The sequence below is a fragment of the Yersinia ruckeri ATCC 29473 genome, assembly GCF_000754815.1.
Taxonomy (GTDB): Bacteria; Pseudomonadota; Gammaproteobacteria; order Enterobacterales; family Enterobacteriaceae; genus Yersinia; species Yersinia ruckeri.
In genome coordinates, this window is the sequence record NZ_KN150747.1 from 3,441,849 (window position 1) to 3,499,448 (window position 57,600).

The following is a 57,600-nucleotide window of genomic DNA, read 5'->3' on the forward strand; positions in this document are numbered from 1 at the left end:
ACTTTTTTGCATTATGGGGGTCATACTGAAGCCCTGTAAAGGTTCCCAACTGCTGCAAGGTCTATTATCATCGTCATCCTATGCCCGAAAAGGAATGTGATTACTATGCGCTGTAAAATGCTGACTGCCGCCGCTGTAATGCTCGTAATGCTTACTGCGGGATGCTCTACGCTAGAAAAGGTGGTCTATCGGCCTGATATTAATCAGGGTAACTACCTGTCGCCTAATGATGTATCAAAAATTCATAAAGGTATGACTCAGCAACAGGTGGCATACACACTTGGCACCCCGATGCTTGAGGATCCGTTTGGTACTCAGACCTGGTTCTACGTATTCCGTCAACAGCCGGGACACGAAAAAGTGACTCAGCAGACTCTAACGCTGACCTTCGATAACAGTGGCGTTCTGACTGATATTAAAAACGTGCCATCGCTGACCGGGAATTAACTTTCTCGGCAGTAGTCGTGAAGATGGGGAGTCACCTAAGTCATAGCGCTATAGAATCAATGCCTGTGATACCGGTTGTTTCATCAGGCTGACTTTCCCCGTAACACTGACGGTTGATAAAAATATGGCGCGTAATGCGCCTTATTTTTTGGTTTTTTCCGCGCGAATACGACGTAACTCTTTTGGATCGGCAATTAATGGCCGATAGATCTCAACCCGATCACCGTCATGTACTCTGTCTCCCAATTTTACTGGGCGGCTGTATATCCCTACTTTGTTTTTCTTCAGGTCAATATCTGTTCGTAACTCTAGAATCCCCGAAGCCTCAATCGCTTGCTCTACCGTGCAGCCTTCGGCAAGATAAACCTTGCGTACATACTGACGTTCCGGCAAGGCATACACGACCTCAACGCAAAACTCCGACACTGTAGACCTCTTTGGCTCGTTGAGTGAATGCTTGCACCATATTTCCGGCCAGTTCTTTAAAAACCTTACCAAAAGCCAGTTCAATCAACTTATTAGTAAACTCGAAGTCGAGATGCAACTCCACCTTACAGGCATCAGCACTCAATGGCGTAAAATGCCAACCGCCCATCAGTTTGCGGAATGGCCCATCAACCAGTTGCATATTAATGCTCTGGTTATCCGTCAGAATATTGCGAGTGGTAAACGTCTTGCTAATACCCGCTTTTGCAACATCAACCGCTGCGGTCATTTCATTATCACAAGTCTCAATGACTCGACTGCCCGTGCAACCAGGCAAAAATTCCGGATAAGATTTGACATCATTAACCAGTTGATACATTTGTTCTGCACTGAACGGAACTAATGCAGAGCGACTAATCTGTGGCATAACATTTCCTGAGAGACATAAAACGCATGGATAATACCATTTATCTACCCACTGACAAAAAATCAACCGTACATAAACGGCAATAAATTCGACAAAATACACCAGCATCTCGCGGGAAAGGATTTCATTCGCCAACGCTTACAGTATAATGATCAACACTATGACAAAGAAAAAAGCATACAAACCCGGTTCCGCAACCATTGCGCAAAATAAACGTGCTCGCCACGAATACTTCATTGAGCAAGAATTCGAAGCAGGCCTTTCGCTGCAAGGTTGGGAAGTAAAATCTCTGCGTGCAGGTAAAGCCAACATCAGTGATAGCTACGTAACCTTTAGAAACGGTGAGGCTTTCCTGTTTGGGGCGACTATTACGCCGCTTAACGTCGCTTCAACGCATGTTGTCTGCGAACCTATGCGCACACGCAAATTATTACTGAACAAACGCGAGTTGGACTCATTAATCGGCAAAGTGAATCGCGACGGTTTTACCGTAGTTGCCCTTTCCGTATATTGGAAAAATGCTTGGGTTAAAGTTAAAATCGGCGTCGCAAAAGGTAAAAGAGATCACGATAAACGCGATGATATCAAAGATCGTGAATGGCAGGTTGATAAAGCCAGAATTATGAAACATGCTAATCGTTAAGTCACTGGCTTAATAGGTTATAGTTCTGGTATACTACAGAAGTTCTTTGGGGCTGATTCTGGATTCGACGGGATTCGCGAAACCCAAGGTGCATGCCGAGGTGCGGAGGCCTCGTAAAAAACCGCAAAAAAAATAATTGCAAACGACTCGCAATACGAATCTGCTGCTTTAGCAGCTTAATCAGCCTAAGAAACTGAAGATTCCCTCTCTCCCTAGCCTCCGCTCTTAGGACGGGGATAAAGAGAGGTCAAACCCAAAAGAGATCGCGTGGACACCTTGCCTGGGGTGAAAGCGTTAAACCCAATCAGGATAGTTTGTTAGTAGCGTGTCCGTCCGCAGCTAACCGGCGAATGTAATGACTGGACTAAGCATGTAGTGCCGACGGCGTAGTAATTTCGGACGGGGGTTCAAATCCCCCCAGCTCCACCAAATAATGATCCGGGTATTACCAGATAAGTCCGGAGAAGTACGGAAAGCCCTCATCCCACCTAGGTTTGCGGGCTTTTTTGTGTCTGTAGCTATCCGAGCATATCCGGCTAAATCCAGTAAACATTGGTACACGTTTAGGTACACGCTATAATGTGTACCATTAAACGTGTACCAATTATGGAAAAAGGCTAACTATGGCGCGAATGACACGCCCTTTATCCCACAATGAAATTTTGAAAGCTAAACCTCAAGATAAAGACTTCACTCTGCATGATGGCAATGGTCTATTCCTGCTTGTTAAAACGAGTGGCAAGAAGTTATGGCGTTTACGCTATCAACGCCCAACCAGTAACAAACGTACAAATGTTAGTCTTGGAACATACCCCACACTCTCATTAGCCGATGCACGACAAATACGAGATGATAAACTAGCCCTACTCGCTCGTGGTATTGATCCCCAAGAGAAAGAAGAGCAACGAGCTGAAGAACGCCAAATAGCCCAAGAGAGTATTTTTCTGAATGTTGCACAAAAATGGTTTAGCCTAAAAAAAACACATGTTAGCAAAGACCACGCGCAAGATATTTGGCGATCCATAGAGAAAGATGTTTTGCCATCCATCGGAAATATCCCGGTGCAGGATATCAAAGCGAGAACGTTGATACAGGCATTAGAACCAATCAAAGCGCGTGGCGCATTAGAAACGGTTCGGAGGCTGGTACAACGTATAAATGAGATAATGATTTATGCGGTCAATGTAGGTTTGATTGATGCCAATCCAGCATCAGGCATTAGCAACGCTTTTGAACGTCCCAAAAAACAGCATATGCCAACGATACGCCCCGAAGAACTACCTAAACTAATGTACACGATCTCCATGAGCAACTTATCTATACCAACCCGTTGCCTTCTTCAATGGCAATTACTCACGCTAATACGTCCAGTTGAAGCTTCTGCAACGGCTTGGGCTGAGATTGATATTGAAAAGCGTGAGTGGCGTATTCCGGCGGAACGAATGAAGGCTAAGCGTGACCATATAGTTCCACTCTCTGACCAAGCATTAGAGATACTTGAGCTTATGAGCCCTATCAGTGGTGGCCGTGAACATGTATTCCCTAGCCGTAATAATCCGAGTAAGCCGATGAACAGTCAAACCGCTAATGCTGCGCTTAAACGTATAGGCTATGGTGGAAGGCTTGTTGCACATGGCATGCGCTCTATTGCGAGTACAGCTATGAATGAAGCCGAGTTTAATGCCGATGTGATAGAGGCTGCATTAGCTCACAGTGACAAGAATGAAGTTAGAAAAGCTTATAATCATGCTACATATATGGCTCAACGAGTTGATCTAATGTCGTGGTGGGGTAAATTTGTTTACTCTAGTCGGAGCATTAAAAGTAGTTTCATTTAAAATGAAATTATAACCTCATAAAAATTTATTAGGAGATTATTGTGGCAAATAAAGACAGGGAAGCAGTACAAAATAGAATAGCTTTAAAGCGTTGGCTCAATGTACTTAAGAGGAAAGACCTCACCTATCATTCATATAGACCAAGAAAAAAAGGAAACCAAAAGAGTGATTACGAATATATAAAGTTTCCTAAAAACTTCTGTATTTACTCACCAGAAAAAGGAAAAGACTATCAAGAAACTTTAAGTATAATTACTGATATAGATAATATAAATAAAAATAGCACTACAAGAGTACTACTTGACTTTTCACACACAGAACATTTAAAAGTGGCCTCCATGCTTATTTTATATGCTGCTGTAGAGGATTCCATTTCAAATGGTAAAACATATAAAATTGTATCTTTGTCAAAAGAATTAAAAGTAAATAGAATTATAAAAAAATCAGGTTTCATTAGACTTTGTAAAAGAAATATAATCCCCCCTAACTTTGATGGTGAATATATACCTGTCATTGCTAGTACTGGCGGAGAGTTCAGAGACGAAATTGTTGACTTCATACAGCAAAAAATTTACAAAAACAAAATGTCTGCTATAAAAGAGAGTATATACGGAGGAGCAATACATGAAGCGATAAATAATGTAGCATATCATGCATACCCTAGTTTAAATGAAGGTAATAAAAATAAAAAATGGTGGATGAAATGTGACTTAGCTGATGACCAACTATTTTTAGCAATATATGACAAAGGTGTTGGTATTCCTGAAACTGTTTTAAATAAATCATGGTTTGGTGACACGTTAAAAACCACATACCCAGAGTTAGAAGCTAAAGTTATTAATGAGCTTAAAGGTGAAGGTATTGCAGCAGTTGATATAATTCGTTACAAATTTGGGCGAGTAAGTGATGCTATGAAAATAGCTATTTCTATGGCTGGAGATGTTACAGGAACAGCTGCGAGTAAACATGGTCAAGGTAGTAAGAGCATTAAAGCGCTGGTAAGTAGCAACGAAAAAGGTACGCTTTGGATCTATAGCAATAACGGTTTGTACAAGCTCAAAAATGGAAAAGTTGATACAATCGAGCTTCCCAAACTACTACCGGGTACTTTGATACAGTGGAACATAAAGGTTGAGTATGATGAATCTTAAGAAAATAAACATTATCAATGATTTCAATAAAAAACCATATGGTAGATATCCCTCTGATGGTGCAGGTAATGGGGAAAAATTTAGGCAAGAGCATCTTGCCCCTGCACTCAGAGCTTTTGACTTCGTCGATGTGGATCTTACAGGTTACAACCGTTATGGGCGTTCATTCATTGATGAAGCCTTTGGGGGCTTAATTAGAGAAGAGGGATTTACAAAGCAAGAAATTGATAAAAAACTCAAGTACCACCATAACGACTTAGAAAGCATAGAATTACTGATAAAAGAACGTATTGAGGCTGCGGATAATGATACTAGACGCTAAATATGTGGCTGTTATTATATCGTCACTAATAGCTGCTCTTGGGTGGCTTATTTCTTCATATATAAACACAAGAGCATTTAGACGAGCCGAAGCATCTAAATTAAAGGATAAGATATCTAGCCAGATGGAAGTTTTTTTTGACCAATTAGAAGAAAAAATAAGAATAAGAAGTTTAAAAGAAACTGAATTAGATGATTTTATAACCGGAAAACTAGCTATTATTGAGCTTCAAATAAAACATTTAGAAATGAAGATACAAATATCCTTAATTTCAGCTGCCACTTTAGCCATTATAAGAGACAAACCTTACGACTTCATGTCTAGCAATGATGGTGAATATAAAAAACAATTGCATGACTTAAAGATAAACACTCTTGAGGAAATTGAAGAGAAGTATACCAATTGGTATTTCCAACAGGATAAATTAGATATCGTTAGTGCATTCCAAAGGGTAAAATGGTGAGTTTGGTCTAAATCAATCTTACTCTAATAATTTAGGGGGAATCGCTGATTTGCCTATGCGCGCAATGGTCCCCCGCCTACGCGCTCTGACTTTATCATGCACTTTTCATGCATGACATAGAGAGCCTACAAGCCCTTGTAGCGCGGTGTTTCAGATGTTTTGATGCTAAGGCGCTGCATGCAAATTCATGCACTATATGCATGCAGTGCTCATTTTAGCAGGCTAGCCAGAAAAAAAGCCCTTAAACGGCAAGGGCGAAGTGGTGAGAGTCGGAGAAAAGTCCCCGCCTTGAGAGGTTACAGGCGGAGTGGGATTATTAATGAATTCGTGCGTTAGAACCGTAGCGATTTAATACTTTTCGCTCTGGTAGAATAACATCAGGTATTATTTCAGGCTCTTTAACCGGAGGGCGAGTAATTATTTTATCCACACTCTCAATCGATTTAAAGGTACAAGAACATTCTATATTCTGGCACTGATAATACGCCTCTTTGGTCTGCTCGGATAAATAGCGACTGGCGCGAGTATGAGATGTATGTTTACACACAGGACAACGCATCATAATTATTGCTCCCCGGCTGGGTTGAGTTTTTTGCGTTTTTCTTTTATTTCATTGAATAACCGCCCACGTTTGATTGGGCTATTGTTCAGAGTCGAGTCCACATAACCCGGTTCTGGCCGTTGTAAACTCAGTTCTGCCAGAACAGTCTCTTTTTCTATATTGAAGGGAGACAGGGCGGCAGCCCTGATGAGTGTAGTAATAAGCATACCCAATGCGCGCGCCGGTGATTCATCACCGTAAACATTGTTAACAGCCATTTTGATTTTTACCGCCCGAATGAGTTCCGGTGGTAAAGTGTACAACGCCGCCACTATTTCCATGTCTGCATAAGCCGTTAGAGCTTCGCGATGCGTGTCTTTATAGGGCTTTGCTGACGCGCACAGTTCCAGCAGGACGGCACTCTTATCCAACTCCAGTTCTTCAATCAGATGCCCGAATTCTTGTGCCAGCTCCCGCTGTGAAATCCGGCGGATATGTTCAGTTTGTAGTTCATCCGTCATTTCACCGCGCAAACTCCGAAACAGTTTGCGCCAACTGCCGTCAGCCTGTTGGCTCTGGTTTTCGGCGTCGCGCTGCTTTTGCTGGCTACGGGCAATGGAGGCCATAATTTCTTTGTAGGTTTCTTCATTTTTCAGGTGTTGCGCTTTCGCTGCTTTAAATCTTTCAAGGGCGGGCGTAATCGAGTGTGGTTTTTTCTGGTTCATAGGGGGATAACTCCGTCTCAGTCAATGTGGAGTCATTTTGCAAGCTCTCACACAACGTCTCAATCAATGCCCGTTGTGCCATTTCCCATACAACACACTCTCAAATCAAACTAAAAGGGCTATAAAAATAATAGTTTTATAAAAACTGTTCACTACTCTTCACTTTAGGAGAAAAGTATTAATAATCAATAAATAAAAGGGTGAACAGTTCATTTGAAACTATTCACCAAGTGTTCACTACTGTTCACTGGGTTAAAAAGAGCTTTTTCTCTGGCTAGCTTAAAAAGCAGGCAAAACCCTCACTGTTGTGCTCAACCACCACCACTCTTTTTAGAGCATTTTAATATCAATAAATATCTTTTAATTCTTTTTGGCTTTAACGACTCAGTACAAAAAAACACCCCTTCCACACATATACCCGAATACACCCACATAGACCCAGAGAGTCAAATACCGTCATTTTTACGTGCGTTTGTTGTGGTAAATCACACAACAACGGCTTGTTGCATCAGGTAAAAATATTCTCACAATAGGGGGCTACCCAACTGAATCCCAGCAAACCCGGCGGTATATGGCCGGACAACCAATAAGGTAGCTTTTCATGCTTGCAATGACACAACAGGCTTTATCCAATACGCCACCACCAATGGCAACACACTACCCGCGTGACCGCTTTATGCGTCTACCTGAAGTGATTAACACCACCGCCTTATCCCGCTCGACCATTTATGAACTGATTAGCCGTGACCACTTCCCCGCACAAATTTCCCTTGGCGGTAAGAACGTCGCATGGCTGGCCTCTGAGATTGAGGGCTGGATGGCAGAGCGCATTGCTAACCGTCAGGGGGTATCAGCATGATCACCCTAAAAATCGGCGAGCAATTCTTCACTCTGAATGATGGAGACGTGCAATACATCGCTGAGGCGTTCCAGATTGCGCAGCAACAACCCGGCCTTGCTTTACCCAAGTACCGCAGCCAGCTAAACGGCGTGGTGCAAGTGATGTCGGGCAATGCGGCAGGCACGCCAGCACAGGCCAATTTCTACGCCCGTACCCCCGTACAGCCCAAGCCTGATATTCAGACTGATTGCTAAACCGATGACCCTCATCCCGCAAAAAGGGCTTTTCTCTGGCTTGCATTTTTTGCAGGCCTTGCGTTATAGTCGCCGTGCTGTCGCAAAATCGGCAGCCGGGCGTGGAAACCCGAGTTACTTATTGGCGACACAACACGCGCCAGGCGTGTTTTTTTATGTCGTGGCCTCGGCCTACCAGTTTTTTGCACAGTGGTTTCTACACCGCTGTCGCTATCAAGCAATGGTGGCTCAGGCGGGGCAGCCTTCGGGCTGGCCGGTTTCCAATAAGGCCGGTATTTCCACCCCCGTCTGGGCTACCACCCATAAGCGTGGAAACTTCGGTGGTAGCAATAACCAATACTTATTGGAGGCTGCCACTATGGCTACATCCCTCACCCCGTTACACCCGCAATTTATCTATCTATTCGCTGCTGTTCGTCGTACTGAATTAATGGCGCGTCCCTGCATGTTGCGTACCACCGCCAGCAGTGAGAAGAATGCCCGCCTGCGTTTAACCCGTGACTACATCCTGTCGTTTGCTGGCCGTCTGCCACTGGGGGCGGTCGCATGAATACCCTTGCCGCCCGTTATGACTGTGATACGCAGTACAGTATCCCTCACGCTGATTTTTTACGCCTCCAGCACGCACACAATGTCGGCGTGACGTTCCTCGATATGCTGGAAACGCAAAGCAGTCTGTTGCACGGCATTACCCCGCCGTCGCCTGAATCGTTCGCCTCAATGGTGGCGTTACTGACTGACCAGCTCGGACAGGTGATGAACACCTGCGAATCTCAAATTTTATCCCGCATGGAGGCACCTATCGTATGAATACCCTGAATCAATCCTGTCTGCCCGTTGAAGTCCGTACCGCTGTTTATCGCCGTGCGTTAGCCCATGCCTATCTGGATACCTGCGTATCTCACGGGGTGAGCCTTGGTTACTCGCTGGATGAATTACAAATGACCATTGCGATGGATATTGAGGGCTACTTTGTGCGCCAGCACGGGCCAGAAGCCGGTATGGATATGGCCTGTACCATGCTCAGTGACATGGTGCAGCCGGATATTTTGCTGGCTCCGCCGCGCCTGACAGTATTAGGGCAAAAAATGATGGATGAGCTGTGCCAAGCGCAGATAGCCACAACCAGTCAAACTACCCTGCACTGAGGAGAAACAGAGAATGACACTATTAAGCGTTTCAAAAACCTCACATGCAGCCACCGGCCAGTGGCCGGTATTGCTCCCCGCTCTTGGTATTCATATCGCCGCCGGAGGCCGGGCGCAGCCCTGCCCGATGTGTGGCGGTAAAGACCGTTTTCGCTTTGATAATTTGCAAGGGCGTGGCACATGGTTTTGTAACCAGTGCGGCGGCGGCGATGGTCTGAATCTGGTTGAAAAGGCGCTGGCGGTCACGACCAAGGAAGCCGCCTGCAAAGTGGCCGAGGTGTTAGGAGAACCATCGAACCCGCCATTACCGGCACACAATGCCGGGCAGGAAGCGCAGGAGAAAGCGCAAGCACGGCAGCGGGCCGCAGAACAGGCTAAACAACTGCTGACTGTCGCCCGACCACAGACCGGGAATGCCTATCTGACCGCCAAAGGCTGGCCAGAGCTGGAGACGCTGACATTACACGGTAAACCGTTGTGTGTTGGGGGTATTACCTATCAACCCGGCGACCTGTTATTCCCCCTTACCGACAGTGCCGGTGAAGTGGTTAATGTTCAGTTGATTAACGCCAACGGTGACAAGCGCACGCTGGCCGGGGGGCAGGTGAAAGCAGCCTGTCATTTTTTTGCCGGACAGAATAACGCCGTTATCTGGCTGACCGAGGGCTATGCTACCGGGCTAACGGTACATCATCTGACCGGGGAAACGGTGTGTGTCGCGCTCAGCGCTAACAATCTGCCCGCACTGGCGCAACAGTTGCGTACCCACTACCCGGATGCATTGCTATTGTTGGCCGCCGATAATGACGAGAACGGCACCGGCCAGAGCCGCGCAACAGAGGCCGCCCAATTGAGCGGCGGTAAGCTGGCGTTGCCGTCGGTTGTGGGCGACTGGAACGACGTTTATCAGCAGCAAGGTAAACTGGCCGCCCTGACCCAGTTACAGGCATTCAATCAGCCGCAACAGCCCAGCCCGTTTGATACGCTCAGTGACGCCGACCTGAAAGCCATGAGCGCCAGTGAAAAGGCCGAACTATTAGCAGAGCACTATCAGCACTTATTGGCGGTGCCACAGGTGGGTGAAGACCTGTGCCGCTATGAAAAAGGGGCGTGGCAGGTGTTACCATATCGGGTACTCAGCCGGGAGATTGCCGCCCTGTTCCAGAAAATCCGCGCCCCGTTCTCAGCATCAGGGATAAACAGCGTACTTGATACGCTCAAGCTGATGGTGCCACAAATGGGAACACCCGCCCGGCACTTAATAGGTTTTCGTAACGGGGTATTTGATACCACTACCGGCCAGTTCAGTGCACACCAAAAAACGCACTGGTTGCGTACCGTGAACAGTGTGGATTACACCCCGCCCAAAGCCGGGGAAAATCTGTCCGACCATGCCCCGCACTTTTGGCGCTGGTTAACGCGGGCCGCCGGGCAACAACACGAGAAACAGGAGCGTATTCTCGCGGCGCTTTATATGGTGTTGGCGAACCGCTATGACTGGCAACTGTTCCTTGAGGTGACCGGGCCGGGTGGCAGTGGTAAAAGCGTGATGGCCTCTATCGCCAGCTTGCTGGCCGGGAAAGACAATACCACCTCGGCCACCATCGATACGCTGGAATCGTCGCGGGAACGTGCTTCTGTGGTGGGGTTCTCACTGATTATCCTGCCAGACCAAGAGCGCTGGAGCGGTGACGGTGCCGGCATTAAAGCCATCACTGGCGGTGATGCTGTCGCCATAGACCCGAAATACCGTGATGCCTATTCCACTCATATTCCGGCGGTGATTCTGGCCGTCAATAACAACCCGATGCAGTTCAGTGACCGCAGCGGCGGTGTCTCCCGTCGCCGGGTTATTCTGCCGTTCCCGGAAGTCATCCCGGCTAACGAGCGTGATCCGCAGTTGTTGGCAAAAATTACCGGTGAGCTGGCGGTGATGGTGCGGCACCTGATGCAGCGTTTTATTGCTCCCAATGATGCCCGTGCGCTACTCGAAGCGCAGCAGAACTCGGATGAAGCGCTAGAGATTAAACGCGGTGCTGACCCTCTGGTTGATTTTTGTGGTTATCTGCTGGCGGTTAATACGCCCAATGGCCTGTATATGGGGAATGCCAATATTATCCCGGCTAATCCGCGTAAATACCTGTATCACGCTTACCTGTCGTTTATGGAGGCGCGCGGCCACCAACGGCCAATGAGCCTGACCGCATTCGGGCGCGCTGTGCCGCAAACCCTGAGTGAATATGAAATAGCCTTGTTGAAGCGAAAGACGAACCAAGGGATGCAAACAAATCTGATATTAAGTGAAGACTGCGAGGCCGACTGGTTGCCTAAATGTGAAGCACATTGAATAAACAACATCACGATCGTTTCTACCGATCAATATGGCGTTATTGATCTGCCTAACCCATTGGACGCTATCAGTTATGACACTTATAGTTGCGTTGTACAAACCTCATACATCCAACACCGGGGAGCAATGTATCAGTGTGTACTTAGGCCTGCTTGCAGGCCTTTCTTTTATCCCCAATTCTGTCCCACCTATCTTGGCACCTCAAAAATAATCACACCGGCCTAGGCCGGTGTTTTTGTATTCAATGGCGACTGTTCACAGCAAGTGACTAGTTAGGATAAACTCGTCACTAACTCATCACCATCTAACATATTGTATTTTAATAATTAAATTCAAAAGTGAACAGTGTGAACAGTTTTTCTATAAATCTTTTTTTTCCGTAAATTACCTTACAAACACATAAACTAGCAGCAGAGAAATCCATTAATAAACACAGCCTACTTCATTGTCAGTTTAAATAATTGGTACACGTTTAGGTACACACAGAAAGTTTGAAATAAATTTTTATCAATGAATACAATGTATTGATCAACCTATTCAGCGTCCCCCAGCTCCACCACTTTTTAGTTGTTTGAAGTATACTGAAGTCTACTAAGCCCGCATGGAACCAGCCTTGCGGGCTTTTTTACGTCTATAGAAGTCTACTGAGATTTGCTAGAAGCTACTCGTTATGGCACCCTTTTTGGGACCCAACACAAAGGGTCCCATAATCGAGGGTCCTAAAATGGCAAAGATCGCTAAGAAACTCACTGACACTGAAATCAAAAATAGCAAGCCAGCAGAAAAGGAGATCAACCTTTTTGATGGTGACGGCTTGATGCTACGAATCGCTCCCCTATCAAAGGGTGGTAAGAAAAATTGGTATTTCAGGTATGCAGTGCCAATAACTAAAAAGCGAACAAAGATAAGCCTCGGAACCTACCCCCACCTCACGTTAGCAAGAGCAAGAGTTTTGCGGGATGAATACCTATCTTTACTTGCCAATGGCATCGATCCACAAGTCCATAACAACGATAAAGCTAATGCATTGAAGGATGCTACTGAGCACACGCTCCAAGCCGTTGCTCGAAAGTGGTTAGATGAGAAGGTAAAGACATCTGGTATATCCAAAGACCATGCAGAAGACATTTGGCGCAGTCTTGAAAGAAATATCTTCCCCGGATTAGGCAATGTCCCTATCAAAGAGATCCGGCCTAAGTTATTGAAGCAGCATCTTGACCCAATTGAACAACGCGGTGTATTGGAAACCCTGCGCCGAATCATTTCCCGCCTGAATGAAATCTTCCGCTGGGCAGCGACAGAAGAACTTATTGAGTTTAATCCTGCTGATAACCTTGGTCAGCGTTTTAGTAAACCTAAAAAGCAAAATATGCCCGCCCTTCCCCCCAGCGAACTACCAAGATTTATGGCTGCACTGGCGAATGCTTCCATACGGCTGGAAACACGTATGCTGATTGAATGGCAATTGCTTACTTGGGTTCGCCCCGGAGAGGCTGTTCGTGCGCGTTGGGCTGACATCGATACAGAGAAAAAAATCTGGAACATTCCCCCCGAATTTATGAAGATGAAACGTCCTCATAAGGTGCCGCTCAGCAAAGAAGCTCTTCGTATACTAGAAAATATGCAGCCTATCAGCAGCCATCGTGAATGGGTATTTCCCAGCATAAAAACTCCATTGACCCATATGCATGAGCAAACAGCCAATGCAGCGTTAATCCGTATGGGTTTAGGTGGTGAATTGGTTGCCCACGGTATGCGATCTATCGCAAGAACAGCAGCAGAGGAATGCGGTAAATTCAGGACGGAAGTTCTTGAATCAACTTTGGCTCATACCAAAAGCACTGAGATTATAGCCGCTTACAATCGTGCTGAATATCTCGTCGAAAGAGCAGATCTTATGCAATGGTGGGGGGATTATAGTGGCATTCGTCAATGGATTGCAGAGATTGGGCGTGATGGGATGAAAGCCTACCAACCATATGCAAACAACATGACTCCACAGGCAATGATTCCTACAGCAAGCAGCCTTCAGCCAACACCATATCAAGCTAGTAGTCAGTACCAAGCACCAGTAAACCATATTACTGTAAAACCTGCGGATGTTAAATTGAACATAGATTCAGGAAAGCTTGAGGGGGTGTTTAGTGTGATAGCTTCAGAGCATGTTAGTAACTACAACGAGCAGGTACTTAACGATATCAACACTAGCTACCTTAATCGTTAAAAACGAAGGGACAAGGCTGTATTATGGCTGCACTTGCTGGATGATTTATGTGCAGTCATGTTGACGACTCGGTCAATTAGGGTAGAATGTTTACATAGGTAAAGAAAATTGTTTTTGATTTTATCTATATTGGCTGTATTAGCTTTAACTAAAATCCCGCGCCTTTCTATAGCGGAGGGAGGATTCATATGAACTTTGATATGCAAGTTACTCAAAATTGTGCATCGTTTTATAACCCAACAACAAGACTTTTTGTTGTTGTAGATTCTTTTGATAATCGTGAGTTTGACGTGAGAGTTGGTTCGTTATCAAAAACTGAACTCGTAGGCACAGTCTGCGCTTCTAATAGCGTAGAATTAAACGAAAAATTAGCCGAAATGACAGCATCTTATCTATGATCACTCAACAGCAGCTAGATGACCTTGAAGCAGACATTAATGATGTATTACAGGAAGATAGTGCTAAGTTAAAGTTTTCGCTCCATTTCGCTGCTGATCGTCTAAATGATCCTCGTAATGTTCCTCCAATAACGCTTGAGGAACTAAGAGTTATCTTTGATGTTTTTATCAAATCTCATCTACAGACAATTTTGAAAGAAAATGACGGCTTCTCTTTCACAATTCAATGTGAGAAATCATTTATTTCAATACCTTGCATCATTGAGCATGATTTTGATATTGGGAAGAAATGGGTTATCCAGCAAGTTCTAACTATAATGCGAAACCCCAAATTTACTGCTTATCATAAAGATATGATTTTTAAAGTATAAATTACAAAAACTTCCAATAATAGTCATTTCTTTTTAAGAAACCGCCATTAATAGGCGGTTTTTTTGTTTATAAACTTAGTACGTTACTGATTCGATATATCCCGCTAAATCCTTCAAATCAGAGCCTTGAGAGTAAGTTTTAAAGCTCTCCGTTCTGCCTCTGCCATGGCCTACTGTAGTGGATCAATAATTCAGGACACCTCGAAATCCTGTTAATGTTAAAACAGTGAACGTGAGGTGATGCATGATCAAAAATCGTCGGATTAAACGCACATTTTCCCCAGAGTTCAAACTCGAAGCTATCGAACAGGTTGTTGAATACCAGCGAGATGTACGGGAAGTCGCTCAGGCGCTCGAACTCAACCCTGACCATTTGCGCAAATGGATACGGCTGTATAAGCAGGAAATTCAAGGTATTGAGCCCGTTGGCAATGCCATTACTCCTGAACAACGCGAAATTCAGCAGCTTAAAGCACAGATAAAGCGTCTTGAGATGGAAAAAGAAATACTAAAGCAGGCTGCCGTGCTGATGAGCGAAGCCCCCGGAAAGTTATCGCGCTAATCACACGGCTAAAAGCAAAGTGCCCTGTGCAGATCCTTTGTCATTTATTCGGTATTCACCGTAGCGTTTATTACGCGCAGGTAAAGCGTCCTGTTAATGCACAAAGAATTGAAAATGCACAAAGAATTGAATTACGAAGTCGGGTGAGAGAATTCCATGACTCTCAGTCGTGGTGCTGCAGGTAGTCGGGCAATCAGTCAGATATTGCGCCAGAGTGGCGTTAATGCAGGTCGATGGCTGGCGCGACGACTGATGCAGGAATGCGGGCTGACTAGTCGCCAGCCTGTTAAACATCGCTACCGGGTAAATGAAGACAACAGTCCGGCATTACCAAACTTATTGAACCGGCAGTTTAACCCCGCCACACCAAACCGCGTCTGGTGTGGTGATATCAGTTTATTCGCCTGCAGGACAGATGGTGCTATCTCGCGCTTGTTATTGATTTATATTCACGCCGGATTATCGGTTCAGCCCTCTCATTAACCGCTGATGCTGATGTGGTGTGCCGGGCTTTGCGTAACGCTCTGGAAACACGACCTCGTGATGGCCGTCTGCTGTTTCATTCAGATCAAGGGGGTCAATATAAAAGCAATAAATACAGGAAATTACTCTGGCGTGATGGGGTAATGCAAAGTATGAGTCGCAGAGGGAATTGCCTGGATAATTCGCCGATAGAAAGAGTCTTTCGCAGCCTTAAAAGTGAATGGCTTCCGAAAGGTGGTTATAGTGATTTTAGCCATGCAGTACGCGATATAAACCAGTGGATAAATGGTTATTACAACGTTTATCGCCCTCATACGAACAACGGTGGTTTACCGCCTTGCCTGCATGAAGAAAAGTGGAGACAGGTTATTCCGGTGTCCTGATTTTGTGATCCACTACAACCTCTTTGACAGTACGTCCGGCTTCGACAGACTTCAGAACGGCGATAATCTGGTGCTCGGTGAATCGTGCTTTGCGCATACCGATCTCCTCAAAGGGACATAGTCAGTATGTCGGAAGATCTCTAAAAGTGAATGGTTCTTTTAAGTGGGATACTTACAAACACACCAATGTATTATCTCTTTCTGAGCGTTATGACATACGAAAAGTATGTCGGCAATGGCAACATGTAACTCTATGACCCCACTATATAATTTTAGCGTTTAAAGCTTACATGTAAGCGTCAACTCAGTACCGTCTGGCTTAACTCGTCAGGCTCTGTAGTTTAGGCTGTGTCACTCAGAACTCATCATGTATGCCATAAACCATTTATGATTGTTTGCGTAATTCAACTCCCACATCCCCGCCGGGATGTACCGCCAGTAATCTTTCTTTGCTAAAACCACCGCGTGCCATTAGGCAGACACAAATGGCATCAAACAGTGCCAGCACTAAAACAATGGATGTCGTCGCTAACATATTTAGCGGGTCAATCTCTTGCTGTACATGTGTTTTTAGTACTAAAGCAGAAACCTGCGCGATAGCCGACTGCTCATTCTCCGTCACACTGATAATCTTCACCTGCTTACGTTGCAGCGTCGGCAACAAACGGGTCAGTTCGTCAGAATTACCGCCACGGGAGATCAGGATAATAATGTCCTGTGGCCCCAGAAACCCCAAGTCGCCGTGGGCAGCATCGGTCGCATTCAGGTAAATCGCTGGCTGTTCGACACATGCCAGCATATGAGCCACTTTTCGCGCCGCAATACCTGATGTACCTACGCCCGTTACCGCAATTTTTCCACGACATCCAGCCAGCATATCCAGGACTTGTAGCCACACCCGTTGGTCGACATTCTCCTTTAACACTGCCAGCTCGCGGCTGTAAGTCATCCAGGCATCGTTGGCCACCAACCATTCATCACTTTGGCTCATGCCTCCTCCTGCATCAATTCCTGATAGCGCATATGATCGTGATACATCTGATGGAATACCCGATATTTGCGATCGTAATAGGCTTTGATTTTATTGGTTTGCGGTGTGACGGTTTTGCCGATTCGACTCATGGCCGTCATTGCCTCTGGCAGCGACTCAAATACGCCAGCGGCCACTGTGCCCATCATGGCGCTGCCTAACAGCATGGCTTCGCTCTCTTCGGGTAAAAGCATGGCGCAGCCGGTGGCATTGGCATGCTCTTGGACAAAGATCGGGTTCTTGGTACCGCCGCCGCTAGCCATCATGGTATCAATGCTATATCCATGCTGATTCATGGTTTCGATGATATGCCGCGTACCTAACGCCAGTGCCTGAATGGTCGCCAGATAGCGCAGCGCCATGTCCTCAAAGGTTATCGAGAGCTTTAACCCGGTAATCATACCGGTTAGATTCGGGTTAGCCCGCGGCGAACGGTTGCCGTGGAAATACGGTAAAATATGAATGTCCTTGGTCAGGAAGGCGATATTCTCCGGCTCCCCGGCTAGCTGGCGCAAAATATGATTCAATGCCTCATAGATGGTTTCCCCTTTGCTTTTGGCTTGTGCCAGCAGCTCGGGATAGCACGGATGGGTTTGAATAATATGGTCAATCAAAGCCCCGGTTGCCGACTGTCCGCCCTCATTCAACCAGTATTCTGGCAAAATGGCAGAGTAATATGGCCCCCAGATGCCGCCAATGAAATGCGCTGAGCGGGACATCGCCATATGCGCCGTTGAGGTACCGCCAATCAGCGCAATTCGCCGATCAAAGTTGGCATTTTCGCCAGTCACCCCACTCGCACCTAAAATACCTATCGTACCGGCATGAGCATCAATAATGGAAACGCTAACCGCAGTGCCAGGGATCAGGCCCATTTCTGACGCCGCCCGTTGGCTTAATCCACGTCCCAATGGCTCACCCATCGGTTTCACCGTGGCACCGATTTTCGCCGCGTTGTTATCCAGTAAATCAGCTAGCCCGATCAATTTGAAATAGGATGGGTCCCAACGGTCTTCATGGCCCAGATAGGTCCATTTACAGACCGTGGAACAGAGCGAGCGGGTTTCATCTTTCGTTGCACGCCAGGTCAAAAAATCTGGCAAATCAAATAGATGACCAACATTACTCCACGTGGTTGGCATATGTTGTTTCAGCCATAGCAGCTTTGGCGTTTGCATTTCCGGTGAAATCACCCCACCAACAAACTCCAGCACTGGATGTTTGGTGGCATTAATCCGCTCCGCCTGCGTAATCGCACGGTGATCCATCCAGACAATCACGTTTTGCTCACTGCGCCCCGATGGGCTGACCGTCAGCGGATTCCCTTCTTTGTCCAGTACCACCAGCGAGCAGGTGGCATCAAACCCCAATCCTTTCACCTGAATCGGATTGATATCGGCCTGATTAACCGCATCACGCACCGCATTACACACCGCCTGCCAGATATTATCGGATGACTGCTCCACAAAATCGGCCTTGGGTTTAAACATGGTGATTTCACGGCTGGCCTGCCCGACCATACGGCCCTGCAAATCGAATACTCCGGCTCTTGCGCTGCCGGTTCCTACGTCTACGCCGATAAAGTAACTTGCCATTGTTTTATCCCTCAATTCTTAAGCCTTACGATTCTGTAATGCAATAAAGAGGATCAGCACCCCACCCCATAACGCCATCGTCAGGTAGCTACTCACCCCCAGCAAATTCAGGCCACTTTCCAATAATTGCAGTACCACTAGCGCCAAAATCAGGCCGATAATGCGGCCAAAGCCACCATCCGGGTTAATCCCACCCAGCACCGATGCCAGAATAGTCACCAACAGATAGGACTCGCCATAACCGGCTTTGGCGGAGTTAAATTTTGCCATCATCAGGATGGCCGCCCCCCAACCTAATAAGGCCGATAGGATATAGACCGCAATTTGAACCCGATGGGTATTCACGCCGCTGAAGCGGGTCGCTTGCTCATTGGAGCCAACCAGATAGATGCTGCGCCCCAATGTGGTATGTTCGAGCAGCACCCATAATCCTGCTGACACTAGCAAGAACAGGATCATCGCGACCGGAATACCGGCAATATCACCACTACCAATGTATTGAATCACTGGCGGGAATCCGGAGATCACATCACCGTTAGACAATAAAATATTCAAGCCGGTAATCAGTGTCATGGTACCCAGCGTGGCCAGAATCGGTGATACACCAATCACCGAAATCAACATACCGTTTAAGGTGCCAATCGCCACCGCCACCAGCAATCCGGCGACTAAAGCCAGCAGTAGGAACAGCGGTTGATCTGGATGGCTAACAATGATGGCCGCCATAACTAATGAGCAAGCATTGGCTCCGGCAATAATCGATAAATTAATGCCGCCAGTCAGCATGGTCAGCCCCATTCCCAGTGCCAGCATGCCTAAAATCGGTAACTGTGAGGAAATAGACTGGAAATTACCCAAGCTGAAAAAACGTTGCCCCAAGGTCAAAGAGAAGGCCAACATGACCGCCACCAGAATCAACAATTGCAGGCGGATGATACGGTCGTCAGGAATAATTCGGTTTAGCCAGGTCATATCAGTGCTCCCTCAGCAATTTGCGTTTTTCATTCCATGCGGTGCTACTGATACTCACCAAAATGATTGCGCCACTGAAAACCGTATGCCAGTAAGAAGAAACGCTCAGTAGCGTCAGGCCATTTTGCAAAAATGCCAGCAACATGACACCGAGCACCGTGCCAGTTAATGTACCGCGGCCACCGCTCATACTGGTGCCACCGAGCACCACGGCTGCCAATACCGTCAGCTCAAATCCCATCAATGAATTAGGTGCAACCGATTGAGAAATTTGCGCCTGAACGACCGCCGCAACTCCCGCTAGCAACCCCATGTAGCCATAGACATACAGATGCAAGCGCAGGATGTTAATCCCCAAACGGGAAGCCGCATCTTTGTTGCTGCCCATCGCGAATATCTGCCGCCCAAGGCGGGTGTAATTCATCAGCACACCGGTAAAGATAATGGTGGCCGCCAGACAAAATAGCGGTAATGTCAGGCCATAGTCATAACCGTCGTTGCCAGTAAACGAGAACCAGTTAATACCCGTCATAAACCAGTCTGGAAAGCCGTACAGCCAGGTGCCGTTAGTGAAATAAACCAGTAAGCCGTAAAACAGATTCAATGTGGCAATCGTAATAATGATCGCCGGAACTTTCAGCCAATACACCAGCAATCCATTCACCAGACCAAGCACCAAACCCACAGTCATAGCCAGAACGAAAGCAAGCGGGAAGCTGCCACCGTGGGTAATCACCCATGATGCCATCACGTATTGCGCAATTGCCGTTACTGCCGGGAATGAGATATCGATGCCACCGGCGATCAGGACGACAAACAGCCCGCAAGCCAGAATCCCCAAAATGGCATAACTGGTCGCAACATCGGTTAGATTGCCTAATGTCAGGAACTCTGGGCTTTTCAAGCTCAGGCCAATAGCCAGTAGCAATACCAGCAGGCCGAGATAAAACTCATGCCGCCCCGTCAGTTGACGCAGTTTTAGCTTATCCATTGACCACCTCGGCTACCTGTTGTTCGGTACACTGATGAGGGCAAAACTCAGCGACCAGTTCACCTTTGCGCATCACCAGCACCCGATGGCTGTTGTAATAAGCCTCCGAGATCTCGTCACAAATCATCAAGACGGCCATCCCCTGCTCTGCCAGAGCCTTGGCTATGTGGTAAATCCCTTCTTTGTTGGCAATATCCACCCCCACAGTCGGGGAGTCGAGGATCAAAATACGCGGTTGCGTTGCTACCCATTTGGCAATGGCAATACGTTGCGCATTACCGCCTGACAGTGTTTTTACTGGTAGCGCGGTATCCGATACTTTGATGTTCAGATCCTGCACCAACTGTTTCACCAGCGCAGCGGCTTTAGCGTGATCCAGCAATCCACTGCGAGTCTGTAATTTGTCAAAAACCGAAACGATAGTGTTGTCATAGATCGACTGTTCCATGATCAACCCCTGCGTTAGACGATCCTCAGAGACATAGCCTATCCCATGGCGGATCGCGTCACGGTTATGACGAAAATGTACAGGTTCACCGGCTACCCATACCTCACCACTATCGGGTTGGGTCATGCCAAATAGGCTCAGACACAACTCAGTGCGACCCGCACCTAACAGACCCGTAATAGAAACAATTTCGCCCTGATGCAGGGTTAAATCGATATTACGGAACTGCGTACCACGGCTGAGTTTTCTGACTTCCAGCAATGGCTCAGCCTTGGCAGCCAACGGGGGTAGTTGGCTGTAAGTAAAGCGTTGACCCGTCATCAGGAACGCCAGCTCATGACTATCTAATTCGCTGGCAGGCCAAGTGCCAATCAACTTACCATCGCGCATCACACTGATACGGTCGGCCACTTCCATCACTTCATCCAACCGGTGGCTGACAAACACCACGCAGATACCTTGTGATTTGAGATCGCGTACCACATTCAGCAAACCTTTCACTTCCTGACTGGCCAGCGAGGCGGTAGGTTCATCCATAATGACCAAGCGAGCATCGGCGGCGATAGCGCGACAAATCGCCACCAACTGGCGGTCAGCAATAGACAGTTGTTCAACTTTTTTATCTGGATCAAGAGTGACGCCCACTCGCTGCATGGCGGCTAATGCACGCTCACGCATACTTTTGCGTTTTACCCAAAAATCGCCGCCAGGCAGATAACGATGAACAGCAATATTCTCGGATACGGTTAAATTGGGGAATAATGACAGGTCTTGATAAATCACCTGTACACCATAGAAGAATGAGAGTTGCGGCGTAAACTGATGAAACAGCTTGCCGTCTATCAGGATACTTGCGCCTTTCTCTGGCTGATAAACTCCTGAAATCACTTTGATAATGGTGCTCTTGCCGCAGCCATTCTGGCCGGCCAGGCAGTGCACTTCTCCTTTATTCAGCGTGAGATTCACATTATCCAGCGCCAGCACGCCGGGAAATCGCTTACTGATATGTTCAAGAGTGATAAATGCGTTAGCCTGAGTCATGACAATACCTTCCCTAACGCCGTAATGATGGCGCTATTTTTTGCAGCCATTTGGTGGTGGTCAGGGCGGCAGGGCTATTCTCCCGCCGCCTGCTTCACTGATAACTTATTTTTACCAATGACTTATGTTTACTGCTATCCCTGGTGTGGCGACTGAAAATCAGAAGCCTAATGTTTTCGCATTATCTTTGGTGACTTCGAGAATTTTGTTAAAACGAATCACACCTTTTTCGCTATCGACATCAGCTTTACCCAAACCATCAATAGTCAGTTCCGGCGTGATTTTTTGCCCTTTCAGCAGTTGATCAGCAATAACCACTACCGCAAAACCGGCGTCTTTCGGATCCCACAGCAATGCTTTCTTGATATCACCGCGCATCAGATAAGGTGCAGCCTGTGCTGGCATCGCAATACCGACAACGGCAATTTGATCTTTAGCCCGCTTCTTGGCAACCGCCTGACCGGCACCGATTGGTCCCAGTGAACCAAATCCAATGATCCCTTTCATTTGCGGATAGGTTTTCATCAGATCCAGCGTGGTGGAGTAAGACTTATCAATGTTCTCGGCCACCGGCAGACGTGGGGTCACTTCGAACATATCAGGGTATTTTTCTTTCTGGTATTTAATGGCGTAATCAGCCCAAGCGTTGTGCAGCGGTACAGTTAGAGAGCCAACATAAATGGCATAGCCGCCTTTGCCACCCATCGCTTTTGCCAACTCATCCATATTGGCCTGAGCATATTTCTCACTATCGATAGTCTCAACATCCCACTGGCCGATACGCTGATCCGGCGATTCATGAGTTAACACCACGATGCCTTTCTGCTGTGCTTTTTTCAGTACCGGTTCCAGCACTTTGGCATCATTTGGAACCACAATAATGGCATCCACATTTTTGGCGATAAGGTCTTCAATAACTTTAACTTGTTGTGCTGGATCGGGTGTTGCTGGCCCAACCTGATAAGCATTAACATCCAATTTTTTTGCCGCTTCATTTACGCCAACTTCCATGCGGGTAAACCAAGGAATACCGGTAACTTTCGCGACAACAGCAATTTCATGTTTTTTCTCTGCCATCGTTTGCGTGGTGAATAGCATGCATGCAGAAACAACACATGCATTCAGTAATGCGAGATTAAGTTTCATAGCAATACCTTCTTGTTTTCGTTCAGGTAACGGGTTGATTGCAAGGTGAAGAGTCCGTGGTGTTGTACCGTGACAGTATTATTTTCATGTGACTATTTTTCACATGATGAAGATTAACAAAGGAACACAAGAGGCCGCGAGACGGGTCAGATTGAAATGTGATACAAGCCCATAAATGTTAAATTACATGATTTATTTGGTTAAATAATGGTTAATTAAATATCCGAATGAATGATAACGATCAAAACAATAGTTATAAAACACAAAATAAAAACAATCAAATAACATAAATACAACAATATTGGCGTTTTGATATTCTTGTAGCACATCATTTAATCCAAAACACTTATATCCACGATAACAATTAGCGAGAACTGCGATGAGGTTCTCATTTCTTTATTGACCCAGAAATCCTAAGCGGGCTTTCTACCCTCAATCTCTGTCTTTACCGTGATAAAACGTGTGATGTGCATTGAGATAAATTTTCAGGTTCCTCACTAAAGCACCTTGGTACTCACAGACAATTCAGTCCTCTATTTGGATTAACAGCCAATGAATCAGGGCGATAACTTTGGGGAAATGCTAAAGTCGTGGCCAACTTTTGTCTGCCACGTCACAATGTCTTCTAATATTGCGTATTGCTCTTATATTTCCACATAAAAATAGGTTTTTAGGATGAAAACAGCTACATATCAGTTGCCGAATGGTATCTCTCTGACCCTGCGTTCCGCTGAACATCAGCACAACAACGCGGTCGTGGTTTTATGTCATGGTTTTTGTGGTATTCAGGAAATTCTGTTACCTGCATTTGCAGAGGCATTTACGTTAGCAGGATTTAATACAGTCACCTTCGATTACCGTGGTTTTGGTTCAAGTTTAGGTGAACGTGGTCGCCTGGTTCCTGCCATGCAAATTGAAGATATTCTCAGCGTTGTAGAATGGGTAAAAAATCAGCCTGAGATGAATGAGAGCCGTATTGGTTTATGGGGTACCTCATTTGGTGGTTGTCATGTGTTTGCCGCAGCAGCAGATAATACAGATATTTCATGTGTAGTCAGTCAACTCGCCTTTGCTGATGGTGAAGATATCGTTACTGGGAAAATGTCTGAAGAAGAAAAACAGGGTTTTATTGCCACATTAAATAAAATGGTCGAGAAGCAGCAAGTCACTGGCAAAGAAATGTTTGTGGGGGTAACCCGAGTATTGAGCGACACCGAATCAAAGGAATTCTTTGAAACAAACAAAAAACTTTATCCCGCGATGGATATTAAAATTCCTTTCCTGACCGTGCGTGAAACCCTGCTATATAGACCCAAGGATAATGCTGCACATGTCAGCTGCCCAGCACTAGTAGTTTTAGCTGGTGCTGATACAGTGAATCCTCCTGAACAAGGGAAAGCTTTGTATCATGCGGTGGGTTCATTGAATAAAATGTTGCATGTGGAAGACGATGCCAAACATTACGATATGTACAGTGGTAAACATTTTGACAATATAATTACGCTTCAGACCGACTGGTTCCGGCAACATCTTTAATGACACCTTATTAGTGATGAGCAAAGCGGTTGGTTTTATTTAACCGCTTTTCCCTCTGGAACGCTGCCAAGTATGATACGTTACCTTGGGTTATTGAGCTGATTATTCATTAATGGATATCGTTCTGGTGCCCGTGTTTTCTCACTTATCGACACAATCGGCCAAATAAAAATACATTTAAGGATTTAATAAATATCTACCTGTGAGGTATTCAGATATTAGACGGAACAGCAAGCTGGCGATAAAAATTAATTTTACTCACAAATAATTCAATTAATATAATTAATAATGCATCTATATTAATAACGATCACACCTAAGTATTAGCTCATCTTTAGTCTCATAGACATCGCCGAATCATGGTAAATCCTCATTAATACAATCAACTATACGAATAACTGACCACCATAGCGCCAAATACATTAGAAATACAAATGTATATCATAATAGTCATTTTAAAAATTAATAAAAAAAGAATGAATTTACTGAATTAATTGATATAATCATTGCCGGTGCGATATAAATCACATTAATTATTTTAATCAAATATATAATCGAACAGATAGTTTCAATTTTCCCTGGTGTTGGCCGATTGGCAGCCCTTACCCCATGTAAGGGTATTTTTTTCCCCCCTAGCACAACACCTGTATTTTCTAGTCAGGCCTTGAATTTTTCGCATCCAAAATACTTTCACCTAAGTTAACAACCCTTCACGATTGAGCATGAGTTCAACGGTTCCCGGTGCTGTAAGATGAGTTTGACGTTGCGGATCGCGATGAGACGTCAGAAGGCTCTGGCGAGTAGCGGTACTTTTTTGTATGAAAGCCTTGCCGATCACGACAACCTCCGGCATCAGTGATGTGCAGCACGATGATCCGAGTGCCACCATGTGGCATAGTCCGGCAATTCATCCAGCGATGAACACAGATATTACCCCCAGCGAGTCATCACGCACTGTTTGGTTATATCGCTCAATATAGGCATTTTTCTGGGGATTGCTGGGCTGAATGAAGTTAAGTGTTTATTCTGCTGATTATTGCTTCCTGCCTAGGAGGACTTACACTGGGACACTCCGTCGAGCCACAGAAAATAGGACGTTATGTTACCCACTCACGAATATGCCAACGATCTGATCCTTTTTGCCTTGATTGTCGACTGCGGCTCATTCAGCAAAGCTGCCGAAGCGGCGGGCATGACCAGCTCGGTAGTGAGTAAACGCATCGGACGCCTTGAGAAATCACTGGGCGCTCGCCTGCTTTACCGCACGACGCGCAGCTTACGGCTCACCGAAAATGGCGAGGTTCTTTATCGCCATGCGCGGGAAATCAGCGCCAATATTCAGGCAGCACTTTATGCGGTCAGCGAAAGAAGCGATGAATTAACCGGTGCGATCCGTATGTCAGTTCCGACGATTTCAGGAGAGCTGCTGTTGAGCGAGTGTGTCGCCGAATTCTGTGCTCAACACCCGAATTTGAAAATTGAAATGCGGCTGGAAAACCGTTTTGTCGATTTAGTCAATGAAGGGATCGATCTGGCGATCCGCACCGGAACCATGCCCGATTCGAGTCTGATTGCACGCCCGATTCTCGACTCGCGCTGGGTCATCGTCTGCTCGCCCGGTTATCTGGAGCAGCAGCCAGAACCGACGTCGGCCAAAGATTTGCTCAACCACAATTGCCTGACTTACACCTACCAGGAAAGCGGCACGGCAAATTGGTTAATGAAGCAGCCCGGCAGCAATGAAATTTATGAATTGCAGGTTAACGGCAATTTGTCAGTCAATAATGCCCGTGCGATCCGTAAAGCCGTTATCAGCGGTCACGGCATCGCGATGGTGCCGCGTTGTATGGTGTACGAAGATATACAGGATGGCAAGCTAGTAGAAATTCTGGCAGGTCACTGTAGCAAAGTTCTGGGTGTGTACGCGGTGTATCCCTATACCCGTAACTTGCCGTTAAAAACCCGGCTATTGATAGAGCACATCATTACCTCCTATAAAAACATCAGCCACTATTTTTGAATCTTTTTGATTAATACGGTCTTTTCGTCACCAAACTGGCTGTGAGGATTAGGCCGTTTTTGAATATGGTCTATGGCTGATTTCTGCCTAATTAATGTGACCTAACACATTAATCATACAAAATAAAAACTTAATCCTCTGATTTTAAACAACTATATAAAATTCATTTTTTTTAAAAATACATCTCTATCCCTGCAAATTATCTCGCCAATCAATTGTTGCGAAAATGCAACGTAGTATATGAATTAAGGTTGTGATTAGAATAACAATGTTGTGCTAATTAACCATTTTGCTACATCTCTATCCATACAAAAAAAATAATAACCCTGAGGATGATATGTCACTATTTTTCAGTATTGCTCCAATTGTTCTATTGATTTGGATGATGACAAAACGCAACGGCATTCCATCCTACATTGCCTTACCTATCACCGCCGTCACCGTTTACTGCGTACAATTTTTCTGGTTCGACAGCGCCCTTCGGTTATTAAACGCCAACATCATTACCGCGCTGGTTTCAGTGTTTACGCCTATCACCATTATTGCCGGTGCAATTTTGCTCAATAAATTGATGCAGGTGAGCGGTGCAGAAAATGTGGTACGCAGTTGGTTGGAAAATATCAGTCCCAATCCAGTAGCCCAGTTAATGATTATCGGCTGGGCATTCGCTTTTATGATTGAAGGTGCCAGTGGATTTGGTACACCAGCAGCCATCGCCGCACCGATCCTAGTCGGACTAGGCTTTAATCCGCTACGGGTGGCGCTATTAACACTGGTGATGAACTCGGTGCCAGTCTCTTTCGGTGCTGTGGGTACGCCCACCTGGTTTGGCTTTGCCAATTTGGGTTTGTCAGATGACAGCCTGCTGGAAATCGGTCGCCAAACTGCGCTCATTCATTTTGTCGCTGCCTTTGTTATACCGCTGCTGGCGCTGCGGTTTATCGTTTCTTGGCAGCAAATTCGCGGCAATCTGCTGTTTATTTATCTCAGCGTTCTGAGCTGTACTATTCCCTATTTACTGCTGGCACAGATTAACTATGAATTCCCTGCATTACTCGGCGGTGCAATCGGCTTAACGTTATCAGTACTGCTGGCTCGAATGAACATCGGTCTGACTCGTACGGAAAAGAAAGCCAATATCACGGCGGTTCCTTTCTGTCAGGTGCTCAAGGCCATGACCCCCACTTTACTGCTGATCGCCATTTTGATTGTTACCCGTATTCATCAGTTGGGGTTGAAAGCACTACTCAATAATACCGCTACACTATGGCAAGGTAGTTTGGGATGGCTGGGTGAATGGAATATCAGTAAGGCTCTGATTATCAATATCCAACAGGTTTTGGGTACCTCGGCAACCGCCAGTTATAAAACCCTGTATGTTCCGGCGCTGATTCCATTCTTCGTGGTCGTGCTGCTATGCATTCCGCTATTCCGTTTAAACGCTACTCAGGTGAAACAGATGTTCAGCGAAACCGGGTTACGAATATCCAAACCCTTTATCGCCCTGCTTGGTGCACTGGTCATGGTCAATATGATGATGCTCGGAGGCAACAATGCACCGGTGATCCTGATTGGCAAAGAGCTGGCGTCTGTTACTGGGGAAAGCTGGCTGCTGTTCTCCTCATTCCTCGGCGCTTTGGGATCGTTCTTCTCCGGTTCCAATACCGTTTTCAACCTGACCTTCGGCGGAATTCAGCATTCCATCGCTCTAAGTAGCGGCCTAAACGTCAATTTGACGCTGGCACTGCAATCCGTTGGCGGCGCAATGGGCAATATGGTGTGTCTGAATAATATTATCGCTGTTTGTTCCATTTTAGGTCTGAGTCATGCCGAAGGAAAAATCATCAAGAAAACCCTATTGCCAATGCTGGTGTACGGTGGAATTACGGCTGGAATGGCACTAATTCTGGCGTCCTGAGCGTAAAAATACGTTAACGTTTTAAACTAAGGTACAGATTATGATTATCTCCGCTTCAACCGATTATCGGGCCGCAGCACAGGCTAAACTTCCGCCTTTTCTGTTCCATTATATTGACGGTGGAGCCAACGCGGAGCATACGCTAAGGCGTAATACCGAAGATCTGTCAGGTATTGCACTGCGTCAACGCGTGCTAAAAAACATGTCTGAGCTGAGCCTGGAAACCAAACTGTTCGATGAAATCCTGTCGATGCCCGTGGTTTTGGCTCCGGTTGGTTTAACCGGCATGTACGCTCGCCGTGGTGAAGTCCAGGCCGCACGCGCGGCGGCTAAAAAAGGCATTCCCTTTACCTTATCAACGGTATCGGTATGCCCAATAGAAGAAGTGGCTCCGGCCATTGACAGACCCATGTGGTTCCAACTCTATGTGCTAAAAGACCGTGGTTTTATGCGCAATGCGCTGGAACGAGCCAAGGCTGCTGGCGTGAAAACCCTGGTGTTTACCGTTGACATGCCGGTTCCCGGCTCCCGTTATCGCGATGCTCACTCTGGGATGAGTGGCCCAAATGCAGCAATCCGTCGTGTTTTACAAGCCATGACACATCCACAATGGGCCTGGGACGTCGGAATATGCGGTAAACCTCACGATTTGGGCAATGTCTCGGCCTACCGTGGCAAACCGACCAGCCTGGAAGATTATATTGGCTGGTTGGGTAATAACTTCGATCCATCCATTTCCTGGAAAGATCTGGAGTGGATTCGTGAATTTTGGCAAGGCCCGATGATCATCAAAGGCATTCTCGATCCAGAAGATGCCAAAGATGCCGTCAGGTTTGGTGCCGATGGCATTGTGGTCTCCAACCACGGTGGCCGCCAGCTCGATGGCGTGCCTTCGACCGCTCACGCATTACCCGCGATTGCCGACGCGGTAAAAGGCGATCTCAAGATATTTGCCGATTCCGGCATTCGTAGCGGTTTGGACGTCGTGCGAATGATTGCGCTAGGAGCTGATAGTGTGTTGTTGGGTCGCGCCTTTATCTATGCGCTGGCTACCGCCGGTGAAGCTGGTGTAGCCAATCTGCTGGAACTGTTTGACAAAGAAATGCGTGTAGCCATGACGCTGACTGGCGCGAAGAGCATCTCAGAGATCGGCGCAGGCTCTTTAGTCAAAAACGGTGTCTTATGAAATAACTCTGAACAATATGTCAGGCTGACCGATAACTCATGCGCAGCACATATAAAAGCCGGAGAAACATTTCTCCGGCTCGTTACTCAGATATTGTTGAAACCGTGATCAGTGAACAGCATCTGCTACGGGTTCCAGTTTCATTTCGGTTTCAACCCCCCTATCCGCGGCTGGCGCTGACACTAAATTCTCCAACTGTAGTACGCTACTGGTGTACCTGAGTATATGATTGGCCATTTCCACATTACCATTCAATTTCTGACCATAAGACGGAATGATTTCTTTTAATTTAGCCTGCCATTCTGCCGATGCCACTTTATCTTTAAAGGCATTTTCCAACAGGTTCAGCATAATTAGCGCGGCAGTTGAAGCGCCGGGAGAGGCACCTAACAATGCGGCGATAGTCCCATCCTGAGACATCACAACTTCGGTTCCGAAACGGAGAACACCACCTTTATCCGCGTCTTTCTTGATAATTTGCACTCGTTGACCCGCAATCCACAGCTTCCAATCGTTTTTATTGGCTCTCGGGAAATATTCTTTCAACGCGTCAAAACGCTCTTCATCATTCAACATAACTTGGTTGATCAGATACTTGACCAGATCAAAATTATCAATGCCCACCAGGGTCATGGGTATGATATTGGAAAAAGTCACAGTACCAAACAAATCCCATAGCGAGCCGTTTTTCAGGAACTTACTGGAAAATGTGGCAAATGGCCCGAACAGCAGCACACGTTTCCCATCCAGCATACGGGTATCTAAATGCGGTACTGACATTGGCGGTGAACCCACCGCGGCTTTACCGTATACCTTCGCCAAATGACGCTGCACAATTTCTGGATTATCCGTCACCAGGAACTCACCTCCAACCGGGAAACCACCGTAATTCGCTGCTTCTGGGATTCCCGATTTTTGCAATAATGGTAGGGATGCGCCACCAGCACCGATAAATACAAATCTGGCTTTTACCGAGCGCTCTTTACCACCCTGTTTCAAATCAGCAACGATAATATTCCAGGTATTATCCGGGTTACGTTTAATATCACGAACTTCGTGGCTCAGACTCAGAGAGAAATTATCCTTCTTTGACAAGGCATCAATCAATTGGTGAGTAATTGCCCCAAAATTCACGTCAGTACCAATAGGCATACGGGTTGCAGCGTTCTTTTGCTTAGGATCGCGCCCTTCCATCACCAAAGGTATCCATTTCTTGATTTGCTCTGCGTCTTCTGAATATTCCATACCGTGGAATAAAGTACTTTGTTGCAGCGCAGCATGACGTTTACGCAGGAAATTAACGTTATCCTCCCCCCATACAAAACTCATATGCGGCACACTATTAATAAATGAACGGGGATTGTGCAGAACATTATTTTTCACTTGATAGGTCCAGAACTGACGGGAAATTTGGAAGGCTTCGTTAATCTCGATGGCTTTGACGATTTCGATTGAACCGTCGGCTTTTTCTGGCGTGTAATTCATTTCGGCAAGAGCTGAGTGGCCGGTTCCGGCATTATTCCAGCCGTTGGAGCTTTCACTGGCTACACGATCCAATCGCTCGAACATATCTATTGACCAATGGGGTTCAAGTTGCTGAATATATGTACCCAGTGTCGCACTCATAATACCTCCACCGATCAACACTATATCTACAGTTTTCCCACTTTCTGCGGCGACTTGTTTAGTGACGACAAACACATTCAGACAGAAAATTATGATAAGTAGTTTTCTCATTGATTTACATCTCTATTTGTTTGTTTTTAATTTATGCAGGTGAAAAGCCAAATTCTGCGATCTATTGGTGATTTTATTTGCATCCTACCAGCTAACGATAAAATGAGAGATAATCTTTGCTAAATAAAAAAAGTGATAACAAAAATAATATACACATTCTTAGCGTGGAATAAACCCAACATCAACCTTCCTTGATTAATATAACATTAATGTTGTTAGCCATAGAAAGTTTTTTAATTATAGAAAACCGTGTCGCATTGCAAATAAATATAAAAAAAACAAATAAAAAGACAAGATGACGATGGATAATAATAGCGGAATTGATGATATTATAAATTAACTCTCCATTGACAGAAAGCATGATGGCAGGATAAATATAATCAATCTATTTTTTTACTTTTAAATAATAGTAACTTAACGCAAGTGAGACAGCGTGTAGATAACTATAATTGGTAATCCGAGTTTAAATAGCGATAGTATCCATATTCATTATCATCTTTCTCCCAGCGCAGTCGCCACTCCCTTATTTGGAAGATATAGAACCAGTGAATTCTATTTCGATATGCGACAATAGAATAATCAAGAGTCTAGCTGGAGTATAACGGATGAGAGCAAAAAAATTTCATTAGCCAAAGATCAAGATAATATTTAACCATTTTCAGATGTAATACTTTTTTACATCTCTACCAATATACTGGGACTAAAATTTTTTTCAGGAAATGATAAAAACAAAAACCCCGCCGTAGCGAGGTTTTATGGTCGTTGGTTTTCTCATTGAGAACTAAATTGTCTGCTCCGGCTTCGCCATCATCGCTATCGCAATTTTCCAACGGTAAACGCAGCGTTAGCTGGGTTTAATTACAGCGCAACAACGTTGACAGCTGAAGGGCCTTTCTGGCCTTGTTCGATGCTGAACTCAACATTTTGGCCTTCGTCCAGAGTTTTAAAATCGCTGCTCTGGATTGCAGAGAAATGTACGAATACATCTTTGCTACCGTCAGCAGGAGAGATAAAACCAAAACCTTTACCAGCATCAAACCATTTAACTAAACCAGTCATTTTAGTAGACATAGGGATATTTCCTTCATTATTTTTTGAGCCAACATATGGCGAAGAGGTCTGCTTATCAGTAATTACTTATGGGGGCACTAAAGAAGGAAATTCGTCGGAGAAGTGATGTCTAAAAAATATCGCTTTAACTAGGAACTGCTTTACTTAAATGGCTTACATAAATAGGTCTGTGCTACAAACCGATGCGCTTATTAACGCATGATAAACATTTTATAGCAAGGCTTATTTCTAATAATCAGAATGCTGACACTAAAAAGTAAAGCATCTCCATGTCGCTATATGTCGCCATTTTGTGATACATGTCTATACCTGCTGGTTCTGAGTAACCTGTTCAGTCAATGATATGGTTGGATAAATTCTAGCGGATGAGGTTAGAGAGAGATTTAGTTATACTGCCAATGACAATCGGGATAAGCCAAGGGAGAAACAATGACAATGCGCGAGCTGGAAGTAAAGTTTCTTAGTGCAATGAATGAGTTGCAATCAACATTTGAGAAACAACATCAAGTATGGCAAGAAAGCTATGAAGCGTTGCAACACGCATTGGAACAATCGCTAGCCCGCGAGGCAACCTTGAAAGCACAGAATGATCTGCTACAGAAAAAGTTGAGCAACGCCAACTCGCTACCCGAACAACATCAGTTGGTAAAGCAAATTAAAATGTTAGGTGCGCACCTTGATGCTCTGGCAAAAGACGCAGCCTCTTTTAACCGTCACCTGAACACTACGCAGCAAACTCCGGGCAATTTTGGTGGCGATCATCACTGATTCTAGGCTGTAGGTGATGTTTCTTGCGAGATTGTCGTCCGATTAATTCTTCTAATTTGATGAAATATATAATAATGACATGGATAATCATTGCTGCACTCATTGTGGTTTTTATTTTGGGTTACCGAATTTTAACCTCTGATACCCGTAAAGCCGTCGATACCTTAGCGACATTATTGAAGATAAAACCGATATATATCGAATCCATGCTACAAGAAATGGGCAATCGCCAAACGCAAATGTTTATCCGTTCAACCAGTAATGGTTATGCTGAGGATGTGCGTAAAGCGGCTTATCTTATTTTTATTTATCAAACATTTATTAAAGATGCGACCGATGAGAATATCGCACAATGGCGCAATATTCTGCTACGGGCGCACATTCCGCCGACATTGACCGCTGAGCATACGGAAGCCGCATTATTTTATTTTGCTGAACTGGATCTCGATGCCTTTGAACTCGCACAATTTCGCCGTTCATACAACATGAATTTTAATCCGGAGTCTGACGCCACATTGCATTAAGTGACTGAATGCGACGCCTCGGAATGGATTTTTGATGGGCTGCATCCCAAATTTAGCGGGAAAATTATTCGAATATGCTATGCAAATAACGCTGTAAAAGCATCCGGGAACTGAAACCGTGGCAAATGCCATAGTGTCCCTCGACTTCGCCAGCGAGATAAAGTGGAAATTCGAGGTATTTGTCGCTAACGCGAATAACGGCGGTCGGTGTAGCGAACAGCAAACTCTTATCTTTCAGCTCAGGATGGATTACCAGAGCCGTTCTTCCCATACGAGCTTCACGATTAACATAAACATAGTGGACGTCTTTTCGATAGCCATAGGCTTGATCAACCACATAATCTCGCTCAAACCCATAATTCTCCAAGACTTTAGCCACTTCATCCGGCCTTAAATACATTGATTATCCCTCTTTCCGACTACCATTGAGCGACATTACCGTAATAAATAAGGGAAACCACCAACTTATTGTCTCAAATGACTTATTTAAGAATAGTCTTGACGATAAGCAATGACAGTCTGACGATGCGCGATACCCTGCCACTGAGAAAGTGTCCACGTAGGCGCAGACACTCACCATTGAAGCCAGCGATATATCGACAGCGTATTGGATGAGCTGGTTAACGGAAAAATATCATAGCAATATTGGTATGAAACGTGGGCGGAAGATAATAGGTGGATTAATTCCGTTCAGGATAGCACCGAAAAACCAGACACCAACCAGCCTGCGACGATGACCAAGCGGTCACATTAAAAAAACACCCGGTAAAAACCGGGTGTTGAGGTTTGGCAAACCTGGAGATAATGCTTAATCAGATCTGATTATGCAGCTGGAGTTGCTGCTGGAGCAACAGCGGCTTTCTTAGCTGATTTGTGGTGTTTTTTAGCGGCTTGGGCTTTCTGTGCCGGCGCTTTTTTCTCGTGTTTTTTAGCAGCCTGGGCTTTCTGTGCCGGCGCTTTTTTCTCGTGTTTTTTAGCAGCCTGGGCTTTCTGTGCCGGCGCTTTTTTCTCGTGTTTTTTAGCAGCCTGGGCTTTCTGTGCCGGTGCTTTTTTCTCGTGTTTTTTAGCAGCCTGGGCTTTCTGTTCGGTAGTTTTCTTGGTCGCTTTGTGTGTTTTGTGGCTGGTTGCTTTAACCGGTGCCGCTTTCTCGACAGCAGGAGCAGCAGCCGCGGTTCCAGCGGCAACCGGTGCAGGAGCAGCGGTTGTTTCAGCAGCGAAAGCAGCAGAAGACAGACCCATGGTTGCAGCAACAATCAGCGCTAATACTTTTTTCATTTGTAATTCCTCAGAGTTTGTTTCGCTAAGCCCTATCGGGCCGTTGGAAGAATCATAGAGGAAGGTATTTTTCCTTTCAGTGAGTGATTGGTTTCGCTAAGTAACCAAATGTACATCAATACGTGCTAATAGCATTTTTCCTGCCTTTTTCCAGCAATTATTTAGAAAATTATTTTTTCTCTTCATGATTTTACTGTCAGCCCAAGCGGGACGGCTCTTATCAATCTAATTATTCCCAAGATAGCAAATCAACTACATATGGTGTGGTTGAAATATAAAAACACTACATATAGTATCAATCTATCACTCAGGCAACTTATCTGAGGGATGCACAGGGCGTCAGACTCGGTGAACTCACCGCCCCACTGACGATGTTCGACTTACCTCAAAATAAAAGGTAAATACGAATCATGAGTATTATTATTTACAGCAAACCAGATTGTGTCCAGTGTAATGCAACCTATCGCGCCTTGGATAAGCATGGCATTTCATATCAAACCATTGATATAACGAATGATATCCAGGCGTTAAATCATGTTAAATCCCTCGGTTATCAACAAGTCCCCGTCATTGTCGTTGGTCATGATCACTGGTCAGGTTTTCGGCCAGATAAAATCAACGCCCTGAGTCAAAACATTACAGCCTGATAGGGGCAATGATGATGAATCCACTGGTTTATTTTTCCAGTTCATCGGAGAACTCCCACCGATTTGTGGGGAAATTGGGTCTACCAGCCATGCGGATCCCGATTGCCGAGACTCAGGAAAAACTCAAGGTCGAGCAGCCTTATATTTTGCTAGTGCCCAGTTATGGTGGTGGTGGCACAACTGGGGCGGTACCCGTTCAGGTCATCCGCTTCCTGAATGATCCCCATAACCGCACATTAATCCGTGGCGTTATTGCGGCTGGAAATACTAACTTTGGCACAGCCTATTGCCTGGCTGGTGAGATTATCAGCCGTAAATGCCAGGTTCCTTTTCTGTACCGCTTCGAACTACTGGGTACCGAAGAAGATGTGATAAATGTTCGCAAGGGAGTAACCGAATTTTGGCAACAACAGAACTGACAATGACCTCTGAGTTGGATTACCACTCACTGAATGCCATGCTTAATCTCTACGACGCCGATGGGCAGATTCAATTTGATAAAGATCGTCTGGCAGCGCGGCAATATTTTTTGCAGCACGTTAACCAGAACACCGTTTTCTTTCATAGCCTTCAGGAAAAAATCGATTATCTGACCGAGGAAGGCTATTACGAAACCGAGGTGCTGGCTCAGTACGATTTCAGTTTTATTAAAAGTTTATTCCAACAGGCTTACGCTAAAAAATTCCGTTTTCCAACCTTCCTTGGCGCATTCAAGTATTACACCAGCTATACGCTGAAAACCTTTGACGGTCAGCGTTATCTGGAACGTTATGAAGACCGTATTTGTATGGTTGCTCTGACGCTAGCGGCAGGAGATCAAACGCTGGCACACCATTTGGTTGAAGAAATGATTTCTGGTCGCTTTCAACCGGCGACACCGACTTTTCTCAACTGTGGGAAAAAACAACGAGGCGAACTGGTTTCCTGCTTCCTGTTGCGTATTGAAGATAATATGGAGTCGATCGGCAGAGCGGTAAACTCGGCCTTGCAATTATCCAAACGCGGCGGTGGCGTGGCATTTCTGCTCAGCAATATCCGCGAAGTCGGCGCACCGATTAAACGGATTGAAAACCAGTCATCTGGCGTTATTCCTATTATGAAAATGCTGGAGGATGCCTTTTCTTATGCTAATCAGTTGGGCGCTCGTCAGGGCGCAGGGGCGGTTTATCTTCACGCCCATCATCCAGATATTTTGCGTTTTCTGGATACCAAACGGGAAAATGCCGATGAGAAAGTGCGAATTAAAACCCTGTCGCTGGGCGTTGTCATTCCAGATATCACCTTCGAACTGGCAAAAAATAATGAAGAAATGTATCTGTTCTCTCCTTATGACATTGAGTTGGTTTATGGCGTGCCAATGTCGGAGATCAGCGTCAGCGAAAAATACCGTGAAATGGTGGGTAACAAGCGTATCCGTAAAAGTAAAATCCGCGCCCGTGAATTCTTCCAGCTACTGGCCGAGATTCAATTTGAATCCGGTTATCCCTATCTAATGTTTGAAGATACGGTGAACAAGGCAAATCCAATCAAAGGTCGGATCAACATGAGTAACCTGTGCTCCGAAATTCTACAGGTTAACCAGCCAACGGAATATCACGAAGACTTGAGCTATAAACATATCGGCAAAGATATTTCCTGCAATTTAGGTTCACTGAATATTGCCCGAACCATGGACTCACCGAATTTTGCCCAAACCATTGAGACCGCTATTCGTGGGTTAACCGCCGTTTCCGATATGAGCCATATCCGCTCCGTGCCTTCAATCGATAAAGGCAATCAGGAATCTCATGCTATTGGGTTAGGCCAGATGAATTTGCACGGTTATCTGGCCAGAGAACGGATCTATTACGGTTCCGAAGAAGCGCTGGATTTTACCAATATCTATTTCTATACCGTGGCCTATCACGCTATGCGCGCATCCAACCAATTAGCCATTGAGCGTGCCAGCCGTTTTAAAGGTTTTGATGAATCGCACTACGCATCAGGAAGTTATTTTAGCAAATATATTGAACAAGTCTGGCTACCAAAAACACCACGGGTACAGACCTTATTCACAGATGCATGTATTCCTATTCCCACACAGCAAGACTGGGCAGCGCTACGGCATTCGGTAATGGAACACGGTTTGTATAACCAAAATCTACAAGCGGTGCCGCCAACAGGTTCCATTTCTTATATCAATCATGCCACATCCAGCATTCATCCTATTGTGTCGCAGATTGAAATACGCAAAGAAGGAAAGATTGGCCGGGTGTATTACCCTGCCCCCTATATGACCAATGAGAATCTTGATTATTATCAGGATGCCTATCAGATCGGGCCAGAGAAAATGATTGATACCTATGCCGCAGCAACCCAACATGTGGATCAAGGCCTTTCTCTAACACTATTTTTCCGCGATACCGCGACCACCCGAGATATTAACAAAGCCCAGATTTACGCCTGGAAGAAAGGCATCAAAACCCTCTACTACATCCGGTTGCGCCAAATGGCGCTGCAAGGCACCGAGATTGAAGGCTGCGTATCCTGCTCTCTGTAATTTTATACTTTAAAAGGAGTCGATAATATGATTGCTACGCAACCTTTATCCCGGGTGAAAGCCATCAATTGGAACCGAGTGGAAGATGAGAAGGATTTGGAAGTTTGGAATCGTCTGACGTCCAATTTCTGGCTACCAGAAAAAGTCCCGCTATCCAATGATATTCCGTCTTGGGCCATGCTGACAGCGCAGGAGAAACAGTTAACTATCCGTGTATTTACCGGTCTGACGCTGTTAGATACCATCCAAAATACTGTGGGTGCACCGACGCTGTTACAGGATGCCATCACGCCCCACGAAGAGGCTGTTTTCTCCAATATCAGCTTTATGGAAGCCGTACACGCGCGCTCTTATAGCTCGATATTTTCCACATTATGCATGACGTCTGATGTCGATGATGCTTATCGTTGGAGTGAGGAAAATACGACATTACAGAAGAAAGCACAGATTATCCTAAACCACTATCATCATGACGATCCGTTGAAGAAAAAGATTGCTAGCGTATTCTTGGAGTCCTTCCTTTTTTACTCCGGTTTTTATCTGCCAATGTATTTCTCTAGCCGAGCAAAACTGACTAATACCGCCGATCTGATCCGATTAATTATCCGAGATGAGGCGGTACACGGTTACTATATCGGCTACAAATTCCAAAAAGGGCTGGAAAAAGTTGACGCAGTACGTCGTCAGGAAATAAAGAATTTCACTTTTGAACTGCTACAAGATTTATACGATAACGAAGTACGTTATACCGAAGAACTTTACGACGGCGTGGGCTGGAGTGAGGATGTGAAAAAATTCCTTCATTATAATGCCAACAAGGCATTGATGAATTTAGGCTACGAAGCGCTGTTTCCAGCCAATGAAGTGACCGTCAGTGCAGCAATTTTGTCTGCATTATCGCCAAACGCAGATGAGAATCACGATTTCTTCTCCGGTTCAGGTTCGTCCTATGTGATCGGAAAAGCCGTCAACACAGAGGATGATGATTGGGATTTTTGATTATCCAACGCTAAAACGATCGAGGGTCTTTCAGACTGGCAGAAAGACCCTGCTTTGCTCACTTCTCAACGCCAATATTCTTCGCTCGATCCATTTAGTGCTTTCTGACTAACACAACGGCAAGCCAAGCGCCCATCGCAATACTGAATTGACGGGTTAAATTCGATAAATTATGCCCGTAATCGAAGAATCGCCATCGGGCTGATCGCCAGAGCACAAGGGGGATTCCGGCAATTTACCCCTCGCTAATCGGCTATTGATTAATCGCACCAATATATATTAATTACTGGAACCAATATGATTACATATAACACCCTAATATCCGCCGATATTAGCATCAAGGAAACATCATTATATAGATGACATATCTGCAATGTTCACCCCGCTATTACACATTGTCACACAACCTATTTCCCAATGAATATGAGCAAAAACAACCACAGTATTAATGTAGATAAATCAAATATTGACGTTCATATATATAGGTATAATTAACAACAATGAATCAATTATCAGAATATTGAGGGTTGCCTCAGAGTGTCAGTGTGTTAGGGTATATGGCGCTCTATTTTTTCATCAGGATAAAATATAATTTAAAAATTGACAGAGGAACATACCCGCTGCATGGCAATTAAACTTGAAGTAAAGAATTTATATAAAATATTTGGCGAGCACCCGGAACGGGCCTTTAAACTGATCGACTCTGGCATGAATAAAGACCAGATTTTTAGTAAAACAGGACTGTCCGTTGGCGTTAAAGATGCCAGTCTGGCCATTGAAGAAGGCGAGATTTTCGTCATCATGGGGTTATCAGGTTCAGGTAAATCTACCTTGGTACGCCTTCTCAATCGTCTGATAGAACCCACTCGTGGTGAAGTCCTTATTGATGGCGAAGATATTGCAAAAATATCTGACGGCGCACTGCGTGCTGTACGCCGAAATAAAATCAGTATGGTATTCCAATCCTTCGCGTTAATGCCTCATTTGAATGTAATAGACAATACGGCATTTGGCATGGAATTAGCGGGCGTTCCATTGAAAGAACGTCACGAAAAAGCATTAGAAGCATTGCGTCAGGTCAGCCTGGATAATTATGCCTATTCTTATCCCGATGAACTTTCTGGTGGTATGCGTCAGAGGGTTGGATTAGCTCGAGCAATGGCGAATAATCCGGACATATTATTGATGGATGAGGCCTTCTCTGCACTGGATCCATTAATACGTACAGAGATGCAGGATGAGTTGGTTAAATTACAGGCCAAACATCAACGTACCATCATTTTTATATCCCATGATTTAGATGAAGCCATGCGTATTGGTGATCGTATTGCCATTATGCAAGGGGGGGAAGTCGTACAGGTTGGTACGCCGGATGAAATATTAAATAATCCAGCCAACGAATATGTACGAACCTTCTTCCGTGGTGTCGATATTAGCCATGTCTTCAGCGCCAAAGATATTGCTCGCCGCCGTCCGGTGGCATTAATCCGCAAGACCCCAGGTTTTGGTCCGCGTTCAGCGTTAAAACTACTTCAGGATGAAGACCGTGATTATGGTTATGTGCTGGAACGCGGTCAGAAGTTTATTGGCGTGGTATCGATAGATTCATTGAAACAGGCTCTTTCCGCAAACCAATCTCTGGATCATGCCTTGTTGGCAGAACCGGCACCGGTTCCGGCTGATATGCCGCTCAATGAGTTGATTTCACTGGTTGCACAAGCTCCCTGCGCCGTTCCGGTGGTAGGTGAAGACAGCAACTATATCGGTATTATTTCCAAGGCCATGTTATTGCAGGCTTTAGATAAGGAGACGCCAAATGAGTAACGCAAGCCAGATTAACGAACCGGTTATTAGTGATCCGTGGGCGACGGCGTCTACCACCGTGACTGATCAGGCACCGCAGGGACTTTCTGCCGCCGCCGATCCTTGGGGTGCCAGTATGGCTCAGGGCAGTGAAACTGCTCATGCGTCAGATGCGGCAACCCAAACCGCACAACAGGGCGCCGATTGGTTGAATAGTGCCCCAGCTGCCGCCCCCGAGCATTTCAGCCTGATGGATCCGTTCCATAATACTTGGGTACCACTGGATTCCTGGGTGACTCACGGTATTGATTGGGTTGTTCTGCATTTTCGCCCGGTGTTTCAAGGGATTCGCGTACCGGTTGATTTCATTCTGAGCGGCTTTCAGCACATGCTGCTGGGAATGCCTGCGCCGATTGCCATTCTAGTTTTCGCTTTGATCGCTTGGCAATTCTCCACGCTTGGCATGGGCGTAGCAACGCTGGTTTCTCTGGTTGCCATTGGCGCCATTGGTGCCTGGTCGCAGGCGATGGTCACTTTAGCGCTGGTTTTAACCTCGCTATTTTTCTGTATTTTGATCGGATTACCTCTCGGTATTTGGCTGGCGCGTAGCAATAACGCCGCCAAAATCATCCGACCGTTGTTGGATGCAATGCAAACCACACCGGCGTTCGTGTATTTAGTGCCGATCGTCATGTTGTTCGGTATCGGTAACGTACCCGGTGTCGTGGTCACTATTATCTTTGCCTTGCCGCCGATTGTGCGTCTAACCATTTTAGGCATCAAGCAGGTACCGGCAGATCTGATCGAAGCTGCCGAGTCCTTTGGTGCCAATCCGCGTCAATTACTGTTTAAAGTGCAGTTGCCGTTGGCCATGCCAACCATCATGGCCGGTGTAAACCAAACCCTGATGCTGGCGCTGTCGATGGTCGTTATCGCCTCAATGATCGCCGTAGGTGGTTTGGGTCAAATGGTTCTACGCGGTATTGGTCGTCTGGATATGGGTTTGGCCGCCGTTGGTGGCGTTGGGATCGTGATTCTGGCCATTATCCTCGACCGTCTGACTCAGTCTCTGGGTCGAGATCGCCGCAGCAAAGGCGTAGCTCACTGGTATACCACCGGGCCGCTGGGCTTGATCACCAAGGCTTTTATCAAGAAAGCCTGATAACCATCGCCCTGCGGGTTGATAGCCCGTTGCTCTCAAGCTGCGACGATGACCATCACCGCCGTCGCAGTGTTTAAAAAATCGATATGTACACCCAATAGATTTCACATTGCCGCCGCCTGTCCGATGAGTTTCGTATGGTAACAAGCGGAACTCAGACTGGGCTGGACAAACCCACCAACGCCGCTGCAACGTGCAAGATAACGGGTTAAATATGAGGAACAACATATGCGCACCACAAAACTCTGGGCCTTGGCCCTAACGACGCTGATCAGCGCTCAATTATCCGCCGCCGAATTACCTGGCAAAGGTGTGAGCGTGTTACCGATTCAAAGCACCATTTCCGAGGAAACCTTCCAGACCGAGTTGGTGAACAAAGCGTTAGAAAAACTGGGCTACGAGGTACAACCAACCAAAGAAGTCGATTATAACGTGGCCTATTCCACTATCGCTGCCGGAGACGCCACTTTTCTGGCGGTAAACTGGGAACCACTGCATGACGATCAATATAAAGCTGCGGGTGGCGACGCCAAATTCTACCGCCAGGGCAACTATATTGAAGGTTTGGCGCAGGGTTATTTGATCGACAAGAAAACGGCGGATCAATACCACATCACCAATATCGAACAGCTCAAAGATCCGAAAATTGCCAAGCTGTTTGACGCCAACAATGATGGCAAAGCCGATTTGACCGGCTGTAATCCAGGTTGGGGCTGTGAAGCGCCGATTAATCATCAGCTTGATGCCTATGGTTTGAGTCACACCGTAACCCATAATCAGGGTAACTATGCGGCCATGATTGCCGATACCATTACGCGCTATAAAGAAGGCCAGCCTATCTTGTATTACACTTGGACGCCTTACTGGGTCAGCGATATCCTGGTGCCTGGTCGCGATGTTATCTGGTTACAGGTGCCCTTCTCTTCCCTGCCGGACAAAAGCATCAATACCCAACTGGCTAACGGTGCTAACTATGGTTTTCCACCTAGCGTAATGCACATCATCGCCAACAAAAAATGGGCCGAAGCCAACCCTGCGGCTGCCAAACTGTTTTCTATAATGAAATTACCCATTTCTGATGTGAATGCGCAAAACATGCGAATGCATGCGGGTGAATCATCCGATGCGGACATCGAACGTCATGTCAATGGCTGGATCGCTGCGCATCAGGCGACCTTTGACGGCTGGGTAAAAACTGCCGCTGAAGCCGCCAACAATCACGCCCAGTAATTTTTTAATGTTGTGACGAAAACAAACCTCGATCCTGCGATCTCTGATGGGGAAAACAGCGAGAAGAGTCAAGCGTCCGCACCAGGGATGGCGCGGAATCAGCCTCACCAGGTTTTCCAACCATTCGATATGATCAATCTCAAAATTGACGTGACGTTTGATCCCTGCGGTCTGGAAAGCGCGATCAGTTTGACAACGTGCGCTAAAGCCGCTGTAGAAGTCCACCAGCGGTACGTCAGCCGGTTGTTGTCAGTTAACATGAGTCTTATGGCAAGAACATGTTCCTTCGCCACCAGTGCCACCAGAGGCTCATCTGTCAGCTGACAATGAGAAAACGGCAGCATATTTCTATCTCCCAGCCAGATCCCGACAAGCGCAACATCGGCTTTTTACTGACGCGTATCTTCCAGCAAGGGTTCGCTCATACCCACATATAGGCGAATATTCACCGCCGGATAGCAAAGATTAAACTCCCCCAGTTTTTCCGTCAGATCAAAACCCATTCAGGGTGAAGATAGTATCGCAGATGAAAATTATACCTTGGTTTATCAATATCATTTATCCAATACTATCGCTCTATATAATATTAAGCAGACTTTCCCATGAACCAAACTACTGAACGCGTCGGCCTAAGCCCCGCCCTGATCGTTGTGATGTCTATTGCTACCGGCCTGGCGGTTGCCAGTAACTATTACGCCCAGCCGCTATTGGACACCATTGCCCAATCCTTCAATCTATCGGTTAATCAAGCTGGATTTATTGTTACCGCCGCCCAATTGGGTTATGCCGTCGGGTTGATGTTTTTGGTGCCCTTGGGGGATATGTTTGAACGCCGGGGTTTGATTGTCGCTATGACGTTGTTGGCCGCTGGTGGGATGCTGATCACCGCGATGTCGCAAAATCTGACCATGATGATTATTGGTACCGCCCTCACCGGCTTATTTTCCGTAGTAGCGCAATTGCTGGTTCCACTGGCGGCAACATTGGCGGCACCGGAAAAACGCGGTCAGGTGGTTGGTACTATTATGAGTGGCCTGCTACTGGGCATTTTGTTGGCTCGTACCGTCGCTGGCGCATTGGCGGTTGGCGTACCATTTTCTGGGTTGCTAGCGTATTGATGGCAGTGATGGCTCTGGTGCTATGGCGCTCTTTACCGCATTACAAGCAAAAAGCCGGTTTGAACTATGGCCAATTACTCGGATCCATTGTTTCACTGTATATCCGTGTGCCGGTATTGCGTACCCGAGCCTTATTAGGCGCACTCTCTTTCGCCAACTTCAGTGTGTTATGGACATCAATGGCATTTTTGCTGGCATCACCGCCTTTCGGCTATTCCGAAGTGACTATCGGACTGTTCGGTCTGGTTGGGGCTGCTGGTGCCTTAATGGCTAACAAAGCGGGTCGTCTCGCCGATCAGGGTAAAGCACGCCTGACTACCAGCGCAGGCCTCGGGTTGCTACTGCTTTCCTGGGTTCCTATTGCCTGGGGGCAACATTCATTAATATCGCTTATCATTGGAATTGTGGTGCTGGATTTGGCGGTTCAGGCAGTGCATGTCACGAACCAAAGTGTGATTTACCGTATGATGCCCGAAGCCAGAAATCGCTTAACCGCAGGTTACATGACGACCTATTTTATCGGCGGTGCATTCGGTTCTCTGATTTCAGCTGCGGCATACCAGCATGCTGGTTGGTATGCCGTTGCCAGTGCCGGTTTTGGTTTATGCTTGCTAAATATTCTGGTGTGGTTGATGGGGAAGAAATTTGACTCAGTAACCGACAAATAAATTAGATAAGCTAAACAATTAGCTTGAGAATAATAAATTATTCTATAAATTCCGGTTACGGAGTACAAAGAGCTTAGGCACTCTGCTAATGTTGCTTATTGTTTAAATTCCCTTTTCACTCCGTAACCGAGTCACGATACCACCAACATGCAAAAGCCCATTAAATCACGACCCAATGATAAAAGCCGCGTTATCCTTGTTTGATGCCCTGAGCTGCAGATTACCCTTCAACCTGTTGATGATATTGGGATAACACCAACAAAATGTGAGCAACTTCACGATACCTCCATAACCATTGGCGCTAATCACAAATCTAACTCGGCAAAACAACACTAATTGCTAAAGTTTTACCGTATTATACCATTTACATTATTAGTAACTATCGTTACTGTATCGTCTGAAATTAATGAGGCTCTATATAATGGAAAGTTCATTTACTCCCATTGAACAAATGCTTAATTTTCGCGCTAAACGTCAAAAGGACTTCCCGTATCAGGAAATACTACTGACTCGTTTGTGCATGCATATGCATAGTAAATTGCTCGAAAATCGCAATAAAATGCTAAAAGCTCAAGGGATTAATGAAACCCTATTTATGGCATTAATCACATTGGATGCACAGGAAAGCCACAGCATCCAACCTTCTGAGTTGAGCGCAGCATTGGGTTCCTCCCGTACCAACGCAACCCGGATTGCTGACGAACTAGAAAAAAAAGGCTGGATTGAACGACGCGAAAGCCATAATGACCGCCGTTGCCTTTACCTACACTTAACCAAAGCAGGTGAAGAATTTCTGAATCAGCTTCTGCCACCCCAACATAAATGTCTGCATTTTCTTTGGTCTACACTGGATGCTGATGAGCAGCAACAACTTGAAAAACTGACTCGTAAGCTATTAACCCGGTTGGATCAAATGGACGTGCCCGAACTGTAATTCCAACATTTTTGTCCAGGTAACATAACTATGTCATCCCTACATAGCTGAAGAGTCACGCCCTTGTGGTACAGGAAACCGCTGATGCCATCACTATTCAGCAATAGCTGCGACAATAGGCGACCTCAGCAACTCGCTCAATGAAACAGGTCTATCGCATTGCCAATGCACGTTATCAGTCCGGGGTTATTGGCCGTGGCGATCTGCTGACTAGCCAGTCGCAATGCTTGCAGTAACAACAACAGGCAGAAGTTAGCGCCAGCAATCACTTATTGCAGGCGAAGATCGGACTGATCCGTTCACTGGACGGTGGCTATCAAGCTCCGACCGCGATGGTTCAAACAACAAAAATAATATAAAGCGTGGAGAACACCATGAGTGCAAGCGAGGAAATACAAACCCCGCAGCAACCGCGAAACAAAAAGAAACAGCGCAAAAACGTGCTGCTTTTGTTAACGGTTATTTTCATCATTATTGGGGTGGCTTACTTAATTTACTGGTTCCTGGTACTGCGTCATCATCAGGAAACCGATAACGCCTATGTTTCAGGTAATCAGGTACAGATCATGTCCCAGGTACCCGGCAGTGTCGTTAGCGTTAACTTTGAAAATACCGATTTGGTGAAAAGTGGCGATGTACTCATCACTCTCGATCCGACCGATGCCGAACAGGCTTTCGAACGGGCAAAAACCGCACTGGCAAATAGCGTGCGTCAAACCCACCAGCTGGTGATTAACGGTAAGCAGTATCAAGCCAATATCGAGCTGAGAAAAACTGAACTAAATAAAGCCCAAAACGACCTGAAACGCCGAGAAATATTGGGAGCAGTCGATGCGATTGGCCGTGAAGAAGTGCAACACGCCCGCGATGCTGTCGATGCAGCCAAAGCAACACTGGATGTGGCTATTCAACAATATAATGCCAATCAGGCATTGGTATTAACGACGCCGCTGGAGAAACAGCCCGCCATTGAACAAGCCGCCGCGCAAATGCGTGATGCCTGGCTGGCTCTACAACGAACAAAGATTCTCAGCCCGATGACTGGCTATGTTTCCCGCCGCAGTGTGCAAGTTGGCGCTGAGATCTCTAGCGGTACTCCGTTAATGGCTGTGGTTCCGGCAAACCAATTATGGGTCGATGCCAACTTTAAAGAAACTCAGTTGGCCAATATGCGCATCGGCCAACCGGCCACTATTGTAACTGACTTCTACGGCGACGATGTCGTTTATCAGGGCAAAGTCGTCGGTCTAGATATGGGGACCGGCAGCGCCTTCTCACTATTACCAGCCCAGAATGCCTCCGGTAACTGGATCAAAGTGGTACAGCGCCTGCCCGTGCGTATCGAACTGGATGCCAAACAACTGGCGGAGCACCCGCTGCGTATCGGTCTGTCTTCCGTAGTCCGCGTGGATACCGCAAATCTGGATGGATTGGTACTGGCCGAAAGCGTGCGTAAAAAACCGGCCTTCGAAAGTAATGCGCTTTCTCTGGATTTGGCACCGGTTAATCAGATGATTACCGATGTGATCCAAGCGAATGCCAGTTAAGCCCATCGGAGGCGAATGTGGTACAAAAACCCCTTGAGGGATCCAGACTAGCCTGGATGACAGTGGCGCTATCGCTGGCGACTTTCATGCAGGTGCTGGATTCCACTATTGCCAACGTGGCGATTCCGACTATCGCAGGCGACCTGGGGTCCTCGAATTCACAGGGCACCTGGGTTATTACCTCTTTTGGCGTAGCAAACGCCATTTCGATTCCGATCACCGGCTGGCTGGCGAAGCGGATCGGCGAGGTGCGCCTGTTCCTGTGGTCAACGGCTCTATTTGCGCTGGCTTCCTGGCTATGTGGGATCTCCAACAGTTTAGGCATGCTGATCTTCTTCCGCGTGATTCAAGGACTGGTTGCTGGCCCGCTGATTCCGCTGTCGCAAAGTCTGCTACTCAATAACTACCCTCCCGCCAAACGAGGAATGGCATTGGCTCTGTGGTCGATGACCATTGTTATCGCACCGATATTTGGCCCGATTCTGGGCGGTTATATCAGTGATAACTATCATTGGGGCTGGATCTTCTTTATCAACATTCCCATCGGCCTTGCCGTTATTCTGGTGGCCATGCAAACCCTGAAAGGGCGGGAAACCAAAACCGAGATCAAACCGATCGATACTATGGGATTGGTACTGTTAGTGGTGGGAATCGGTGCCTTACAGATCATGCTAGATCAGGGTAAGGAACTGGACTGGTTTAACTCCACGGAAATCATCATGCTGGCGGTGGTCGCGGTGGTGGCAATCTCATTCTTGATTGTTTGGGAGCTGACCGACGATCATCCGGTTATCGACCTGTCGCTGTTTAAATCGAGAAACTTTACCATTGGCTGCCTATGTATCAGCCTGGCCTATATGTTGTATTTCGGTGCTATCGTACTGCTGCCGCAATTACTGCAAGAGGTCTATGGCTATACCGCAACCTGGGCGGGATTGGCATCGGCACCGGTTGGAATTCTACCGGTGATTCTATCGCCAATTATCGGTCGTTTTTCTCATCGTATCGATATGCGCCAGCTAGTGACATTCAGCTTTATTATGTATGCAGTGTGTTTCTACTGGCGAGCCTATACCTTCGAACCGGGAATGGATTTTGGTGCCTCGGCGTGGCCGCAATTTGTTCAGGGCTTTGCCATTGCCTGCTTCTTTATGCCGCTGACAACGATAACCTTGTCTGGTTTAGCGCCGGAACGCATGGCGGCAGCCTCCAGTTTATCCAACTTTTTGCGCACCTTGGCAGGATCGATTGGCACATCGATAACGACGACCCTGTGGACGCAGCGCGAGTCTCTGCATCATTCGCAGTTAACGGAGTTTGTTAATCCATATAACCCGAATGCGGTACAGACCTATCAGGAATTGGAAAAATTAGGCATGAGCCACCAGCAGGCCTCGGCCTATCTGGCGCGGGAAATCACCAATCAGGGGCTGATTATTTCGGCTAACGAGATCTTCTGGCTATCGGCGGGCGTATTCCTGGTACTGCTGGCGTTAGTGTGGTTTGCTCGACCGCCGTTCACCTCAGGCGGTGGCGGTGGCGGCGGTGCGCACTAGCGGCGCCACCATCGGATAAAATAAAAGGGACGCTGACATATCATCAGCGTCCCTTTTATATCGAACAAAGGTTATTATTGCGCGCTATTCTGCCGCCACCATTCGGCCAGCAAAATACCGGTCGCAACGGAAACATTCAGGCTTTCTACCCGACCTGTTCCGCCAATAGACACGCTCAAATCACCTTGCTGCCACGCACTATCCGTCAGGCCATCACTCTCCTGCCCCAGCACCAGCACCATTTTGGCAGGTAATTCCGCTTTCGACAGGCTGGTACCTTTATGGCTGGAAGTAGTAACAATGGTGTAACCCGCGTTACGGAAGGTATCCAGTACCGACAGGAAATCATCGGCATTAATCGCTTTGATGTGTTCCGCACCACCTTCAGCAGTACGTACTGCCGCACCGGATTCCAACATTGCCGGATCCTGCAACAATACGCCGTTGATACCAAAGTGCGCACAAGTACGCATAATCGCACCCAGGTTATGCGGATTGCCCACTTCTTCCAGTGCCAACACGCAATCTTGTTTTGGTGCCTGTTGCAGATAAGTTTCCGCATCCAGACCCTGACGTTTTTTGATCAGGAAGCAGACACCGCCATGATGTTCAGTACCGGACGCTTTCGCCAGTTCTTCTTCATCAACCACGTGATAGGCTTTGCGGTTCGCCGCCATCCATTTCAATGCGTCGCGGAAACGAGGCGTAACGGATTGCACAAACCAGGCGCGAACAATCGCATCAGGACGGCTGTTAAACAGCGCCTTACAAGCATTCTCGCCATAAACTCGGGTTTCTTCCGCACGTTGACGACGCAACTGTGCCGGATCGATATGACTCTTACCGCCGATACCGCCGTGATCAAACTCAGGTTCCTCGGACGGTGCCCGGGAAACCGTTTTCCACGGTGAATCGTATGGGCCACTTTCTTCAGAACGTGCCGGACGGCGAGGACGATCGCTTTCATTGCGGCCTGAATCATTACGACGAGAGTCACCACGACGTGAGCTGTCCTGACGTGGATTACCCTGAGACGAACCGCCTTGACGTGCATTATCCCCCGGACGCCCTTTGCCTGCTGGTCGCGGGTTTTTACCACGGTTATTGCTATTACGGTCGTCACTGCTGTTTTCGTCACTACGGACGTACATCACTTTAACTTTGCCGTTTTTGCCACTAAATGAATCGTTCATTGTCTTCTCCACCAACGCGCAGGGCGCGAAGATTACCTGATGTCCGCCCGGTAAGCCATAAGCTAGCGTCAAAAGCCAGCAACTATCGTATTTATCGAATAAACCTTTTTGGCGATAACAGCATTTATCATCATAATGGATAACATAAACGAAACAACATCGTGGTTAGAGCCGCGTTTCGCCCACGCTAAAACCACTAATCTTGTTGTTTCCTACTCTCTACATCCAAGAATTGAGGCTTAATAATGAATACGGTATGCACAGCTTGTATGGCGACTAATCGCCTGCCGGAAGAACGTATTGATGATGGCGCTAAATGCGGACGCTGTGGTCACTCGCTGTTTGACGGCGAAGTGGTCAATGCGACTGCTGAAACGCTGGATAAACTGCTTCAGGATGACCTGCCGATTGTTATCGACTTTTGGGCACCTTGGTGTGGGCCGTGTCGCAGCTTTGCGCCAATTTTCGAAGATGTTGCCGGAGAACGCGCTGGCAAGATTCGCTTCGTGAAAGTGAATACAGAGGCCGAACCGGCTCTCAGTACGCGTTTCCGTATCCGCAGCATCCCCACCATTATGTTGTATAAAAATGGCAAAATGGTCGATATGCTCAGTGGCGCGCTACCTAAAGCGCAATTTGATAGCTGGCTGGATGAAAAACAGCCCCACAACACCTAATGACTTAATGCTAGTTTAACCCATTTCAGGCTAATCATCGCGGCTAACACCGCCGCTCTTACCGAGTATTTATCGGTAGGGGCGTTTATTCTGTCACTTCCAGCGCAGGTTGAATAGAATAGCCTTTTTCTTAGGAGTCAGTCGTGACTGATACACCGCCTGCAACTCGAGTTATGACTGACATCGTGATGACTGAAAATGCGGTTCTTCGCCTACGTAAACAACGCCTGGCAGCGTCCACCCGTCCTTATCGCGCTCGCGGTTGCCGTGCTATTCGCTGCCAAAACTGTTTGCTGACCGAACATTTGTGTCTGTGCGATACCATCAGCCCCCAGCAGGCCACTAGCCGTTTTTGTCTGGTAATGTTTGATACTGAACCGCTAAAACCCAGTAATACAGGCCGATTAATCGCCGATATCCTGCCAGATACTCAGGCATTCCTCTGGGCGAGAACCGCAATGGAACCAGCGTTATTGGCCGCAATTGCCGATCCTCATCGTCAGCCATACGTGGTATTTCCCGCCGCCTACGCCGAACCAGAGCGGCAGGTATTCAGCCAATTACCGGTCAGCAGTAAACCACCACTGTTTATTTTACTCGATGGCACCTGGACCGAAGCAAAGAAAATGTTTCGCAAAAGCCCTTATCTGGCCGGTTTACCGATGCTTTCACTGGATGTGACCACCGCCTCCAACTACCTGCTGCGAGAAGCCCAACGCCCAGAACAGCATTGTACCGTTGAAGTGGCTATTGCGTTACTGGAGCAAGCCGGCGATTTACGGGCAGCAGAAGGTCTTGGTACGCATTTCAGTTATTTCAGGCAGCAATACTTAGCTGGCAAACCTCATCATCCAGTGCCACGGGTCACAGCAATTCCATCAGAAAACGGCTAAAGTCTGTCAGGCTACTCTTAGCAGGGTTAATCAACAGGAGCCGTCATGAGCCAACGAGGATTAGAAGCACTGTTACGCCCCAAATCGATTGCGGTTATCGGTGCCTCTGAAAAAACTGACCGGGCGGGCTTTCTGATGATGCGTAACCTGCTGGACGGCGGATTCAGCGGGCCAATTCTGCCAGTGACTCCAAGCCATAAAGCGGTCTGTGGCGTATTAGCCTACCCCAATATTGCCTCACTCCCCCTGACTCCTGATTTAGCTATTCTCTGTACTAACGCCAGCCGCAATCTACATCTATTGAATGATCTGGGCACTCGGGGATGCAAAACCGTCATTATTCTCTCCGCCCCACCGGAACAATTTGCTGAGCTAAAAGCCTGCGCTCAAGGCTATAACATGCGTTTACTTGGGCCAAACAGTTTAGGATTACTGGCACCTTGGCAAGGCCTGAATGCCAGTTTTTCTCCAGTTCCGATCCTGAAAGGCAAACTGGCGTTTATTTCGCAGTCTGCCGCCGTCGCAAATACGGTACTGGACTGGGCGCAACAGCGGGAAGTCGGATTTTCCTACTTTATTGCTTTAGGCGACAGCCTGGATATTGATGTGGATGACCTACTGGATTTTCTGTCACGCGACAGCAAAACCAGCGCTATCATGCTGTATATCGAACATATCAGCGATGCCCGCCGCTTTTTATCCGCCTCTCGCAGCGCATCGCGTAATAAACCCATTCTGGTGGTAAAAAGTGGCCGTTCACAACGGGCGCAGCAGCTTTTAGGTGGCCAGCAAGGGCTAGATGCCGCTTATGATGCCGCAATTCAGCGAGCCGGTCTGTTACGCGTACAAGATACGCACGAATTGTTCTCGGCAGTGGAAACCCTCAGCCATATGCGTCCCCTACGCGGTGAACGCATATTGATCGTCAGTAACGGCTCTGCGCCAGCGGCAATGGCGCTGGATGAATTGATCAGCCGCAACGGCAAGCTGGCAACCTTATCGACAGAGACACGTAACGCACTGAGTCAGGTTTTGCCGCCATTTGTCGCTATCCGTAATCCGATCGACCTGCGAGACGATGCAACCGCTGAGCGCTATCTGGCGGCGGTTATTCCCCTACTGGATAGCACCGATTATGATGCACTGTTATTTATTCACTCCCCCAGCGCCGCCGCGCCTGGTAATAAAACCGCAGAACTGCTGATTTCCACCATTCGACAACATCCCCGTGGTAAGCGAATCACCCTGTTAACCAACTGGTGCGGCGAATATTCCTCGCAAGATGCCCGCCGTATGTTTACCGAAGCAGGAATTCCAACCTATCGTACCCCCGAAGGGGCGATCACTGCCTTTATGCATATGGTGGAATATCGCCGTAACCAGAAACAGCTAAAAGAAACGCCAGCGCTACCAGTAGGATTAACTGCCAATACCGCGCATGTGCATCAACTGATTCATCAAGCTCTGGCTGAAGGTACCACTCAGTTGGATACCCACGAAGTTCAGCCCATTCTGCAAGCCTATGGCCTGAGCACGCTGCCAACCTGGATTGCCAGTGATAGCGCCGAAGCGGTACATATCGCTGAAAAAATTGGTTATCCGGTGGCGCTGAAACTACGCTCTCCGGATATTTCCCATAAATCTGAAGTTCAGGGCGTCATGCTGTATTTGCGCACTGCACTCGAAGTTCAACGAGCTGCCGACGATATTCTGGATCGGGTTAAACGTACCTATCCACAGGCTCGCATTCATGGTCTGCTGGTACAAAGCATGGCTCACCGCGCCGGCGCCCAAGAACTGCGGATTGCAGTGGAACAAGATGCCATCTTCGGCCCATTGATTATGCTGGGAGAAGGCGGTGTAGAATGGCACTATGAAACTCAGGCAGCAGTAGCACTACCACCGCTGAATATGGCCTTGGCGCGCTATCTGATATTACAGGCGGTTAAAGGTGGTAAAATTCGTCGCAGCGGGGCAATTCAACCACTTGATATTCAAGGGTTAAGTAATTTACTGGTACAGGTTTCCAACCTAATTTTAGATTGTCCTGAAATTATTCGTCTAGACATACATCCGGTATTGGCCTCTGGCAGTGAATTCACCCTGTTGGATATTTCCATGCAATTGGCTCCGGTGAGCGGAGATCCGCAGGCACGCTTGGCTATTCGCCCTTACCCACAGGAGTTGGAAGAACATATCCGACTAAAAGACGGCTCTGACTGCTTGTTCCGCCCGATTTTGCCGGAAGATGAACCACTGCTAAAAGATTTTATCGACAAGGTAACAAAAGAAGATCTTTATTATCGCTATTTCAGTGAGATCAACGAGTTTAGCCACGATGACTTGGCGAATATGACGCAGATCGACTACGATCGAGAAATGGCCTTTGTTGCTGTACGCCAGCAGCATGACGAGACAGAAATTATTGGTGTCACCCGAGCATTGAGCGATCCCGATAATATTGATGCCGAATTTGCGGTACTGGTTCGATCAGACCTGAAAGGATTGGGCCTGGGTAGCAAATTATTGGAGAAAATGATCCACTACACTCGTGGTCACGGTCTCACCCGTTTAACCGCCATCACTATGCCGAATAACCGTGGCATGATTGGTCTGGCGCAAAAATTGGGGTTCAGCATAGATGTGCAAATAGAGGATGGGATCGTTAATCTCGAACTGACGCTGTAAGAAGATGACTAACTGATATGCCTAGTCGATTTCACGTTACAGTAAAAGCGGTCAATGCCGCTGTAACATGAAAGATGAAGGCTATCCCATTGTGACCAAGGCCACAGAGCCAGGCGATTCGCCACCCCGTAGGCAAAACTTACGCACAATACGGTTAACTAGTGGTATTATCGCCGGATTCTATGGAATATTTTTCTAAGCTATGGCGGTTTTGCCATCAAATAACGAGAGAAGAAGCGCACTGTGATGTTGTCAAAATACAAACGCAGCAAACATCAACAACACCTTGCACAACTGCCCAAACTCCCCCAGTCAGTTGATGATGTACAAACGCTTTACTGCCCAAAGGTTTTCCGCGCTACCTTGCTGGAATTAATTGCTCAGGCAACCCAGCGCATCTATCTGGTCGCTCTTTACCTCGAACAAGATGATGCTGGCCGCGACGTGATGGCAGCACTTTATCAGGCTAAGCAACAGCGTCCTGAGCTGGAAATTTGCGTATTGGTTGATTGGCACCGTGCCCAGCGTGGCCGGATTGGTGCTGAGGCAGTGAACACCAATGCCGATTGGTATTGTGATATGGCAGAGCAGCATTCTGGTGTTGCGGTTCCCATCTATGGCGTGCCGGTTAATACCCGGGAAGCCCTTGGTGTCCTGCACCTGAAAGGTTTTATTATTGATGACAGGGTTATTTACAGCGGTGCCAGTATTAACGATGTTTACCTCCATCAGCATGATAAATATCGTTATGATCGCTATCAGTTAATCAAGAATCCGTTGATGGCTTCGACGATGGTCGATTTTATCAGGCAACAGATCCTCAGCGCCGGTGCAGTTCAACGCCTGGATCGCAGAGATCGACCGACAAATCCCGAAATTAAAAATGAAACCCGCCAGTTCCGTTTGTCATTGCGGGATGCGAGTTACCATCTCAACGAACAAGCTAGTCACGAAGAGTTTGCCGTTACACCGCTGGTTGGTTTAGGCAAAAAGAGCCTACTAAACAAAACAATCCATCATCTGATGTCTTCAGCTGATGAAAAGCTGACGATTTGTACTCCTTACTTCAACCTACCAGCACTGCTGGTGCGTAATATCATCTATTTACTACGAGAAGGTAAACAGGTTGAAATTATTGTTGGAGACAAAACGGCTAACGATTTTTATATTCCAGAAGATCAGCCATTTAAGATTATCGGTGCCTTACCCTATTTGTACGAAATCAACCTACGTCGTTTTATTAGCCGCTTACAGCGCTATGTCGATAGCGGTCAGTTAATTGTACGCTTATGGAAAGATGATGATAATACTTACCATCTGAAAGGGATGTGGGTGGATGATACTTGGCAACTGATAACCGGCAATAACCTTAATCCACGTGCTTGGCGTTTAGATCTAGAGAATGCGATTCTAATCCACGATCCTAAACATGAAATGAGCGAACAACGTGCAAAAGAGCTGGAATGTATTCGGACACATACCAAAGTCGTATCTCATTACCTTGAGTTAGAAAATATTCAGCAATATCCGGTAAAAGTCCGCAAGCTAATTCGACGCTTACGACGAATTCGTATCGATCGACTGATTAGTCGCATTCTATAGCCAACTAAAGCCAGATATTTTGAACTATCCAAAAAAATTGGGCAGTTTAAATCAAGCGGTACAAGGCCTGAGTTCTGTATTCCACGGAACTCAGGCTTTTTAGTTTTAACTTAACTCAGTGGCGATGGTAATAATATATATACTTTTTCCAGCACTATTCGCAATATGCTCCACACAGCTAACTATTTCTAAATAAAAAATTCCAATTTCACATGACTAAAGACGCGTTTCATCACCGTGTCCGGCACCTTTTCTAGATTATTTGAGTCTCACGTAACCACCGCTGATAAATTTTCATTTAATGTTTCCAGCCTTGGTTTTTATATATAATTATCCTCAGGTACCACTTTATCACTTCAGTACACCGCTTAAATAGCCCCTATCTGTAACCTCTTTTTATTTAAAATTCCGGTTGGCACTTTAGCATTTCTGATTTAATCCGATAAAATATTAGACATACTGCCTTCAGTAGCGTGAATAGGTACATTGTTAAATCTGTATTCAGGAGATCGGCAATGAATTGGCTACCCAGTCTTCAGCGATGGTTTATCTTTCCACTGATTCTACTATCCTCAGCTTGTACACATACAGCCAACGACAGCTGGACAGGTAAGGATAAAGCTCAACATTTCTTCGCTTCAGCCGTATTTGCTGCTGCTGGCACCGCGTATGGCGATCATCAGAATTGGCCCGATACGCGTAGCCGCAGTTTTGGGTTATTATTTTCCATTGGTATTGGTGCTGGGAAGGAATTTTACGATAGCCGTGAGAGTGGCAGCGGTTGGAGCTGGAAGGACTTTGCTTGGGATGTTGCAGGTGCAATTACGGGTTATGGAATTTATCAGGCAGCGAATTGACAACATATTGACACGGAAAAATGTAAAAAATGAGTCATTGATTCCGATAAAACCGGCCAGCAATGCGCCCTGAGTGAGGCAAAAGGGCGGTCTTTCGCTCCGTGCATCTTGCCTTGCCCCTGAAAACGCCAAAAGCCCCCGGCGCAAGCAGGGGGCTTCTTCATCTCTGTCCGGTATGTCTGTGCGCCCGGTGTATTTGACACCCTCACCGCATCTCGCTTTCCGCACATAGC

51 protein-coding genes, 1 other RNA gene and 6 pseudogenes are annotated in these 57,600 nt (G+C 46.5%); 40 read left to right on the forward strand and 18 right to left on the reverse strand.

Features of this window, described 5'->3' with window-relative positions; translation table 11 throughout:
* The first annotated feature begins 105 nt into the window (after positions 1-105).
* Positions 106-447: an outer membrane protein assembly factor BamE gene (gene bamE / locus DJ39_RS15480; RefSeq protein ID WP_038251539.1), complete on the forward strand. Its 342-nt coding sequence runs from the start codon at positions 106-108 to the stop codon at positions 445-447.
* 141 nt (positions 448-588) lie between these two features.
* On the opposite strand, the gene DJ39_RS15485 is transcribed toward bamE, so the two are convergent.
* Positions 589-873, reverse strand: a complete 285-nt coding sequence (locus tag DJ39_RS15485; protein ID WP_038251541.1) for an RnfH family protein — start codon at positions 871-873, stop codon at positions 589-591.
* A complete protein-coding gene (locus DJ39_RS15490) occupies positions 854-1,300 on the reverse strand; it encodes a type II toxin-antitoxin system RatA family toxin (protein WP_038251543.1) in 447 nt (148 codons plus the stop codon). Before DJ39_RS15490 ends, DJ39_RS15485 begins: the two co-directional genes overlap by 20 nt.
* A gap of 160 nt (positions 1,301-1,460) precedes the next feature.
* Between DJ39_RS15490 and smpB the strand changes: the two genes are divergently transcribed.
* The 6 genes from smpB (at position 1,461) to DJ39_RS15515 (ending at position 5,717) form a co-directional block, all read left to right on the forward strand.
* The gene (gene smpB / locus DJ39_RS15495; RefSeq protein WP_038241433.1) at positions 1,461-1,943 is read left to right on the forward strand and encodes an SsrA-binding protein SmpB; all 483 of its coding nucleotides are present in this window, start codon (positions 1,461-1,463) and stop codon (positions 1,941-1,943) included.
* Between the two features lie 48 nt (positions 1,944-1,991).
* Positions 1,992-2,372: a transfer-messenger RNA gene (gene ssrA / locus DJ39_RS17610) on the forward strand.
* A 194-nt stretch (positions 2,373-2,566) separates the two neighbouring features.
* Entirely contained in the window at positions 2,567-3,781 is a 1,215-nt protein-coding gene (locus DJ39_RS15500; RefSeq protein ID WP_004718128.1) for an integrase domain-containing protein, read from the forward strand.
* 41 nt (positions 3,782-3,822) lie between these two features.
* A complete protein-coding gene (locus DJ39_RS15505) occupies positions 3,823-4,932 on the forward strand; it encodes an ATP-binding protein (protein WP_004718130.1) in 1,110 nt (369 codons plus the stop codon).
* On the forward strand, positions 4,919-5,254 hold the full coding sequence (locus tag DJ39_RS15510; RefSeq protein ID WP_038251545.1) for an STAS-like domain-containing protein: 336 nt from the start codon (positions 4,919-4,921) through the stop codon (positions 5,252-5,254). The genes DJ39_RS15505 and DJ39_RS15510 overlap by 14 nt, the downstream gene beginning before the upstream one ends.
* Positions 5,238-5,717 (forward strand): hypothetical protein, encoded by a 480-nt coding sequence (locus tag DJ39_RS15515; RefSeq protein ID WP_038251547.1) that lies wholly within the window; start codon positions 5,238-5,240, stop codon positions 5,715-5,717. Before DJ39_RS15510 ends, DJ39_RS15515 begins: the two co-directional genes overlap by 17 nt.
* A gap of 316 nt (positions 5,718-6,033) precedes the next feature.
* Here the strand turns inward: DJ39_RS15515 and DJ39_RS17615 are convergent, their stop codons facing one another.
* Together DJ39_RS17615 and DJ39_RS17770 are read right to left on the reverse strand one after the other, a co-directional pair.
* Positions 6,034-6,279 (reverse strand): ogr/Delta-like zinc finger family protein, encoded by a 246-nt coding sequence (locus tag DJ39_RS17615; protein ID WP_071815371.1) that lies wholly within the window; start codon positions 6,277-6,279, stop codon positions 6,034-6,036.
* Positions 6,280-6,281: 2 nt separating this feature from the next.
* A complete protein-coding gene (locus DJ39_RS17770; RefSeq protein WP_004718137.1) occupies positions 6,282-6,983 on the reverse strand; it encodes a hypothetical protein in 702 nt (233 codons plus the stop codon).
* Positions 6,984-7,584: 601 nt separating this feature from the next.
* Here DJ39_RS17770 and DJ39_RS15525 point away from each other — a divergent pair.
* The 10 genes and pseudogenes from DJ39_RS15525 (at position 7,585) to DJ39_RS18045 (ending at position 15,997) form a co-directional block, all read left to right on the forward strand.
* Positions 7,585-7,842 (forward strand): helix-turn-helix transcriptional regulator, encoded by a 258-nt coding sequence (locus DJ39_RS15525; RefSeq protein ID WP_025381895.1) that lies wholly within the window; start codon positions 7,585-7,587, stop codon positions 7,840-7,842.
* Entirely contained in the window at positions 7,839-8,078 is a 240-nt protein-coding gene (locus DJ39_RS15530; RefSeq protein WP_230596541.1) for a hypothetical protein, read from the forward strand. The genes DJ39_RS15525 and DJ39_RS15530 overlap by 4 nt, the downstream gene beginning before the upstream one ends.
* A 4-nt stretch (positions 8,079-8,082) precedes the next feature.
* Positions 8,083-8,628 (forward strand): host cell division inhibitor Icd-like protein, encoded by a 546-nt coding sequence (locus tag DJ39_RS15535; protein WP_004718142.1) that lies wholly within the window; start codon positions 8,083-8,085, stop codon positions 8,626-8,628.
* Entirely contained in the window at positions 8,625-8,888 is a 264-nt protein-coding gene (locus DJ39_RS15540) for a hypothetical protein (RefSeq protein WP_032910557.1), read from the forward strand. The genes DJ39_RS15535 and DJ39_RS15540 overlap by 4 nt, the downstream gene beginning before the upstream one ends.
* Positions 8,885-9,226 carry a DUF5375 family protein gene (locus DJ39_RS15545; RefSeq protein WP_004718144.1) on the forward strand — a complete coding sequence of 114 codons (342 nt, stop codon included), beginning with the start codon at positions 8,885-8,887 and terminating at the stop codon, positions 9,224-9,226. The genes DJ39_RS15540 and DJ39_RS15545 overlap by 4 nt, the downstream gene beginning before the upstream one ends.
* A 13-nt stretch (positions 9,227-9,239) precedes the next feature.
* Positions 9,240-11,573 (forward strand): primase-helicase zinc-binding domain-containing protein, encoded by a 2,334-nt coding sequence (locus tag DJ39_RS15550; protein WP_004718146.1) that lies wholly within the window; start codon positions 9,240-9,242, stop codon positions 11,571-11,573.
* A gap of 727 nt (positions 11,574-12,300) precedes the next feature.
* Positions 12,301-13,494, forward strand: a pseudogene (locus DJ39_RS15555) (integrase arm-type DNA-binding domain-containing protein); the annotation flags it as partial.
* Between the two features lie 494 nt (positions 13,495-13,988).
* Positions 13,989-14,198 (forward strand): hypothetical protein, encoded by a 210-nt coding sequence (locus DJ39_RS15560; RefSeq protein WP_038251552.1) that lies wholly within the window; start codon positions 13,989-13,991, stop codon positions 14,196-14,198.
* On the forward strand, positions 14,195-14,569 hold the full coding sequence (locus tag DJ39_RS15565; RefSeq protein ID WP_038251553.1) for a hypothetical protein: 375 nt from the start codon (positions 14,195-14,197) through the stop codon (positions 14,567-14,569). Before DJ39_RS15560 ends, DJ39_RS15565 begins: the two co-directional genes overlap by 4 nt.
* Positions 14,570-14,813: 244 nt before the next feature.
* Positions 14,814-15,997 (forward strand): annotated as a pseudogene (locus DJ39_RS18045) (IS3 family transposase).
* Positions 15,998-16,013: 16 nt separating this feature from the next.
* On the opposite strand, the pseudogene DJ39_RS18300 reads toward DJ39_RS18045, so the two are convergent.
* From DJ39_RS18300 to DJ39_RS15610, 7 genes and pseudogenes are all read right to left on the reverse strand, one after another.
* Positions 16,014-16,094, reverse strand: a pseudogene (locus tag DJ39_RS18300) (transposase); the annotation flags it as partial.
* 288 nt (positions 16,095-16,382) lie between these two features.
* Positions 16,383-16,988 carry a KpsF/GutQ family sugar-phosphate isomerase gene (locus tag DJ39_RS15585; protein ID WP_038251555.1) on the reverse strand — a complete coding sequence of 202 codons (606 nt, stop codon included), beginning with the start codon at positions 16,986-16,988 and terminating at the stop codon, positions 16,383-16,385.
* On the reverse strand, positions 16,985-18,622 hold the full coding sequence (locus DJ39_RS15590; protein ID WP_004721471.1) for an FGGY-family carbohydrate kinase: 1,638 nt from the start codon (positions 18,620-18,622) through the stop codon (positions 16,985-16,987). Before DJ39_RS15590 ends, DJ39_RS15585 begins: the two co-directional genes overlap by 4 nt.
* An 18-nt stretch (positions 18,623-18,640) precedes the next feature.
* Positions 18,641-19,594 carry an ABC transporter permease gene (locus tag DJ39_RS15595; RefSeq protein ID WP_004721473.1) on the reverse strand — a complete coding sequence of 318 codons (954 nt, stop codon included), beginning with the start codon at positions 19,592-19,594 and terminating at the stop codon, positions 18,641-18,643.
* A gap of 1 nt (position 19,595) precedes the next feature.
* Complete coding sequence (locus tag DJ39_RS15600; RefSeq protein ID WP_038243540.1) at positions 19,596-20,585, reverse strand: ABC transporter permease; 990 nt, start codon at positions 20,583-20,585, stop codon at positions 19,596-19,598.
* Positions 20,578-22,074, reverse strand: coding sequence for a sugar ABC transporter ATP-binding protein (locus DJ39_RS15605; protein ID WP_004721476.1), 1,497 nt, complete (start codon positions 22,072-22,074; stop codon positions 20,578-20,580). Before DJ39_RS15605 ends, DJ39_RS15600 begins: the two co-directional genes overlap by 8 nt.
* A gap of 159 nt (positions 22,075-22,233) precedes the next feature.
* Positions 22,234-23,220, reverse strand: coding sequence for an autoinducer 2 ABC transporter substrate-binding protein (locus DJ39_RS15610; RefSeq protein ID WP_038243545.1), 987 nt, complete (start codon positions 23,218-23,220; stop codon positions 22,234-22,236).
* 675 nt (positions 23,221-23,895) lie between these two features.
* Between DJ39_RS15610 and uilS the strand changes: the two genes are divergently transcribed.
* Entirely contained in the window at positions 23,896-24,756 is an 861-nt protein-coding gene (uilS, locus tag DJ39_RS15615) for a UilS family quorum-quenching N-acyl-homoserine lactonase (RefSeq protein ID WP_004721483.1), read from the forward strand.
* A 906-nt stretch (positions 24,757-25,662) separates the two neighbouring features.
* Here uilS and DJ39_RS18495 read toward each other — a convergent pair.
* Positions 25,663-25,764: an integrase core domain-containing protein gene (locus DJ39_RS18495; protein WP_115175322.1), complete on the reverse strand. Its 102-nt coding sequence runs from the start codon at positions 25,762-25,764 to the stop codon at positions 25,663-25,665.
* Between the two features lie 90 nt (positions 25,765-25,854).
* On the opposite strand from DJ39_RS18495, the gene DJ39_RS15620 reads away from it, so the two are divergent.
* The 3 genes from DJ39_RS15620 to lldD all read left to right on the forward strand — a co-directional run bounded on the left by DJ39_RS15620 (position 25,855) and on the right by lldD (position 29,879).
* The gene (locus tag DJ39_RS15620; RefSeq protein WP_004721488.1) at positions 25,855-26,775 is read left to right on the forward strand and encodes a LysR family transcriptional regulator; all 921 of its coding nucleotides are present in this window, start codon (positions 25,855-25,857) and stop codon (positions 26,773-26,775) included.
* A 337-nt stretch (positions 26,776-27,112) separates the two neighbouring features.
* Positions 27,113-28,693, forward strand: coding sequence for an L-lactate permease (locus tag DJ39_RS15625; RefSeq protein ID WP_038251556.1), 1,581 nt, complete (start codon positions 27,113-27,115; stop codon positions 28,691-28,693).
* A 40-nt stretch (positions 28,694-28,733) separates the two neighbouring features.
* Positions 28,734-29,879: an FMN-dependent L-lactate dehydrogenase LldD gene (gene lldD, locus DJ39_RS15630; protein WP_004721492.1), complete on the forward strand. Its 1,146-nt coding sequence runs from the start codon at positions 28,734-28,736 to the stop codon at positions 29,877-29,879.
* 108 nt (positions 29,880-29,987) lie between these two features.
* Here lldD and mqo read toward each other — a convergent pair whose 3' ends face one another.
* Positions 29,988-31,616, reverse strand: a complete 1,629-nt coding sequence (mqo, locus tag DJ39_RS15635; protein WP_049688244.1) for a malate dehydrogenase (quinone) — start codon at positions 31,614-31,616, stop codon at positions 29,988-29,990.
* Positions 31,617-32,474: 858 nt separating this feature from the next.
* Positions 32,475-32,687, reverse strand: coding sequence for a transcription antiterminator/RNA stability regulator CspE (gene cspE / locus DJ39_RS15640; protein ID WP_038243552.1), 213 nt, complete (start codon positions 32,685-32,687; stop codon positions 32,475-32,477).
* 429 nt (positions 32,688-33,116) lie between these two features.
* Here cspE and DJ39_RS15645 point away from each other — a divergent pair, with 429 nt between their 5' ends.
* Together DJ39_RS15645 and DJ39_RS15650 are read left to right on the forward strand one after the other, a co-directional pair.
* Positions 33,117-33,455 carry an MbeD/MobD family mobilization/exclusion family protein gene (locus DJ39_RS15645; RefSeq protein WP_038243555.1) on the forward strand — a complete coding sequence of 113 codons (339 nt, stop codon included), beginning with the start codon at positions 33,117-33,119 and terminating at the stop codon, positions 33,453-33,455.
* Between the two features lie 74 nt (positions 33,456-33,529).
* A complete protein-coding gene (locus DJ39_RS15650) occupies positions 33,530-33,979 on the forward strand; it encodes a DUF1198 domain-containing protein (RefSeq protein ID WP_038243558.1) in 450 nt (149 codons plus the stop codon).
* Positions 33,980-34,043: 64 nt separating this feature from the next.
* On the opposite strand, the gene DJ39_RS15655 is transcribed toward DJ39_RS15650, so the two are convergent.
* A complete protein-coding gene (locus tag DJ39_RS15655) occupies positions 34,044-34,379 on the reverse strand; it encodes a DUF2002 family protein (protein WP_004721502.1) in 336 nt (111 codons plus the stop codon).
* Between the two features lie 422 nt (positions 34,380-34,801).
* Positions 34,802-35,254 (reverse strand): acid resistance repetitive basic protein Asr, encoded by a 453-nt coding sequence (gene asr, locus DJ39_RS15660; RefSeq protein ID WP_038251557.1) that lies wholly within the window; start codon positions 35,252-35,254, stop codon positions 34,802-34,804.
* Between the two features lie 410 nt (positions 35,255-35,664).
* Between asr and nrdH the strand changes: the two genes are divergently transcribed.
* From nrdH to proX, 7 genes are all read left to right on the forward strand, one after another.
* A complete protein-coding gene (gene nrdH / locus DJ39_RS15665) occupies positions 35,665-35,901 on the forward strand; it encodes a glutaredoxin-like protein NrdH (RefSeq protein ID WP_004721509.1) in 237 nt (78 codons plus the stop codon).
* A gap of 14 nt (positions 35,902-35,915) precedes the next feature.
* Positions 35,916-36,320 carry a class Ib ribonucleoside-diphosphate reductase assembly flavoprotein NrdI gene (nrdI, locus tag DJ39_RS15670; RefSeq protein ID WP_038251790.1) on the forward strand — a complete coding sequence of 135 codons (405 nt, stop codon included), beginning with the start codon at positions 35,916-35,918 and terminating at the stop codon, positions 36,318-36,320.
* Entirely contained in the window at positions 36,302-38,440 is a 2,139-nt protein-coding gene (nrdE, locus tag DJ39_RS15675; RefSeq protein ID WP_038251558.1) for a class 1b ribonucleoside-diphosphate reductase subunit alpha, read from the forward strand. The genes nrdI and nrdE overlap by 19 nt, the downstream gene beginning before the upstream one ends.
* A gap of 27 nt (positions 38,441-38,467) precedes the next feature.
* Complete coding sequence (gene nrdF / locus DJ39_RS15680) at positions 38,468-39,439, forward strand: class 1b ribonucleoside-diphosphate reductase subunit beta (protein ID WP_004721515.1); 972 nt, start codon at positions 38,468-38,470, stop codon at positions 39,437-39,439.
* A gap of 624 nt (positions 39,440-40,063) precedes the next feature.
* Entirely contained in the window at positions 40,064-41,263 is a 1,200-nt protein-coding gene (gene proV / locus DJ39_RS15685) for a glycine betaine/L-proline ABC transporter ATP-binding protein ProV (RefSeq protein ID WP_004721516.1), read from the forward strand.
* Entirely contained in the window at positions 41,256-42,404 is a 1,149-nt protein-coding gene (gene proW / locus DJ39_RS15690; RefSeq protein WP_038243596.1) for a glycine betaine/L-proline ABC transporter permease ProW, read from the forward strand. Before proV ends, proW begins: the two co-directional genes overlap by 8 nt.
* Positions 42,405-42,632: 228 nt before the next feature.
* Positions 42,633-43,634 (forward strand): glycine betaine/L-proline ABC transporter substrate-binding protein ProX, encoded by a 1,002-nt coding sequence (gene proX, locus DJ39_RS15695; RefSeq protein ID WP_004721521.1) that lies wholly within the window; start codon positions 42,633-42,635, stop codon positions 43,632-43,634.
* Positions 43,635-43,673: 39 nt separating this feature from the next.
* Here the strand turns inward: proX and DJ39_RS17775 are convergent.
* Positions 43,674-44,128: pseudogene (locus DJ39_RS17775) on the reverse strand (LysR substrate-binding domain-containing protein); the annotation flags it as partial.
* A 108-nt stretch (positions 44,129-44,236) separates the two neighbouring features.
* Here DJ39_RS17775 and DJ39_RS15705 point away from each other — a divergent pair.
* The 5 genes and pseudogenes from DJ39_RS15705 (at position 44,237) to emrB (ending at position 49,457) form a co-directional block, all read left to right on the forward strand.
* A pseudogene (locus DJ39_RS15705) lies at positions 44,237-45,420 on the forward strand (MFS transporter).
* 421 nt (positions 45,421-45,841) lie between these two features.
* Entirely contained in the window at positions 45,842-46,354 is a 513-nt protein-coding gene (mprA, locus tag DJ39_RS15710) for a transcriptional repressor MprA (protein ID WP_004721527.1), read from the forward strand.
* A gap of 68 nt (positions 46,355-46,422) precedes the next feature.
* Positions 46,423-46,713 (forward strand): annotated as a pseudogene (locus DJ39_RS18055) (efflux transporter outer membrane subunit); the annotation flags it as partial.
* A gap of 15 nt (positions 46,714-46,728) precedes the next feature.
* Complete coding sequence (gene emrA, locus DJ39_RS15715; protein ID WP_038243601.1) at positions 46,729-47,901, forward strand: multidrug efflux MFS transporter periplasmic adaptor subunit EmrA; 1,173 nt, start codon at positions 46,729-46,731, stop codon at positions 47,899-47,901.
* 17 nt (positions 47,902-47,918) lie between these two features.
* Positions 47,919-49,457 carry a multidrug efflux MFS transporter permease subunit EmrB gene (gene emrB, locus DJ39_RS15720; RefSeq protein WP_038251559.1) on the forward strand — a complete coding sequence of 513 codons (1,539 nt, stop codon included), beginning with the start codon at positions 47,919-47,921 and terminating at the stop codon, positions 49,455-49,457.
* Positions 49,458-49,531: 74 nt separating this feature from the next.
* Here emrB and DJ39_RS15725 read toward each other — a convergent pair whose 3' ends face one another.
* Entirely contained in the window at positions 49,532-50,650 is a 1,119-nt protein-coding gene (locus DJ39_RS15725; RefSeq protein WP_004721534.1) for a tRNA/rRNA methyltransferase, read from the reverse strand.
* Positions 50,651-50,895: 245 nt separating this feature from the next.
* On the opposite strand from DJ39_RS15725, the gene trxC reads away from it, so the two are divergent.
* The 5 genes from trxC to DJ39_RS15750 all read left to right on the forward strand — a co-directional run bounded on the left by trxC (position 50,896) and on the right by DJ39_RS15750 (position 57,367).
* Positions 50,896-51,327, forward strand: a complete 432-nt coding sequence (gene trxC / locus DJ39_RS15730; RefSeq protein WP_039957666.1) for a thioredoxin TrxC — start codon at positions 50,896-50,898, stop codon at positions 51,325-51,327.
* A gap of 173 nt (positions 51,328-51,500) precedes the next feature.
* Positions 51,501-52,220 carry a tRNA-uridine aminocarboxypropyltransferase gene (locus DJ39_RS15735; protein WP_004721540.1) on the forward strand — a complete coding sequence of 240 codons (720 nt, stop codon included), beginning with the start codon at positions 51,501-51,503 and terminating at the stop codon, positions 52,218-52,220.
* 45 nt (positions 52,221-52,265) lie between these two features.
* Entirely contained in the window at positions 52,266-54,908 is a 2,643-nt protein-coding gene (locus DJ39_RS15740; protein ID WP_004721543.1) for a bifunctional acetate--CoA ligase family protein/GNAT family N-acetyltransferase, read from the forward strand.
* 246 nt (positions 54,909-55,154) lie between these two features.
* Entirely contained in the window at positions 55,155-56,510 is a 1,356-nt protein-coding gene (pssA, locus tag DJ39_RS15745; RefSeq protein ID WP_038243610.1) for a CDP-diacylglycerol--serine O-phosphatidyltransferase, read from the forward strand.
* Between the two features lie 515 nt (positions 56,511-57,025).
* Positions 57,026-57,367: a YfiM family lipoprotein gene (locus DJ39_RS15750; RefSeq protein ID WP_038243613.1), complete on the forward strand. Its 342-nt coding sequence runs from the start codon at positions 57,026-57,028 to the stop codon at positions 57,365-57,367.
* Positions 57,368-57,600 lie beyond the last annotated feature (233 nt).

Coding starts and splice junctions, on each gene's coding strand:
- bamE (WP_038251539.1), top strand. CDS start 106: ATGCGCTGTAAAATGCTGACTGCCGCCGCTGTAATGCTCGTAATGCTT.
- DJ39_RS15490 (WP_038251543.1), bottom strand. CDS start 1,300: ATGCCACAGATTAGTCGCTCTGCATTAGTTCCGTTCAGTGCAGAACAA.
- smpB (WP_038241433.1), top strand. CDS start 1,461: ATGACAAAGAAAAAAGCATACAAACCCGGTTCCGCAACCATTGCGCAA.
- DJ39_RS15500 (WP_004718128.1), top strand. CDS start 2,567: ATGGCGCGAATGACACGCCCTTTATCCCACAATGAAATTTTGAAAGCT.
- DJ39_RS15510 (WP_038251545.1), top strand. CDS start 4,919: ATGATGAATCTTAAGAAAATAAACATTATCAATGATTTCAATAAAAAA.
- DJ39_RS15515 (WP_038251547.1), top strand. CDS start 5,238: ATGATACTAGACGCTAAATATGTGGCTGTTATTATATCGTCACTAATA.
- DJ39_RS17615 (WP_071815371.1), bottom strand. CDS start 6,279: ATGATGCGTTGTCCTGTGTGTAAACATACATCTCATACTCGCGCCAGT.
- DJ39_RS17770 (WP_004718137.1), bottom strand. CDS start 6,983: ATGAACCAGAAAAAACCACACTCGATTACGCCCGCCCTTGAAAGATTT.
- DJ39_RS15525 (WP_025381895.1), top strand. CDS start 7,585: ATGCTTGCAATGACACAACAGGCTTTATCCAATACGCCACCACCAATG.
- DJ39_RS15530 (WP_230596541.1), top strand. CDS start 7,839: ATGATCACCCTAAAAATCGGCGAGCAATTCTTCACTCTGAATGATGGA.
- DJ39_RS15535 (WP_004718142.1), top strand. CDS start 8,083: ATGACCCTCATCCCGCAAAAAGGGCTTTTCTCTGGCTTGCATTTTTTG.
- DJ39_RS15540 (WP_032910557.1), top strand. CDS start 8,625: ATGAATACCCTTGCCGCCCGTTATGACTGTGATACGCAGTACAGTATC.
- DJ39_RS15545 (WP_004718144.1), top strand. CDS start 8,885: ATGAATACCCTGAATCAATCCTGTCTGCCCGTTGAAGTCCGTACCGCT.
- DJ39_RS15550 (WP_004718146.1), top strand. CDS start 9,240: ATGACACTATTAAGCGTTTCAAAAACCTCACATGCAGCCACCGGCCAG.
- DJ39_RS15560 (WP_038251552.1), top strand. CDS start 13,989: ATGAACTTTGATATGCAAGTTACTCAAAATTGTGCATCGTTTTATAAC.
- DJ39_RS15565 (WP_038251553.1), top strand. CDS start 14,195: ATGATCACTCAACAGCAGCTAGATGACCTTGAAGCAGACATTAATGAT.
- DJ39_RS15585 (WP_038251555.1), bottom strand. CDS start 16,988: ATGAGCCAAAGTGATGAATGGTTGGTGGCCAACGATGCCTGGATGACT.
- DJ39_RS15590 (WP_004721471.1), bottom strand. CDS start 18,622: ATGGCAAGTTACTTTATCGGCGTAGACGTAGGAACCGGCAGCGCAAGA.
- DJ39_RS15595 (WP_004721473.1), bottom strand. CDS start 19,594: ATGACCTGGCTAAACCGAATTATTCCTGACGACCGTATCATCCGCCTG.
- DJ39_RS15600 (WP_038243540.1), bottom strand. CDS start 20,585: ATGGATAAGCTAAAACTGCGTCAACTGACGGGGCGGCATGAGTTTTAT.
- DJ39_RS15605 (WP_004721476.1), bottom strand. CDS start 22,074: ATGACTCAGGCTAACGCATTTATCACTCTTGAACATATCAGTAAGCGA.
- DJ39_RS15610 (WP_038243545.1), bottom strand. CDS start 23,220: ATGAAACTTAATCTCGCATTACTGAATGCATGTGTTGTTTCTGCATGC.
- uilS (WP_004721483.1), top strand. CDS start 23,896: ATGAAAACAGCTACATATCAGTTGCCGAATGGTATCTCTCTGACCCTG.
- DJ39_RS15620 (WP_004721488.1), top strand. CDS start 25,855: ATGTTACCCACTCACGAATATGCCAACGATCTGATCCTTTTTGCCTTG.
- DJ39_RS15625 (WP_038251556.1), top strand. CDS start 27,113: ATGTCACTATTTTTCAGTATTGCTCCAATTGTTCTATTGATTTGGATG.
- lldD (WP_004721492.1), top strand. CDS start 28,734: ATGATTATCTCCGCTTCAACCGATTATCGGGCCGCAGCACAGGCTAAA.
- mqo (WP_049688244.1), bottom strand. CDS start 31,616: ATGAGAAAACTACTTATCATAATTTTCTGTCTGAATGTGTTTGTCGTC.
- cspE (WP_038243552.1), bottom strand. CDS start 32,687: ATGTCTACTAAAATGACTGGTTTAGTTAAATGGTTTGATGCTGGTAAA.
- DJ39_RS15645 (WP_038243555.1), top strand. CDS start 33,117: ATGACAATGCGCGAGCTGGAAGTAAAGTTTCTTAGTGCAATGAATGAG.
- DJ39_RS15650 (WP_038243558.1), top strand. CDS start 33,530: ATGACATGGATAATCATTGCTGCACTCATTGTGGTTTTTATTTTGGGT.
- DJ39_RS15655 (WP_004721502.1), bottom strand. CDS start 34,379: ATGTATTTAAGGCCGGATGAAGTGGCTAAAGTCTTGGAGAATTATGGG.
- asr (WP_038251557.1), bottom strand. CDS start 35,254: ATGAAAAAAGTATTAGCGCTGATTGTTGCTGCAACCATGGGTCTGTCT.
- nrdH (WP_004721509.1), top strand. CDS start 35,665: ATGAGTATTATTATTTACAGCAAACCAGATTGTGTCCAGTGTAATGCA.
- nrdI (WP_038251790.1), top strand. CDS start 35,916: ATGAATCCACTGGTTTATTTTTCCAGTTCATCGGAGAACTCCCACCGA.
- nrdF (WP_004721515.1), top strand. CDS start 38,468: ATGATTGCTACGCAACCTTTATCCCGGGTGAAAGCCATCAATTGGAAC.
- proV (WP_004721516.1), top strand. CDS start 40,064: ATGGCAATTAAACTTGAAGTAAAGAATTTATATAAAATATTTGGCGAG.
- proW (WP_038243596.1), top strand. CDS start 41,256: ATGAGTAACGCAAGCCAGATTAACGAACCGGTTATTAGTGATCCGTGG.
- proX (WP_004721521.1), top strand. CDS start 42,633: ATGCGCACCACAAAACTCTGGGCCTTGGCCCTAACGACGCTGATCAGC.
- mprA (WP_004721527.1), top strand. CDS start 45,842: ATGGAAAGTTCATTTACTCCCATTGAACAAATGCTTAATTTTCGCGCT.
- emrA (WP_038243601.1), top strand. CDS start 46,729: ATGAGTGCAAGCGAGGAAATACAAACCCCGCAGCAACCGCGAAACAAA.
- DJ39_RS15725 (WP_004721534.1), bottom strand. CDS start 50,650: ATGAACGATTCATTTAGTGGCAAAAACGGCAAAGTTAAAGTGATGTAC.
- trxC (WP_039957666.1), top strand. CDS start 50,896: ATGAATACGGTATGCACAGCTTGTATGGCGACTAATCGCCTGCCGGAA.
- DJ39_RS15735 (WP_004721540.1), top strand. CDS start 51,501: ATGACTGACATCGTGATGACTGAAAATGCGGTTCTTCGCCTACGTAAA.
- DJ39_RS15740 (WP_004721543.1), top strand. CDS start 52,266: ATGAGCCAACGAGGATTAGAAGCACTGTTACGCCCCAAATCGATTGCG.
- pssA (WP_038243610.1), top strand. CDS start 55,155: ATGTTGTCAAAATACAAACGCAGCAAACATCAACAACACCTTGCACAA.
- DJ39_RS15750 (WP_038243613.1), top strand. CDS start 57,026: ATGAATTGGCTACCCAGTCTTCAGCGATGGTTTATCTTTCCACTGATT.